This is a genomic window from Streptomyces sp. NPDC005151 (assembly GCF_053599875.1).
Window position 1 is genome coordinate 1 of the sequence record NZ_JBSFYR010000022.1, and the last position, 57,671, is coordinate 57,671.

The 57,671-nt window shown below is 69.4% G+C and carries 44 protein-coding genes, 2 tRNA genes and 3 pseudogenes (1 of these 49 running past the window's edge); 12 read left to right on the forward strand and 37 right to left on the reverse strand.

From position 1 onward, the window contains the following. Positions 1–139 precede the first annotated feature (139 nt). The 6 genes from ACWD6R_RS14635 to rplU all read right to left on the reverse strand — a co-directional run bounded on the left by ACWD6R_RS14635 (position 140) and on the right by rplU (position 7,978). Positions 140–1,357, reverse strand: a complete 1,218-nt coding sequence (locus tag ACWD6R_RS14635; protein WP_451819007.1) for a glycosyltransferase family 2 protein — start codon at positions 1,355–1,357, stop codon at positions 140–142. Between the two features lie 148 nt (positions 1,358–1,505). Continuing rightward, positions 1,506–3,551 (reverse strand): hypothetical protein, encoded by a 2,046-nt coding sequence (locus tag ACWD6R_RS14640; protein ID WP_451819008.1) that lies wholly within the window; start codon positions 3,549–3,551, stop codon positions 1,506–1,508. A gap of 136 nt (positions 3,552–3,687) precedes the next feature. Beyond that, complete coding sequence (locus ACWD6R_RS14645; RefSeq protein WP_451819009.1) at positions 3,688–5,187, reverse strand: D-ribitol-5-phosphate cytidylyltransferase; 1,500 nt, start codon at positions 5,185–5,187, stop codon at positions 3,688–3,690. Positions 5,188–5,784: 597 nt separating this feature from the next. After that, complete coding sequence (gene obgE / locus ACWD6R_RS14650; RefSeq protein WP_451819010.1) at positions 5,785–7,221, reverse strand: GTPase ObgE; 1,437 nt, start codon at positions 7,219–7,221, stop codon at positions 5,785–5,787. Between the two features lie 164 nt (positions 7,222–7,385). Beyond that, positions 7,386–7,643: a 50S ribosomal protein L27 gene (rpmA, locus tag ACWD6R_RS14655; protein ID WP_116211787.1), complete on the reverse strand. Its 258-nt coding sequence runs from the start codon at positions 7,641–7,643 to the stop codon at positions 7,386–7,388. 14 nt (positions 7,644–7,657) lie between these two features. Then, entirely contained in the window at positions 7,658–7,978 is a 321-nt protein-coding gene (gene rplU, locus ACWD6R_RS14660) for a 50S ribosomal protein L21 (protein ID WP_030921216.1), read from the reverse strand. Positions 7,979–8,196: 218 nt separating this feature from the next. Between rplU and ACWD6R_RS14665 the strand changes: the two genes are divergently transcribed. Both ACWD6R_RS14665 and ACWD6R_RS14670 read left to right on the forward strand, forming a co-directional pair. Continuing rightward, positions 8,197–8,346 (forward strand): hypothetical protein, encoded by a 150-nt coding sequence (locus ACWD6R_RS14665; RefSeq protein WP_451819011.1) that lies wholly within the window; start codon positions 8,197–8,199, stop codon positions 8,344–8,346. A 12-nt stretch (positions 8,347–8,358) separates the two neighbouring features. Continuing rightward, positions 8,359–8,829 (forward strand): hypothetical protein, encoded by a 471-nt coding sequence (locus ACWD6R_RS14670; RefSeq protein ID WP_451819012.1) that lies wholly within the window; start codon positions 8,359–8,361, stop codon positions 8,827–8,829. Here the strand turns inward: ACWD6R_RS14670 and ACWD6R_RS14675 are convergent. The 14 genes from ACWD6R_RS14675 to ACWD6R_RS14740 all read right to left on the reverse strand — a co-directional run bounded on the left by ACWD6R_RS14675 (position 8,765) and on the right by ACWD6R_RS14740 (position 31,689). Next, positions 8,765–12,853, reverse strand: coding sequence for an Rne/Rng family ribonuclease (locus ACWD6R_RS14675; RefSeq protein WP_451819013.1), 4,089 nt, complete (start codon positions 12,851–12,853; stop codon positions 8,765–8,767). The genes ACWD6R_RS14670 and ACWD6R_RS14675 overlap by 65 nt on opposite strands. A 232-nt stretch (positions 12,854–13,085) precedes the next feature. After that, complete coding sequence (locus ACWD6R_RS14680) at positions 13,086–13,868, reverse strand: TIGR03936 family radical SAM-associated protein (protein ID WP_451819014.1); 783 nt, start codon at positions 13,866–13,868, stop codon at positions 13,086–13,088. Positions 13,869–13,991: 123 nt separating this feature from the next. Beyond that, positions 13,992–15,221, reverse strand: a complete 1,230-nt coding sequence (locus ACWD6R_RS14685) for a hypothetical protein (protein WP_451819015.1) — start codon at positions 15,219–15,221, stop codon at positions 13,992–13,994. 265 nt (positions 15,222–15,486) lie between these two features. Then, positions 15,487–17,412 carry a TIGR03960 family B12-binding radical SAM protein gene (locus ACWD6R_RS14690; protein WP_451819016.1) on the reverse strand — a complete coding sequence of 642 codons (1,926 nt, stop codon included), beginning with the start codon at positions 17,410–17,412 and terminating at the stop codon, positions 15,487–15,489. Between the two features lie 50 nt (positions 17,413–17,462). Further along, entirely contained in the window at positions 17,463–18,989 is a 1,527-nt protein-coding gene (locus ACWD6R_RS14695; protein ID WP_451819017.1) for a CYTH and CHAD domain-containing protein, read from the reverse strand. Positions 18,990–19,445: 456 nt separating this feature from the next. Beyond that, a complete protein-coding gene (gene rodA, locus ACWD6R_RS14700; RefSeq protein WP_451819018.1) occupies positions 19,446–20,636 on the reverse strand; it encodes a rod shape-determining protein RodA in 1,191 nt (396 codons plus the stop codon). Further along, entirely contained in the window at positions 20,636–22,810 is a 2,175-nt protein-coding gene (gene mrdA / locus ACWD6R_RS14705; protein WP_451819019.1) for a penicillin-binding protein 2, read from the reverse strand. Before mrdA ends, rodA begins: the two co-directional genes overlap by 1 nt. A 58-nt stretch (positions 22,811–22,868) precedes the next feature. After that, positions 22,869–23,528, reverse strand: coding sequence for a rod shape-determining protein MreD (mreD, locus tag ACWD6R_RS14710; RefSeq protein ID WP_451819020.1), 660 nt, complete (start codon positions 23,526–23,528; stop codon positions 22,869–22,871). 11 nt (positions 23,529–23,539) lie between these two features. Then, a complete protein-coding gene (gene mreC / locus ACWD6R_RS14715) occupies positions 23,540–24,577 on the reverse strand; it encodes a rod shape-determining protein MreC (RefSeq protein WP_451819021.1) in 1,038 nt (345 codons plus the stop codon). Between the two features lie 110 nt (positions 24,578–24,687). Continuing rightward, positions 24,688–25,707: a rod shape-determining protein gene (locus ACWD6R_RS14720; protein WP_114244480.1), complete on the reverse strand. Its 1,020-nt coding sequence runs from the start codon at positions 25,705–25,707 to the stop codon at positions 24,688–24,690. A 290-nt stretch (positions 25,708–25,997) separates the two neighbouring features. Further along, on the reverse strand, positions 25,998–26,411 hold the full coding sequence (ndk, locus tag ACWD6R_RS14725) for a nucleoside-diphosphate kinase (RefSeq protein ID WP_037698740.1): 414 nt from the start codon (positions 26,409–26,411) through the stop codon (positions 25,998–26,000). 100 nt (positions 26,412–26,511) lie between these two features. Next, positions 26,512–26,868 (reverse strand): DUF4233 domain-containing protein, encoded by a 357-nt coding sequence (locus tag ACWD6R_RS14730; protein ID WP_406419402.1) that lies wholly within the window; start codon positions 26,866–26,868, stop codon positions 26,512–26,514. 5 nt (positions 26,869–26,873) lie between these two features. Beyond that, the gene (gene folC, locus ACWD6R_RS14735) at positions 26,874–28,397 is read right to left on the reverse strand and encodes a bifunctional tetrahydrofolate synthase/dihydrofolate synthase (RefSeq protein ID WP_451819022.1); all 1,524 of its coding nucleotides are present in this window, start codon (positions 28,395–28,397) and stop codon (positions 26,874–26,876) included. A 670-nt stretch (positions 28,398–29,067) separates the two neighbouring features. Beyond that, a complete protein-coding gene (locus ACWD6R_RS14740) occupies positions 29,068–31,689 on the reverse strand; it encodes a valine--tRNA ligase (RefSeq protein ID WP_451819023.1) in 2,622 nt (873 codons plus the stop codon). Between the two features lie 140 nt (positions 31,690–31,829). Between ACWD6R_RS14740 and ACWD6R_RS14745 the strand changes: the two genes are divergently transcribed. Next, a complete protein-coding gene (locus ACWD6R_RS14745) occupies positions 31,830–32,840 on the forward strand; it encodes a hypothetical protein (protein WP_451819024.1) in 1,011 nt (336 codons plus the stop codon). An 81-nt stretch (positions 32,841–32,921) separates the two neighbouring features. On the opposite strand, the gene clpX is transcribed toward ACWD6R_RS14745, so the two are convergent. The 5 genes from clpX to ACWD6R_RS14770 form a co-directional block, all read right to left on the reverse strand. Further along, positions 32,922–34,220: an ATP-dependent Clp protease ATP-binding subunit ClpX gene (gene clpX, locus ACWD6R_RS14750; RefSeq protein WP_451819025.1), complete on the reverse strand. Its 1,299-nt coding sequence runs from the start codon at positions 34,218–34,220 to the stop codon at positions 32,922–32,924. A gap of 157 nt (positions 34,221–34,377) precedes the next feature. After that, complete coding sequence (locus ACWD6R_RS14755; protein WP_451819026.1) at positions 34,378–35,070, reverse strand: ATP-dependent Clp protease proteolytic subunit; 693 nt, start codon at positions 35,068–35,070, stop codon at positions 34,378–34,380. 51 nt (positions 35,071–35,121) lie between these two features. Beyond that, the gene (locus ACWD6R_RS14760) at positions 35,122–35,727 is read right to left on the reverse strand and encodes an ATP-dependent Clp protease proteolytic subunit (protein ID WP_451819075.1); all 606 of its coding nucleotides are present in this window, start codon (positions 35,725–35,727) and stop codon (positions 35,122–35,124) included. A gap of 298 nt (positions 35,728–36,025) precedes the next feature. Beyond that, positions 36,026–37,420 (reverse strand): trigger factor, encoded by a 1,395-nt coding sequence (gene tig / locus ACWD6R_RS14765; protein WP_451819027.1) that lies wholly within the window; start codon positions 37,418–37,420, stop codon positions 36,026–36,028. A gap of 150 nt (positions 37,421–37,570) precedes the next feature. Further along, positions 37,571–37,647, reverse strand: a tRNA-Pro gene (locus tag ACWD6R_RS14770). Between the two features lie 164 nt (positions 37,648–37,811). Between ACWD6R_RS14770 and ACWD6R_RS14775 the strand changes: the two genes are divergently transcribed. Continuing rightward, positions 37,812–37,885, forward strand: a tRNA-Gly gene (locus ACWD6R_RS14775). A gap of 86 nt (positions 37,886–37,971) precedes the next feature. Here ACWD6R_RS14775 and ACWD6R_RS14780 read toward each other — a convergent pair. Continuing rightward, positions 37,972–38,166: a hypothetical protein gene (locus tag ACWD6R_RS14780; RefSeq protein WP_451819028.1), complete on the reverse strand. Its 195-nt coding sequence runs from the start codon at positions 38,164–38,166 to the stop codon at positions 37,972–37,974. Positions 38,167–38,646: 480 nt separating this feature from the next. Here ACWD6R_RS14780 and ACWD6R_RS14785 point away from each other — a divergent pair, with 480 nt between their 5' ends. Further along, the gene (locus ACWD6R_RS14785) at positions 38,647–39,801 is read left to right on the forward strand and encodes an acyltransferase family protein (RefSeq protein ID WP_451819029.1); all 1,155 of its coding nucleotides are present in this window, start codon (positions 38,647–38,649) and stop codon (positions 39,799–39,801) included. A 75-nt stretch (positions 39,802–39,876) separates the two neighbouring features. On the opposite strand, the gene ACWD6R_RS14790 is transcribed toward ACWD6R_RS14785, so the two are convergent. The 4 genes from ACWD6R_RS14790 to ACWD6R_RS14805 all read right to left on the reverse strand — a co-directional run bounded on the left by ACWD6R_RS14790 (position 39,877) and on the right by ACWD6R_RS14805 (position 45,375). Beyond that, positions 39,877–40,383: an HD domain-containing protein gene (locus ACWD6R_RS14790; protein ID WP_451819030.1), complete on the reverse strand. Its 507-nt coding sequence runs from the start codon at positions 40,381–40,383 to the stop codon at positions 39,877–39,879. A gap of 9 nt (positions 40,384–40,392) precedes the next feature. Next, entirely contained in the window at positions 40,393–42,873 is a 2,481-nt protein-coding gene (locus tag ACWD6R_RS14795; protein WP_451819031.1) for an FtsX-like permease family protein, read from the reverse strand. Continuing rightward, positions 42,873–43,715, reverse strand: a complete 843-nt coding sequence (locus ACWD6R_RS14800; RefSeq protein WP_451819032.1) for an ABC transporter ATP-binding protein — start codon at positions 43,713–43,715, stop codon at positions 42,873–42,875. Before ACWD6R_RS14800 ends, ACWD6R_RS14795 begins: the two co-directional genes overlap by 1 nt. 514 nt (positions 43,716–44,229) lie before the next feature. After that, a complete protein-coding gene (locus tag ACWD6R_RS14805) occupies positions 44,230–45,375 on the reverse strand; it encodes a PP2C family protein-serine/threonine phosphatase (protein WP_451819033.1) in 1,146 nt (381 codons plus the stop codon). 105 nt (positions 45,376–45,480) lie between these two features. Between ACWD6R_RS14805 and ACWD6R_RS14810 the strand changes: the two genes are divergently transcribed. Continuing rightward, positions 45,481–46,713, forward strand: a complete 1,233-nt coding sequence (locus ACWD6R_RS14810; RefSeq protein WP_451819034.1) for a GNAT family N-acetyltransferase — start codon at positions 45,481–45,483, stop codon at positions 46,711–46,713. A gap of 138 nt (positions 46,714–46,851) precedes the next feature. On the opposite strand, the gene ACWD6R_RS14815 is transcribed toward ACWD6R_RS14810, so the two are convergent. Continuing rightward, positions 46,852–47,661: an Fpg/Nei family DNA glycosylase gene (locus tag ACWD6R_RS14815; RefSeq protein WP_451819035.1), complete on the reverse strand. Its 810-nt coding sequence runs from the start codon at positions 47,659–47,661 to the stop codon at positions 46,852–46,854. 77 nt (positions 47,662–47,738) lie between these two features. Next, the gene (locus ACWD6R_RS14820) at positions 47,739–48,227 is read right to left on the reverse strand and encodes a ribose-5-phosphate isomerase (protein ID WP_451819036.1); all 489 of its coding nucleotides are present in this window, start codon (positions 48,225–48,227) and stop codon (positions 47,739–47,741) included. A 249-nt stretch (positions 48,228–48,476) separates the two neighbouring features. Between ACWD6R_RS14820 and ACWD6R_RS14825 the strand changes: the two genes are divergently transcribed. From ACWD6R_RS14825 to ACWD6R_RS14835, 3 genes and pseudogenes are all read left to right on the forward strand, one after another. Further along, positions 48,477–49,940 (forward strand): amino acid permease, encoded by a 1,464-nt coding sequence (locus ACWD6R_RS14825; protein WP_451819037.1) that lies wholly within the window; start codon positions 48,477–48,479, stop codon positions 49,938–49,940. Between the two features lie 26 nt (positions 49,941–49,966). Then, positions 49,967–50,236, forward strand: a pseudogene (locus ACWD6R_RS14830) (hypothetical protein); the annotation flags it as partial. Between the two features lie 106 nt (positions 50,237–50,342). After that, positions 50,343–50,606 (forward strand): annotated as a pseudogene (locus ACWD6R_RS14835) (FAD-binding protein); the annotation flags it as partial. A 23-nt stretch (positions 50,607–50,629) separates the two neighbouring features. On the opposite strand, the gene ACWD6R_RS14840 reads toward ACWD6R_RS14835, so the two are convergent. Further along, the gene (locus ACWD6R_RS14840; protein WP_451819038.1) at positions 50,630–51,226 is read right to left on the reverse strand and encodes a biotin transporter BioY; all 597 of its coding nucleotides are present in this window, start codon (positions 51,224–51,226) and stop codon (positions 50,630–50,632) included. A 291-nt stretch (positions 51,227–51,517) separates the two neighbouring features. Here ACWD6R_RS14840 and ACWD6R_RS14845 point away from each other — a divergent pair, with 291 nt between their 5' ends. Further along, on the forward strand, positions 51,518–52,927 hold the full coding sequence (locus ACWD6R_RS14845; protein ID WP_451819039.1) for an amino acid permease: 1,410 nt from the start codon (positions 51,518–51,520) through the stop codon (positions 52,925–52,927). 168 nt (positions 52,928–53,095) lie between these two features. Here ACWD6R_RS14845 and ACWD6R_RS14850 read toward each other — a convergent pair whose 3' ends face one another. Next, positions 53,096–53,728: a histidine phosphatase family protein gene (locus tag ACWD6R_RS14850; RefSeq protein ID WP_451819040.1), complete on the reverse strand. Its 633-nt coding sequence runs from the start codon at positions 53,726–53,728 to the stop codon at positions 53,096–53,098. A gap of 486 nt (positions 53,729–54,214) precedes the next feature. Here ACWD6R_RS14850 and ACWD6R_RS14855 point away from each other — a divergent pair, with 486 nt between their 5' ends. Beyond that, complete coding sequence (locus tag ACWD6R_RS14855; RefSeq protein WP_451819041.1) at positions 54,215–54,859, forward strand: superoxide dismutase; 645 nt, start codon at positions 54,215–54,217, stop codon at positions 54,857–54,859. A gap of 131 nt (positions 54,860–54,990) precedes the next feature. On the opposite strand, the gene ACWD6R_RS14860 is transcribed toward ACWD6R_RS14855, so the two are convergent. Beyond that, positions 54,991–55,866 (reverse strand): alpha/beta fold hydrolase, encoded by an 876-nt coding sequence (locus tag ACWD6R_RS14860; RefSeq protein WP_451819042.1) that lies wholly within the window; start codon positions 55,864–55,866, stop codon positions 54,991–54,993. Between the two features lie 75 nt (positions 55,867–55,941). After that, positions 55,942–56,151 (reverse strand): annotated as a pseudogene (locus ACWD6R_RS14865) (transposase); the annotation flags it as partial. 204 nt (positions 56,152–56,355) lie between these two features. Here ACWD6R_RS14865 and ACWD6R_RS14870 point away from each other — a divergent pair. Then, positions 56,356–56,709: a hypothetical protein gene (locus tag ACWD6R_RS14870; RefSeq protein ID WP_451819043.1), complete on the forward strand. Its 354-nt coding sequence runs from the start codon at positions 56,356–56,358 to the stop codon at positions 56,707–56,709. Positions 56,710–56,830: 121 nt separating this feature from the next. On the opposite strand, the gene ACWD6R_RS14875 is transcribed toward ACWD6R_RS14870, so the two are convergent. Then, positions 56,831–57,671 carry the 3' portion of an epoxide hydrolase family protein gene (locus ACWD6R_RS14875; protein WP_451819044.1) on the reverse strand. The gene runs 530 nt beyond the window's last position, so the window shows 841 of its 1,371 coding nt (coding positions 531–1,371); its start codon lies off the right edge, out of view — the gene reads right to left on this strand; it ends in the stop codon at positions 56,831–56,833.

Here is a 57,671-nt window from a genome sequence, read left to right on the forward strand (position 1 = left end):
GGGTGCGTGCATCGCAAGGCGGAGGACTGAGCCATGGCGGAGCCATGGTGATGGACGACAACGCCGCGAGGTGCGTGCCCCAGCCCCGTGACGCCCCCCCAATTGCCGGTCGGTCTTAATCCGTGGGTCGAGGGGCCGTTCAGCCCGTGCTCAGGCGCAACTTCAAGCGCCGCACGTCCCTGCGTATACGGCGCGCCACCCGCCGGGAGAGCGACGCCCGGCGAGCCTCGACCCTGGGCTGCTCGATGCGCTTGCCGCCGTGCCAGTCGGGCACAGTGACCTCGAAAGCGGAGTCGGGGAGCCCGGCCGACCGGTCGCGGAAGTGCGGGTACGCGAGATAGAGCTTGTCGCCCCCGCGCGAACGGATCACGTCCGGAAGGGTCTTCGCCCGGAGGAACTTCAGGTGGTCGGCGAGCAGATCGGTACGCCCCTTGGCGACGCAGGCGAGCCGCAGCCGCTCGGCTACCTTGATCCGCCTGGCCACGCCGTCGTTCCAGTACGCGTCCATCAGGGGCGCCGCGAGCTCCATCTTGTGGCGACGCACCTCCGGCGACTCCTTGAGCACGCGAGGTCCGAACTGCTGCAGCATGCCGACCGTGAAAGGCCGGACCATCAGGAAATCACGCTTCGGACCTGCGGGTTCGAGCCGGCGAATGAGGTCCATCATCGCCCGCAGGGAATCGAAGCGCCATTCATAGGTGCCGCTCTTGGTGACGTGCTTTCCGTCGTCGCGGCCGACCAGGTAATAGCAGATGTAGTCGGAGATCACGGAGATCCCGGCGCCTCGCAGATAGGCCTCCAGGGTGAACAGGGCATCCTCGCCGGTCCGGAGATTTTCGTCGAATCGCAGCGCGAGCCGTTCCAGCAATTCCCGCCGGAAGAGCTTCTGCGCGCTCAGCGTGTAAATGACCTTGGATTTGTATACGTCGACCCGGTCCTTGGTGGCGGTCCACATCGACTGGGGCGCTCCCCGGTTGACGCCGACCACCTTCCCGAGCACCACATCGGTGCCGGCCCGGTCGGCCGTGGCAACCATCCGCTCCAGGGCCTCGTCGCCGAGGTAGTCGTCGGCGTCGAGGAAGAAGACATAGCGGCCGCGTGCCCTGCCGAGACCCACGTTGCGCGGGCCGCTCGGGCCGCCGGAGTTCGCCTGACGCACGACTGTCGTCGGCACTGCGGAGCGGGCGGCGAATTCCTCAAGGTATTCGCCGGTGCCATCGGTCGAGCCGTCGTCGACCGCGACAATTTCGACCCGGTCGGCGCCGATGGTCTGGCACTCCACGGATTCAAGACAGCGGACGAGGTACGGCATTGCCTCGTACGCTCCGACGATCACCGTCACGTCAGGAATCTGCATCTCGTTCACACCCACAGAAGACAGTCGACGCCACCCGTTGGTTGCCCCACACTCGACGCGCGAATAGTGACACTCATCACAAAGGCCCGGCAAATCCCCTCAGGGTCTTCACCGGGCCTTGGTGAACTGGTATGGGTTGCGGCGATTTTCAGCCGTTCACGGGCTCGCTCAGGCTGATCGCCACACCGGTGTTCCGCGCCTCCGACTTGGCGGCGAGCGCCGTCACGGCCGCGTCGAACTGCACGATGGACGTGGGCTCGTCCGGGCCGAGCAGATACTGCTTCAGCTCACGCCGGGCGTCCGCCAGCGCGTCCGCGCTCTCGTCGACCACCGCGCCGAGCAGGGCATCCAGCTCGGTCGCCGCGTTGGAGAGGACCACTGCGGCACGCACCGCGGTGTTCTGCCGACGGAACTCGTCCTCGCCCAGCTCGGCCGAGTCCGTGACCGCGTACGGCTTTCCGCTCGCGATGAAGTCGGACACCACGCTGGAGATGTCCGAGACCATGGCGTCCGACTCGTTGAAGCAGTCGTACAGACGCATCTGGGAGCCGGAGATGACCTTGTGCTCCCACCAGCCCAGCGAGCGCCAGAACGCGGCGTTCCACTCGTCCTTCAGCTTCGCGGTCTCGGCCTCGCGCGCCGGGTCCGCGAGCGAGTCCCGGGAGAGCTCCGCCTCGTCCCGGGCCACCCGGCCGCCGCTCGGCTCTGCGGCCAGCTGCGCCTCGATGCGGGCCAGCTCGGACTGCGCCGCGGCGCGCTCACCCTGCAGGGCGGCCGATTCCGTCGCCCAGCCCGGGTCGGTGGCCCGCTTGGCGGCGGCCTCCTCGATCATCGCGGTGATGCGCAGATGCACGGCCTTGGCCGCGCGGCTGCGGGTACCGGTGAAGGGGTGCGGCTTGTACAGAAGCCGGACCGGCGGCTCGGCCTCCAGCAGCCGCCGGACGATGTTCTCGCCGGCCAGCAGCAGCGAGGTGTTCCCCGGGTTGTCGTCCCAGCCCTCCCAGGTGGGCGCGTACAGCACGGTCGGGATCGGGTTCTTCGGCGCGCCGGTCCACGGCTTGATGGTGGCCAGCTGGGGACGGCCCACCTCGACGATGTCCTCGTCCCGTACGCCGACATCGGCCAGCGCGTAACGGTCGCGGCCGGCCCGGCCCGCGGTCCACACCTCGTCGTAGACCTTGCTGTACGGGTTGACGCTGGCGAGCTTGTCGCTGTCGCCGTGGCCGATGAAGACGTGCTTCATGGTCGGCACCCGCAGCAGGTGGATGTTCTTGCCGACGTTGGCGGCGTAGAGCGCGACCCGCACCGACGACAGGTTCAGGTTCATCAGGTGCACGCCACCGGGTACGCAGAGCACCGGTACCGAGGTCGTGTTGAGCTGCAAGACCATGGGACGCTCCCGCAGCAGGATGAGCGGCCGGCCACCGAGCTGCCCCATCGTTTCCAGCCACATGTTGACCTGGTAGGCCGATTCCTTCGAGCCGGAGAAGTACAGCATCACCGTCGGCTGGTACTCACCGAGCCAGTCGCCCACGGCCTTGAGCACCTTGGCCTCGGACGGCGCGAGGCGGCTCGGCCGGACATGCGGAAGGAGCGCTGCCAGATATCCGACCGCGAGGACGAGCGTGAGCGCGAGTCCCACATAGGCGAGCCCGTGCCTGCCGGTCTCGATCGCGGCCAGGACGCCGACCATCGCGAAGACGTCCAGATGCAGCATCTTCTCCGCAGGCCGGTTCATCAGCAGCTGCGGCGGGGCGTCCGGAATCCGCGCGGCTTCGAGGTCGATGTTGTGGGTGACCACCGGAAGCTTGCGGCGCAGTCGGATGAGGGCGACCATCGCGCCCTGCGGCGCCTGGAGACCGTAGAAGGCCAGCAGGCAGGCGATCGTCACGTAGAAGAGCGTCATCTCGCCGTATCCCATGCGGGAGAGCAGCAGGATCAACAGCAGCTGGCGCACCAGGAAGCGGATCGAGAGCCCGGCTCGGACGGTGGTCAGGCGGTTGATCAGGTAACTGCCGCAATGGTGCAGATACCGGTCGGCCAGGTACGTCACCGCTGCTGCCGCGATGAAGAACCACAGATTGGGGATCATCGCCGCGAGCATTATGCACGGGAACCCCAGAGCCATGGAGAGCGCGGCGGTCAGCTCCGAACCGCTACCCACGCGAGCCAAGCGAATGGCTTTCGAAATCACGAAGTACCGCTTCCGAAAAGAGTGCCGACTTTTTTTACCTTACGAGGGAAAGGTGAAGAAGACCTTCACGAATTCGGACCCCTGCCGTTCGCGCGGAGCGACAGCAGGGGTCCGAATAGTCGATTGTCAAGCACTATTACACATCCGCCTGTCGATCCAGGACAGCGGCAAGCGCCTGTTCGAAGCCGGATGCCTCGGATGCACTACGGGTCGGGTCCTGCTGACGTACGTCGATCACGTGGCCGGTCATCTCGGAGAGCAGGACGTCGAGCGAGGTGCGGGCGACCGCCTCGGAGGAGAGCAGCGTGCCCGCGGGCTCGTCGCCGAACGCCTTGGTGCGCATCGGGGTCGCGGTGCGCTCGGGGTTCACGCAGTTCACCCGCACACCGTCGCCCGCCCACTCGTCCGAGAGTGCCTGGGTCAGGTTGACCATGGCGGCCTTGGTCGACGAATAGAGGCTGTACTCCGCGCGTCCGCGGGTATAGCTGCTGGAGGTGTAGAGCAACAGCTGGCCCTTGGTCTCCACGAGGTACCTGTACGAGGCGCGGGCGATCTGGACGGGCGCCAGGTAGTTGACGTTCAGCGCTTCCTGGATGGTCGCGCTGTCCGTCTCGGCCAGCTTGCCGATGCGCAGCACGCCCGCGGTGTTGATCACGTAGTCGACGCGGCCGGTGTCCGCGTAAGCCTTGGCGAGAGCATCGTCGACGTGCTCGGGGTTCTCCACGTGCGTACCGGTGGTGGAGCGGCCCAGGGCGTAGACGTTGGCGCCGTAGGACTCGGCGAGCGTCGCGATGTCCGCGCCGATCCCGTACGAGCCGCCGAAGACGACCAGGGTCTTGCCGGTGAGCAGTTCGCGGTAGGAGGCGTCGTCGGCCGGCTGCGGCACGGCCGTGGAGGCCAGCTGGAAGAGCTTGTCCGCGATGAAGACGTCGACCGGCTGGGTGACCTTCATGTTGTACTCGTCGCCCGCCACGACGTAGATCGGCACGTCGGGGAGGTACTTCAGCACGACCGAGCAGTCGTCGGTGGCCTGGAAGTTCAGGTCGCCCGCGGCGACCTCGTAGGCGCGGCGGATCGTGGAGAGCTTGAAGGCCTGCGGCGTCTGGCCGCGGCGCAGCCGGGACCGGTCGGGCACGTCGGTGATGAACTCACCGTCACCGCCGTGGGTGCGGGTCACGATGATCGTGTCCGCGGACGGGATGGCGACGTCGACGGCCTGGTAGCGGTCCAGGGCGTCCACGCAGTCCTGGATGACGCGCTGCGACAGCAGGGGGCGCACGGCGTCGTGAAAGAGGACGTTGCGGTCCTCGCCCTCGGCCAGGCCCTCGCCGAGGGCCGCGATGGCGCGCTCGGTGGTCTCGTTGCGCGTGGTGCCGCCCTCGATCACCTTGGTGACCTTGGTGAGGCCGGCCTTGGCGATGATCTTCTCGACGTCTGGCACATAGCCCGGCGCCATCAGAACGATGATGTCGTCGATGGAGTCGGCCTGCTGGAAGATCGATAACGTGTGCTCGATGACAGCCTTGCCTGCGATCTTCAGCAGCTGCTTCGGGATCGACAGCCCCACGCGCTGGCCGGTACCGCCGGCGAGCACGACTGCTGTGCTTCGGGCTGTGGCTATGTACTGAGCAGACACAGACGACCTACCTTGCGAGGGCCGGGAGATGCAACGATGGTTGCACTCTCCGTTACCGTCTCGCAAGGTGGACGTCGGCTTCCGCATGCCCCGCGGACACCTGCCGTTGCCTTGTGATCAGGGCGAATACCGGAATCGGCGCTTCCCTGCCGGGTGACCGACACCACCCGTTTGAGCGATATGAACCACCCGTGAGCGGGATTCCTGGCCACTGGCCGCGACGGGCGGCGACTCCGGGTTCAGGGTCACCGCAGGGGCGGGCCGTCGGTACAGATCTGCCACCGCGACCCGCCACACCCTGCGTGACCCGTCCGGAAACGGGCTGAACCCGCCGTCCGGGAACGGGCTGGCACCCGCCGTCCGGAACGGGCTGAACTCGTCGAACCCTTCTGGACCAGTGCCGTGACCGGCAGTGTTTGCCCCATGAGGAGCGTCGTCCGGTGCGTGCGATCGCAAGGCGGCCGGAAGTCCCCCAGTGGGGTCTCCTTTGCTCGAACGAAGTTGAGAGCTTGGGGAAGGAGCCACCAGGGCTTTTGGCCAACGCGGCGAGCAGGCGTGCTGGGCGGCGCGACGGGGCAAAGCTTGCCGGGAGCGGCACTAGAACGGGTTGAACTCGTCGAACTCGCGCTGCACCTCGTCATGCTCCGTCTCGCGGTCACGACGGCGCTGGGCCGCCGGGCGGGGGGCTTCGAGACGGTGGTCCTCGCCGCGCCGGCCGAGCATCTCCGCGCCCGCCGCCACGGTCGGCTCCCAGTCGAAGACGACCGCGTTGTCCTCAGCGCCGATGGCCACGCCGTCGCCCGCCCGGGCACCGGCCTTCATCAGCTCGTCCTCTACCCCGAGCCGGTTGAGCCGGTCGGCGAGATAGCCGACGGCCTCGTCGTTGTTGAAGTCGGTCTGGCGGACCCAGCGCTCCGGCTTCTCGCCGCGCACCCGGTAGATGCCGTCCTCCTCCAGCGTGACGGTGAAGCCCGCGTCGTCCACGGCCTTCGGGCGGATGACGATGCGGGTCGCCTCCTCCGCCGGCTTGGCGGCGCGCGCCTCGGCGATCACACCGGCGAGCGCGAAGGAGAGCTCCTTCAGGCCGATATGTGCGACGGCGGACACCTCGAAGACACGGTAGCCGCGCTCCTCGAGCTCCGGGCGGATCATGTCGGCGAGGTCCTGGCCGTCCGGGATGTCGATCTTGTTGAGGACGACGATGCGGGGCCGGTCCTCCAGTCCGCCGTACTGCTTCAGCTCCTCCTCGATGATGTCGAGGTCGGAGACCGGGTCACGGTCGGACTCCAGCGTCGCGGTGTCCAGTACGTGCACGAGAACCGAGCAGCGCTCGACGTGCCGCAGGAACTCCAGGCCGAGGCCCTTGCCCTGGCTGGCGCCCGGGATCAGCCCGGGGACGTCGGCGATGGTGTAGACGGTGCCACCCGCGGTGACCACGCCCAGGTTCGGGATGAGCGTGGTGAACGGGTAGTCGGCGATCTTCGGCTTGGCCGCGGACAGGACGGAGATGAGCGAGGACTTGCCCGCGCTCGGGTATCCCACCAGTGCGACGTCGGCGACGGTCTTGAGCTCCAGGACGATGTCCCGGGACTCGCCCGGCTCGCCGAGCAGCGCGAAGCCGGGGGCCTTGCGGCGGGCGGAGGCGAGTGCGGCGTTGCCGAGGCCGCCACGGCCGCCCTGTCCGGCCACGAACGTGGTGCCCTGGCCGACCAGGTCGGCGAGCACATTGCCGTCCTTGTCGAGGACGACCGTACCGTCGGGAACGGGCAGAATCAGATCCTGGCCGTCCTTGCCGGAACGGTTGTCGCCTGCACCGGGCTGGCCGTTGGTGGCCTTGCGGTGAGGGCTGTGGTGGTAGTCGAGAAGCGTGGTGATGTCCTGGTCGACGACCAGGGTCACATCGCCGCCACGGCCGCCGTTGCCGCCGTCAGGACCGCCGAGCGGCTTGAACTTCTCACGGTGAACGGAGGCACAGCCGTGGCCTCCGCTACCCGCGGCGGCATGCAGCTCGACGCGGTCCACGAAGGTGGTCATGGTGGAAACCTCCAGTTACTTACATGCAGAAATGACTCAAAGCTCATGTTGTCCCGCTGGGGACAGAAGCTGTCTCTCACAGGAGAAACACGCGAAAGGCGGACCCGCTTCCCGTACGGGAAGTGAGGTCCGCCTCCGCAGAAACCGCTCGACGAGCGCCGAAATTACTCGGCGATCGGAACGATGTTCACGACCTTGCGGCCACGGTGGGTGCCGAACTGCACCGCACCAGCGGCGAGCGCGAACAGCGTGTCGTCGCCGCCACGGCCGACGCCCGTGCCCGGGTGGAAGTGGGTGCCGCGCTGGCGGACCAGGATCTCACCGGCGTTGACGGCCTGGCCGCCGAAGCGCTTGACGCCGAGCCGCTGAGCGTTGGAATCGCGCCCGTTCCGGGTGGACGATGCGCCCTTCTTGTGTGCCATGTCTCCTCAGTCCCTTACTTCGCAGCCGCGGGGATGCCGGTGACCTTGATCGCCGTGTACTGCTGACGGTGACCCTGGCGACGGCGGTAGCCGGTCTTGTTCTTGTAGCGAAGGATGTCGATCTTCGCGCCCTTGTGGTGGTCCACAACCTCGGCCTGGACCTTGATCCCGGCAAGCACCCACGGGTCGCTGGTCACGGCGTCGCCGTCGACCACGAGCAGGGTCGAGAGCTCGACCGTGTCGCCAACCTGGGCAGTGGAAATCTTGTCAACCTCAACGATGTCACCGACAGCAACCTTGTGCTGGCGGCCACCGCTGCGCACGATGGCGTACACGCGGATCTCTCTCTCACTCGGAACGGGTCCCCTGATGCCAGCCGCTCGCGCAGGCCGAAACCTGCGACGATCCGGAAGGATGAGCGGCCTCTCCTGACGGACGGATCCGTCAGCGAGGGATGTGCTCAGGGGTGGGCGCGCATGGAAACACGCCGAGGTGCAAGGCTACGGGTCCGCACACTTGTGGGTCAAACCGGGACCCTCGGACCTGTCGCCTGATGGTGCGCGGACTGCTGCGGAGCGCCGGGCTCGGCCGCGTACCGGCCGTCGTCGGGCAGATCGCCTTCCTTGTCTCGCCCCTCGGCTGGTGGAGCCTGCAGGCGCTGAGCGAGGGTCTGGTCACGATCTGTGCGCTGGGGACGGTGTGAGGTGGTGTCCTGATGGCGCGCGGCGGGCGGCTGTCCGGTGCGGTGCTGTTCACCGGCGCCCTTGCCGTGTGCGCGGTGACGCGCTACTCGACCGCTCTGGTGCCGGCCGCCCTGATCGCGGTCGCGGCGCTCGCCTCCTGGCTCCTCCGCCGCCCCCGGCACGATCTCCTCCTCGCCGGTGCGGCCACCGCATGCGCCGTCGCCGTGGCGCTGGCCATGAAGCTGCTCGGCCTGCCGTCCTCCGAGGTCACGCTCCAGGACACATTCACGCGCCATTTCCGCTCGCCGGACGTGCCCGACCCGTGGGCCCTGCTGACCGACCTCAATCTGCAGTACTGGAGCCAAGGGCCGCCCAAACGACGAGGTGCGGCCCTCCCGTGGGAGGACCGCACCTTGTCGTTCACCTTCCGACCGTCGGTCAGCCTTCGGTGTCCGCCGAGACGACTGCCGGCGACGACTGCTCCGCGGCGACCGTCTTCTTGACCGCCTTCTTGGCCGTCGTCTTCTTCGCGGCGGTCTTCTTGGCAGCCGTCTTCTTGGCGACCGCCTTCTTGGCCGTCGCCTTCTTGGCGGTCTTGCGCGCCGTCTTCTTCGCCGGGGCCTCGGTCTCCGCGGCTTCCGCAGCCTCGACTGCGGCGGCGACCGGCTCCGTGTCGGGCTTCGGCTCGGTGGAGCCGGTCACCACGACGACCTCGGCGGCGTCCGCACCCGCGGGCGATCCTGCGGGAGCGGTGACCTTGCGGGTCACCCGGCGCCGGGCACGCGGCGGGGCGGCCGGAGCGGCCTCCTCCGGTGCGGCCGCCGGCTGCGGAGCCTCGGCCACCGGGGCCTCTGCCACCACATCCGCGACGGACAGCGGCGCTTCGGCCGGCGCGACCTGCTCGGCCGGGGCCGGCGATCCCGCCGGAGCAGTCGCCTTGCGGGTCGCCCGACGGCGCGTACGGCCCTGCGGCACCTCGGCCACGGGGGCCTCGACGGCCACCGGGACCTCGACGGCCGGCTCGGGCTCGACGACCGGCTGAGCCTCGGCAACCGGCTCCGGCTCCACGACCGGAGTGGGCGCGGGTGCGAACTTCGGGGCACCGGCCGGGGCCGACGCCTTACGGGTCGCCCGCCGGCGGCCACGGCCACGCGAGGCAGCCGCCTCGGCCTCGGCCGGGCTGCTGTACAGCTCCTCGTCCGGTACGAACTCCGGCTCGGGGAACGCCAGGGGGGCAGCGACCTCCGCAGCCACCTCGGCCTCGGTCTCCACCTCCGCCTCGACGTGCTCGTGGTCGGCGAGGTACTCGTGCTCGGGCTGCTCACCGGCACCGCCGCGGCCGCGCTTCTTGGCGCGCTTGCCGTTGCCACCGCCACCGATCGAGCTCGGCTGCTCCATGTGCACGACCACGCCGCGCCCGTTGCAGTGGACGCAGGTCTCGGAGAACGACTCCAGCAGCCCCTGGCCCACCCGCTTACGGGTCATCTGGACCAGGCCCAGCGAGGTGACCTCGGCGACCTGGTGCTTCGTACGGTCGCGTCCCAGGCACTCCAGCAGGCGCCGCAGCACCAGGTCGCGGTTGGACTCCAGGACCATGTCGATGAAGTCGATGACGACGATGCCACCGAGGTCGCGCAGCCGCAGCTGACGCACGATCTCCTCGGCCGCCTCCAGGTTGTTCCTGGTGACGGTCTCCTCGAGGTTGCCGCCCTGACCGGTGAACTTGCCGGTGTTGACGTCGACGACGACCATCGCCTCGGTCTTGTCGATCACCAGCGAACCGCCGCTGGGCAGCCAGACCTTCCGGTCCAGCGCCTTCATCAGCTGCTCGTCGATCCGGTACGTCGCGAAGATGTCGACCTCGGAGGTCCACTTCGACAACCGGTCCGTCAGGTCGGGGGCGACATGCCCGACGTAACCGTGGATGGTCTGCCACGCGTCGTCACCGCTGACGATGACCTTCGAGAAGTCCTCGTTGAAGATGTCGCGGACGACCCTGACGGTCATGTCCGGCTCACCGTAGAGCAGCGTCGGCGCGTTGGCGCTGCCGTTGCTCTTCGACTTCTTCTGGATGTCCTCCCACTGCTGCTGCAGCCGCTCGACATCACGGCGCAGCTCGTCCTCGCTCGCGCCCTCGGCCGCGGTACGGACGATGACGCCCGCGTCCTCGGGGACGATCTTCTTGAGGATGGTCTTCAGCCGGGCGCGCTCGGTGTCGGGCAGCTTGCGGCTGATGCCGGTCATGGAGCCCTCGGGCACGTAGACCAGGTAGCGGCCGGGCAGCGAGACCTGACTGGTCAGGCGGGCACCCTTGTGACCGATCGGGTCCTTCGTCACCTGGACGAGGACGGACTGGCCGGACTTCAGCGCGGTCTCGATCCGGCGCGGCCCGTGGGCCATGCCGAGCGCCTCGAAGTTGACCTCACCGGCGTACAGGACGGCGTTGCGCCCCTTGCCGATGTCGACGAAGGCGGCCTCCATGGACGGCAGTACGTTCTGCACCTTGCCCAGGTAGACGTTGCCGACGTAGCTGGTGGCCTGCTCCTTGTTGACGTAGTGCTCGACGAGCACGTTGTCCTCGAGGACGCCGATCTGGGTGCGCTCGCCGTTCTGGCGGACGACCATCACGCGATCGACGGCCTCACGGCGGGCCAGGAACTCCGCCTCGGTGATGATCGGGACGCGGCGGCGGCCCTGCTCACGGCCCTCGCGGCGACGCTGCTTCTTCGCCTCCATACGGGTCGAGCCCTTGATGGACTGGACCTCGTCGAAGCCGGTGCCGGGCTCGGCCGCTTCCTTCCCACGCCGTTCCCGCGGCTCGCGGACCTTGACGACCGTACGCTCCGGGTCGTCCGTGCCGGACTCGGCCTCGGGCGACGCGTCACCACTGCGACGGCGACGACGACGGCGACGACGGCTGCTGCTGGAACCGGAGGCGGACGCCTCGTGGTCCTCTTCCTCCTCCTCGTCGGCCTCGTGACCGCGCTCGTGCTCGTCCTCGGACGTGTCGGCAGCGTGCTCGTCGGCCTCCGCGGCTTCGTCCGACTCGCTGGGCTCACCGCGACGACGGCGACGGCCACCACGACGGCGACGGCGCGAAGGACGGTCCCCGTACTCGTCCGGCTCCTCGCCCTCGTGCTCGGCTTCGCCCTCGGCCTCCGCCTCGAGCTCGTCCTCGGCGTGCTCCTCCACCGGGGCGGCAGGGGCGGGCGCCCGGTCGGCGACCGGCTCGGTCTCGACGGCCTCGCCGCGGCGGCGGCGACGGGAACCGCCCTGCGGTGCGGCCTCGGCGGCCGGAGCCGCCTCTTCGGCCGACGGGGTCTCCTCGGCCGTCTCGATCTCTTCCTCGATCTCTTCCTCGGCCTCGTCGTAGTGCGAGGCGGGACCGGCGGCCGCGGCGGCGGCAGCGGCGGTCTCCGGGGTCTGGAACATCGGCTCGGCGAAGACCGGCGCCTGGAAGACGGCCACGGCGGGACGCGTCGCCCGACGGCTCTCGCGGGCGGGCTCCTCGACCTTGCCGGTGAACTCCGGCCGGCCTGCGGGGGCGGTGGCCCGGCGGCGCTGACGGCCACGCGGCGCGGCGGCCTCGGTCTCCTCCTCCGGCTCGGCGACCGGCTCCTCGGCGGCCTCGGTCTCGACCACGGCCTCCACCGGCGCGACGGGCTCGACGATCTCGGCGGCCTGCGGGGCACCCGCGGGCGAGGTGGCCTTGCGGGAGGCCCGACGACGGCCGCGCGGGGCAGCCGGCTCGGCAACTTCTGCGGTCTCTGCGGTCTCGGTGACCTGCACGGCCTCCACGGCCGCCACGGGCTCGACGATCTCGGCGCTCGTGGTGTCGCCCGACACGGGCTGCGGGGCACCCGCCGGAGCGGACGCCCGGCGGCGGGTACGGCCACGCGGGGCGGCGGCCTCGACGGGCTCGGCGACGGGCGCCTCGATCGGAGCGGCGGTCTCCACGACCGGCGCCGCCTCGACGACCTCAGCGGCCTGCGGGGCACCAGCCGGAGCCGTGGCCGTGCGCGTCGCCCGGCGACGCGCACGCGGCGCCGGAGCGGCCTCAGTGGGCTCTGCGGCCTCGGCGGGCGCAGCAGCCTCGGGGGCCTCCTCGGCCTTCGGCGCACCCGCGGGAGCGGTTGCCTTGCGCGTCGCCCGACGACGCGCACGCGGCGCCTCGGCGGTCTCGGCGGGAGCAGCGGCTTCGGCAGGCTCCTCCACCTCGACGGGCTCGACGACCTCGGCGGCCTGCGGGGCGCCCGCGGGGGCTGTCGCCTTGCGGACCGCGCGGCGGCGGGTACGCGCCGGCACCGCGGCCTCCGCCTCGGCGGCAGCGGCGTCGGACCCTTCGGCGTCAACGGCCGGTATGGCCGGCGCGACTGCCTCGGCGGCTTCCGCGCCCTTGGCACCCGCCGACGGCGGGCCTGCCGGGCGGGACGCTGCGCGGCGCCTGCGGCGCGGCGGCAGCTTGTCACCGGGGGTGTTGTTCTCTTCGGCGTTCCCGGTCGTACCGGGTTCGATCGGTTCGAGCATGCGGGCGGTTCTCCCGTCGCGCTCCCGGGCGCCGCGCCTGATTCCGGTCCGGCACGGTCCGCATGCAAAACGCGGTACCGCCGTCCGGGGCGCGGGCGCCGCACGGGAGCTGAATGTCTGGCTCGCCGGTTCCGTCCGCGATGTACGTACGGCCTGGCGAAAGTCTTATGGGTCAGCGCGCGGCCCGGCCCAGGTGGCTCCCGAGCCCGAGGGCTGCGCTACAACGACCGCCTTACGCGGAACCTGCACCTTCCGGCGCCGTCGCGACGGCGGTCCCGGTGGCCGTGGGTTGCACGGCCGGGGCTGCCTCGCGGTCGGGCGCGAGCGGGTCGGTCACCGTTCCGGACTCCTCGTCGAAGAGCCCCTGCGCCAGCCTGGTCACCGCTGCGGGGACCGGCGGCGCCAGGTCGGCCACAACGCGGAGACCGGACAGGACGTCGTCAGGTCGCACGGCAGGTGTCACGTGCCGAACAACCAGCCGCAGTATCGCACAGGGCTTGTCCCCCGGCCTATCAGCGCCGGGATCGATGGCCTCCAGGCCGGCGACGGCCGCGCGGGCGTCGAAGGTCCGCATGCCGTTCTTCGTACGGCGCTGGACCTCGACGGTCTCGGCGCCGAGGAATCCGGCGACGGCCTTCTCGGCGTCCTCGAAGGGGACCCCGTCGAGCCGCATCTCCCAAACGGAGGCGGTCAGCCGGTCGGCGAGACCCGAGGTGCGGGCCTCCACCGCGTCGGTGATGTCGAGGCCGTCCGGGAGCGACGCGTCGAGCAGTGCGCGCAACGTGTCGGGGTCCCGCGGCTCGGTGAGGGCGATCTCCAGGAACTCGGCCTCGCTGCCCGTGCCGGTGGGTGCGGCATTGGCGTACGAAACCTTGGGGTGCGGGGTGAAGCCCGCCGAGTAGGCCATGGGCACCTCGGCGCGCCGCAGCGCCCGCTCGAACGCGCGCTGGAAGTCGCGGTGGCTGGTGAACCGGAGGCGGCCGCGCTTGGTGTAGCGCAGTCGGATGCGCTGCACTGCCGGTGCGGGCGGCGGGCCTTCGGGCTGTCGCTTGCCCAGTGGTTCTTCTCCTCGGTGCGGAGCGGACGCGGTGGCACGCCGCCCTCGAAATACGGGTGGCCCGGGGGTGTCCGGTCCGGCTCACCCCTGCTTGCGCAGGGAGATCTCGGGTTCGGGCGCCGCGCTGGGCACAGTCGTTGTACTACCCAGAGTACGCGCAAGGGGGCGCACCGGTTCCCGGGGCTCGGGGACCGGGCCCCCGCCGGCCAGTGCGCGCCATGCGTCGCGGCGGGCCTGCCGCACGCTCTCGCGCGCGGTGCGCAGCGCACTGCGGGCCGCACGTCCTGCCTCGACCGCGGCGCGCTTGGCGGGGGCCCAGACCGCGTCGCGCACGAAATGGCCGACCGGGGCGCACACCGTGCGGTAGGCCCAGGCCATCGGGGCGCCGATGAGATGCCACGCCAGCCAGGCAAGGCCGCGGCCGACGGTCCGCGAGACGAATCCGGCGATACGCCAGGCGACGCGGAGCGCGGCGGCGAGCTCCCGGCCGACCGGGGCGAGGACCCGCCGGTACAGCCAGGCGACGGGGGCGACGAGCAGCGTCCTGACCAGCCAGCCGACGGCCGCCCCCAGCCCCCGCGCGGCTGCGATGACGCCGCTCGCCACCACGTCGGCCAGCCAGGCGATGCCGCGGCCGAGCGGGGTGAGCAGCGCCCGGTACGTCCAGGCCAGCGGCACCACGACCAGGTGCTCCACCAGCCAGGTGACGGCGAGCGCGAGCGGCACCAGGACATACCGCCACACCCCGACCACCGGCCACACGAAGACAGCGGTGAGCACCCAGCCGATGCCGGTGGCGAGGCCCCGTCCGGCGGGGGTGAGCAGCTTGCGGTACACCCACCGCAGCCCATGCCCGACCGGAGTGAGCACCCACTTGTACAGCCAGACCATCGGCGCCACGATCCCGTACCGGACGACGGGCACGACCACATACCGCCACAGCGCCACCCACGGCCACACGAAGACGGCCGCGCCCAGCCACAGCAGCCCCTGCCCGACCACGGCGGCCAGCCACCGCAGCCCGTGCCCCAGCGGGGTGAGGACCGACTCGTACAGCCGGACCAGCGGGACGACCACGAGCACCCTGCCCAGCCAGGACAGGGCCCGCCCCAGGGGGCGCAGCAGGACCCGGTCGGCGGCGCGTGCGGTGGCGACGAGTACGTCCCAGACCATCCGTACGGGCAGAACGATCACGAGCACCACGACCCGTACCGGAATCCTGATGAACGTGGTCAGGCAGCCGTCGCCGGTTTCGTAGTGCCCAGGTGCCTGATGCCTGCCGTACACGCGGGGCTGCTTCTCCTGGTCCATGGGAGACAGGACGCGAAAGACCCGGCCCAGGGTTTCCCGGGCCGGGCTTTCGTCATCGAGCTGTCACCCGAACGGTGACGTCCTGTGTGACGTGATGTCCGGGGTTAGACCGACCGGCAATTGGGGGGTGGGTGAAGGAGCGGGGCTGGGGTGCGTGCATCGCAAGGCGGAGGATTGAGCCATGGCGGAGCCATGGTGATGGACGACAACGCCGCGAGGTGCGTGCCCCAGCCCCGTGACGCCGCCCCCCGATTGCCGGTCGGTCTTACTTGACGACCGTCAGCGGAAGCAGCTTCTTGCCCGTCGGACCGATCTGAATGTCCAGGCCGAGCTGAGGGCACACGCCACAGTCGAAGCACGGGGTCCAGCGGCAGTCCTCGACCTCGGTCTCGTCGAGCGAGTCCTGCCAGTCCTCCCAGAGCCAGTCCTTGTCCAGACCGGAGTCCAGGTGGTCCCAGGGCAGGACCTCCTCGTACGTCCGCTCGCGGGTGGTGTACCAGTCGACGTCCACGCCGAACTCGGGGAGCGTCTTCTCGGCGCCCGCCATCCAGCGGTCGTACGAGAAGTGCTCGCGCCAGCCGTCGAAGCGGCCGCCGGACTCGTAGACGGCGCGGATGACCGAGCCGACACGGCGGTCGCCGCGCGAGAGCAGGCCCTCGACGATGCCGGGCTTGCCGTCGTGGTAGCGGAAGCCGATCGAGCGGCCGTACTTCTTGTCGCCGCGGATCTTGTTGCGCAGCTTCTCCAGCCGGGCGTCGGTCTCCTCGGCGCTCAGCTGTGGGGCCCACTGGAACGGGGTGTGCGGCTTGGGTACGAAGCCGCCGATGGAGACGGTGCAGCGGATGTCGTTCTGACCGGAGACCTCGCGGCCCTTGGCGATCACATTGACCGCCATGTCGCCGATCTGGAGGACGTCCTCGTCGGTCTCGGTGGGCAGGCCGCACATGAAGTACAGCTTCACCTGGCGCCAGCCGTTGCCATACGCGGTGGCAACCGTCCGGATGAGGTCCTCCTCCGAGACCATCTTGTTGATGACCTTGCGCATGCGCTCGGAGCCGCCCTCGGGGGCGAACGTGAGACCCGAACGGCGGCCGTTGCGGGTCAGCTCGTTGGCCAGGTCGACGTTGAACGCGTCGACGCGGGTGGAGGGCAGCGAGAGGCCGATCTTGTCCTCGGTGTACCGGTCCGCGAGCCCCTTGGCGATGTCGCCGATCTCACTGTGGTCCGCGGAGGAGAGCGAGAGCAGGCCGACCTCTTCGAAGCCGGTCGCCTTGAGACCCTTCTCGACCATGTCGCCGATGCCGGTGATGCTTCGCTCCCGCACGGGGCGCGTGATCATGCCGGCCTGGCAGAAACGGCAGCCACGGGTGCAGCCGCGGAAGATCTCGACGGACATCCGCTCATGGACGGTCTCGGCGAGGGGGACGAGGGGCTGCTTCGGGTACGGCCACTCGTCGAGGTCCATGACGGTGTGCTTGGACACGCGCCACGGCACGCCCGACTTGTTCGGCACGACGCGGCCGATCCGGCCGTCCGGGAGGTACTCGACGTCGTAGAACCGCGGTACGTAGACGCCACCGGTCCTCGCGAGGCGGAACAGCACTTCCTCGCGCCCGCCGGGCCGGCCTTCGGCCTTCCAGGCGCGGATGATCTCGGTGATCTCCAGGACTGCCTGCTCGCCGTCGCCGATGACCGCGCAGTCGATGAACTCCGCGATCGGCTCGGGGTTGAACGCGGCGTGGCCGCCGGCGAGGACGATCGGGTCGTCGAGACCGCGGTCCTTGGCATCCAGCGGGATGCCGGCGAGGTCGAGGGCGGTGAGCATGTTGGTGTAGCCGAGCTCGGTGGAGAAGCTCAGCCCGAAGACGTCGAACGCCTTCACCGGGCGGTGGCTGTCCACGGTGAACTGGGGCACCTTGTGCTCGCGCATCAGCTCTTCGAGGTCCGGCCACACGCTGTACGTGCGCTCGGCCATGACGCCCTGGCGCTCGTTGAGCACCTCGTACAGGATCATGACGCCCTGGTTGGGCAGCCCGACCTCGTACGCGTCCGGGTACATGAGCGCCCAGCGGACGTCGCATTCGTCCCACGGCTTGACGGTGGAGTTGAGCTCACCGCCGACGTACTGGATGGGCTTCTGCACATGCGGGAGCAGAGCTTCGAGCTGTGGGAAGACCGAATCGACAGACATCGCGAACTTTCGAGAGCCGGCAGAGGTGACCATCCAGCGTACCCCGGCGCTCAGCTTGTCAGCTCCGACCGCAATTTCGGCCGGGAGGCCCGCTCCCACACCCCGGGCAGTTCCCGTTCGCGGGCGGCCGCGGCCGCCTCCTCATGCCCGTACAGCAGACCCCAGGTGAAGGCGGACTCCCCCGCCGCGTGCGCCTGGGCGGCCACGGTGCACAGGGCTTCGCGGGCGACGACGCTGTCCTGGTGGTCGCCGAGCACGGTCTGCACGGCCTTCATCCGCTTGGCGAACTTCTCGGCGGGCTTGCCCAGCGCGGGGGTGGCCGCCTCCCCCGCGTACCTGGCCCGCTTGGCGGCCTTGCGGGCCTCGTGCATCGCCACGTCCCGGCTCTGGCCCGCGGGGAGGTCCAGGGCGTGGCCGATCCGGGTGGCCAGGCGCGCGTAGTCCTTCAGGACGGCGCGCGGCAGGGCGTCCCGCGGGCCGCGGTCCGCGGCGGGCAGCAGCGGCGGGTCGGCGAGGAACGCGTCGAGTGTGCCGAGGAGCACCAGATACCGCTTCCCGTCGAGTACGCCGACGGTCCGGCGCCGGGAACCTGAGCGGCGGGCGGTGGACCAGATGCGCAGGCGGCTGCGGACGGGCCCGAGGACGAGGGTGCGGGGCAGGTCAGCGATCCGGGTGCGGAGCCGTTCGTCGAGGACCTCCTGGTCCCGGTCGACACCGAGCTCCGCGGCCAGCCACTTCAGCTCGTCACCGATCGGATCGGTGACCGTCCGGTCCAGGATCTTGCGGTACGTCCTGAAGGCGCTGCGCAGCCTGCGTGTGGCGACCCGCATCCGGTGCACGGAGTCGGGCAGATCGCGGCGTACGGCGGGGTCGAGGGCGACGATCGCCGTGATCTGGTCGCGTGCGAACGCCAGGACGTGGTCGCCCGCAGTCCGGGGCCGCGGCTTGCCGTCCCCCTTCGGGCGCTGCTTCCGCTTCGGGGCTGTCTCGTCGAGGGCCCTGGCCAGTTTGGACGACGATGCGGAGGGGCGTACGCCGCCCTTGCGCAGCCGGCGTTCGACGTCGTCGAGGAAGGCGGGGTCCTGGTCGTCTGCGAGTTCGACCTCGATCTCGGTCCAGGCGGCGGTGCCGCTGCCGCCCGTGAGCCGCTCGGCCCGGACCTCGTCGACGCTGAGTTCGGCGAGCAGCGTGCCGTCGGCGTCGAGCAGGTGGTGGACGTCCCGGGCAGAGAGCAGCCGGACGACGGGGACGAGCTCCGTCTCGCGGACCCGGGAGCGCAGCAGCCCTGCGAGGCTGTTCGGAAGGGTGTCGGAGAGCGGGGCCCGGATCTCGTCGCGGATCCCGGAGGCGACCGGGAATTTGAGGTGCCAGCCGGCGTCGGCGCCGCCGGTGCGGCGGCGCAGGGTGAGCGCGTCGGCCGCGAGCCGGTGGTCCTCGGTGTCGTAGTAGACGGCGTCCAGCTCCATGACGCCGCGGTGATCCACGGCCGCGACCCCGGCCACCCGGGTCAGATCGGGAAGCCGGGTATCGACGGTGGCTTCGTACTTCCGCTCGATCTCACGCTTCGAGTCCGCCATCGGACCTACTTTCGAGTGAACCGTCGGCTTCACCCGCAGCGACGCTGAGGCGTGTTCTAAGTTGTACACCTGTCCTCGGGCAGCGGTCAGGGCTTGGCCGTCAGGAGGTTCATCTGAACCGAGTGAGAAGCCGCCCCGTTCGCGGGGCGGAGGAGTCACGAACCGAATCTAGACGCGACGACGCGACGCGAGCGAGCGAGCGCGATCGCGATCGATTCCGTTCCCTGAGCAGTCCCTTGCCGGGACCTGGTGCACACCCGGCTCTAAGGGCTGTCCCGTAATCCCTGGTGGATCAGCGCACGGCGTCAGATGCGGTGCAGCGCAAGGCGGAGGAGCGTCCTCATACTGGGCGTATTCGGACGTTCCGACAACGCAGCGAGGTGCCGTAGCTGTCGTCGTGCGCCCCACCAGGGATTACGGGACAGCCCTTAGGGACTGCCCGCGGCAAGGACACGCCTACGCCGACATCGGCCGCTGCACCCGGATCGACTGGAGCAGTCCGATGGCCACCCAGACGGCGAACATCGACGACCCTCCGTACGACACGAACGGCAGCGGGAGTCCGGCGACCGGCATGATGCCGAGCGTCATCCCGATGTTCTCGAACGCCTGGAAGGCGAACCAGGCGATGATTCCGGCGGCGACGATCGTGCCGTACAGCTCGGTGGTCTCGCGGGCGATCCGGCAGGCGCGCCACAGGACGACGCCGAGGAGGACGAGGATCAGTCCGGCGCCGAGAAAGCCGAGTTCCTCGCCCGCGACGGTGAAGACGAAGTCGGTCTGCTGCTCGGGAACGAACTGACCGGTGGTCTGGCTGCCCTGGAAGAGGCCGGTGCCGGTGAGTCCGCCGGAGCCGATGGCGATGCGGGCCTGGTTGGTGTTGTAGCCGACGCCCGCCGGGTCGAGCGCCGGGTTGGCGAAGGCGGCGAAGCGGGCGATCTGGTAGTCGTCGAGCAGGCCGAGCTGCCAGACTGCGACGGCTCCGGCCGCGCCGGCGCCGAGGAGTCCGAAGACCCAGCGGTTCGACGCGCCGGAGGCCAGGAGCACGCCGAGCACGATGACGGCCATGACCATCACGGAGCCGAGGTCCGGCATCCCCATGACGATCAACATCGGGAGGAGCGCGAGACCGAGTGCCTTGGCGACGGTCCGGTGGTCGGGGTACAGCTGGTCGCCCGCGTCGACGCGGGCGGCGAGGATCACCGCCATCACCAGGATGATGGTGATCTTGGTGAACTCGGACGGCTGCAGGGAGAAGCCGCCGCCGACGATGATCCAGGCGTGGGCACCGTTGACGGTGGCGCCGAGCGGGGTGAGGACCGCGAGGACCAGGAGCACCGAGAGGCCGTAGAGGACCGGGACGGCGCCGCGCAGGGTGCGGTGGCCGAGCCAGATCGTGCCGACCATCAGGGCGAAGCCGATGCCCGTGTTGAGGGCGTGCCGCAGCAGGAAGTAGTACGGGTCGCCGCGGTTGAGGGAGTCCCGGCCGCGGGTCGCCGAGTAGACCAGGGCCGCGCCGATGAAGGAGAGCGCGACCGCAGAGCCCAGCATCGGCCAGTCGAGCCGGCGCACGACGGAGTCGCGGGCGGTGAGTCTGCCCCAGACGCCGCGGTCGGGGGCGTACCGGGAGACGGAGAAGCCGGCCATCAGTCGCGCCTCCCGAGCACCGCGGCGAGCGTCTGCTCCTCCGGGGTCTTCTGCGAGTTCGGGTCGTAGGGCTTGATCGTCGGGGCGTCGATCGAGCCGTCGTGCTGGATCTTGGGCAGCGACTTCTGCGGGGTGGCCAGCAGCGCCTTCTTGAGGTCCTGCTTGCCGGAGTCGTCGAGTCCGTAGAGCGCGTCATAGATGTTGCGGACGGCGGGCCCGGAGGCGCCGGAGCCCGTACCACCCTGGGAGATCGTCATGACGATCGAGTAGTCCTTGGTGTACGTGGCGAACCAGGAGGTCGTCTGCTTGCCGTAGACCTCGGCCGTGCCCGTCTTGGCGTGCATCGGGATCTTGTCCTGCGGCCAGCCGCCGAATCGCCAGGCGGCGGTACCGCGGGTCGCGACGCCCGCCAGCGCCCCCTCCATCTGCTTCAGGGTCTTGGCGCTGGCCGGCAGCTTGCCGTGCGAATGGGGCTCGATCATGCGGACGTTCTTGCCGTCGGGGCTGACGATCGCCTTGCCGACGGTCGGGTCGTGGAGCGTGCCGCCGTTGCTGATCGCGGCGTAGATGGTCGCCATCTGGATCGGGGTGACGAGGGTGTCGCCCTGGCCGATGGAGTAGTTGATCGCGTCATAGGCGTGCAGCTTCATGCCCTCGAGGCAGTTCTCGTGGGCGAGCACGGTGCCGAAGTCCTTCTTCTTGGGCCATTTCTTGCCCTGTTCGCACCAGGCGTCCTTGTTGGCCTTCCAGAAGTCCTTCTTCCACTGGCGGTCGGGGACCCGGCCGGTGACCTCGTTGGGGAGGTCGATGCCGGTCTCCTTGCCGAGGCCGAACTGGTGGGCGGTCTTGAAGAACCAGTCCTTGGCGTTCTTCTTGGGCTTCAGCCCGCCGTCCTTCTGCCACTGCTGGTGACCGAGGGCGTAGAAGACGGTGTCGCAGGAGACCTCGAGCGCCTGGCCCAGGGTGATCGCGCCGTGGCTCTGCGATTCGAAGTTCTTGTAGACCTGGCCGTCGGCGCTGTACGAGCTGCCGCAGGTGTAGCGGCCGTCGAACGAGTAGCCCGCATTGACGGAGGCCGCGGTCGAGACGACCTTGAAGATCGAGCCCGGTGCGGCCTGGCCCTGGATGGCCCGGTTGAGCAGCGGATAGTTGGACTTCTTGCTGGTCATCCGGGCGTAGTCCTTGCCCGAGATGCCGCCGACCCAGGCGTTGGGGTCGTAGTCGGGGTTGGACACCATCGCGACGACTCGGCCGGTCTTGGCCTCCATGACGACGACGGCGCCCGAGTCGGCCTTGTAGTTCTGGTTGGTGTTCTTGTCGAAGGACTTACGGGCCGTCTTCATGGCCTCGTTGAGCTCGTACTCCGCGACGGCCTGGACCCGGGCGTCGATGGAGGTGACGACGCTCGATCCCGGCTCCGCCCTGTCGTTCTTCGCCTGGCCGATGACCCGGCCGAGGTTGTCGACTTCGTAGCGGGTGACGCCGGCCTTGCCGCGCAACTCCTTGTCGTACGTGCGCTCCAGGCCGGAGCGGCCGACCTGGTCGGAGCGGAGGTACGGCGAGTCGGTGTTCTGGGCCTTGGTGATCTCTTTGTCGGTGACGGGCGAGAGGTAGCCGAGGACCTGGGCGGTGTTGGCCTTGCCGGGCGAGGCGTAGCGGCGTACGGCGGTGGGTTCGGCGGTGATGCCGGGGAAGTCCTCGGCGCGTTCGCGGATCTGCAGGGCCTGCTGGGTGGTTGCCTCGTCGGTGACCGGGATCGGCTGGTACGGCGAGCCGTTCCAGCAGGGCTGCGGGGTCTTCGCGTCGCAGAGCCGGACCTTGTCGAGGATGTCCTTCGGCTTCATGTCGAGCACATCGGCGAGCCGGGTCAGAACGCCCTTGCCGTCGTCGTCCATCTTCAGCAGCTCGGTGCGGCTGGCGGAGACGACGAGGCGGGTTTCGTTATCGGCGAGGGGCACGCCGCGGGCGTCGAGGATGGAGCCGCGGACGGCGGGCTGGACGACCTGCTGGACGTGGTTGCTCTTCGCCTCGTCGGTGTATTCCCGGCCGTTGCGGATCTGGAGGTACCAGAGGCGGCCGCCGAGTGTCAGCAGCAGGGAGAAGACGAGGACTTGGATGACGATGAGCCTGATCTGGACCCGCTGGGTCCGTCCCGTCTCCGGAATGTTGCTCACAGGGCGCCCCCGGTGGTCGGGCCGGGTGTCCGGGGGGTGCCCCCCGGGAGATACAGCCTCACAGTCGCTTGACTCCCTTGATCCGTCCGGCCCGTGCCGACCGTTTGCGGGCGACCTTCACACGCAGTCCGCCGCGCTGGCTGCCGATCCTGAGTCCGGTGCCGGAGGAGAGCCAGCCCGAGGCCACGTCGCCGCCGGAGGGCTCGGAGAGCGGGTCGTTCTCGGTGCGTCTGGCGAGCGCCATGATCAGTGGAACGGTGAACGGCGCGAGAAGCAGATCGTAGACAGCGGCGGTGAACAGCAGGCCGCCGAGGCCGACATGGCGGGCGGCGGTGTCCCCGACGAGCGCGCCGACGAGGGCGTACAGCAGCGTGGATCCGATCGCGGCGGCCACGACCACGGCCATCGGGGCGAACGCGGACTTGAGCCGGCCGTTCTCCGGCCGGGCGAGTCCGGAGAGGTAGCCGATGATGCAGAGGACCATGGCGTAGCGCCCGGCGGCGTGGTCGGCGGGCGGCACCAGGTCGGTGAGGAGCCCCGCGCCGAAGCCGATCAGGGCGCCGGCCACATGTCCGTACACCAGGGAGAGGCCGACGACGACGAGAAGCAGCAGGTCGGGGACGGCGCCGGGGAGTTGGAGGCGCGCGAGTACGGAGACCTGGACGACCAGGGCGATCACGACCAGAGCGGTGGAGAGCAGAGTCCGGTTGAAGCGCATGGGGATCAGCTCTACCTCTGCTCGTTGACCGCGTTGCCGGTGGTTCCGGTGGGGCTGGGACTCCCACTGGGACTGCCGCTCGGGGTCTCGTTGACGTTACCCACGACCTTTCCGTTGGTGTCGACGATGTCACCGTTGGGCGAGATGGTGACGGTGACCGTCGGGGTGGGGGTGGGTTTCGGTTTGGCGGGCTGTTTCGGCAGGACCATGTCGCGCGGGTCCTCGCGCGGTGCCTGGACGACGACGCCGACGATGTCGAGTCGGCTGAAGCCGACGTACGGGCGGACATAGACGGTACGGGTGAGGTCGCCGCCGGACGGGTCGACGCGGACCACCTCGCCGACCGGGACTCCGGGCACGAACGGCTTGTCCCTGCTGGAGCCGAAGGTGACCAGCCGGTCGCCCTTCTTCACCTTGGCCTTGCCGTTGAGGAATTGAACGGAGAGCGGGCGGTCGCCCTGGCCGGTGGCGAAGCCGAGTTCGTCGGTCTTCTCCATCCGGGTGCCGACGGTGAAGTCGGGATCGCTGGCGAGGAGCACCGTCGCGGTGTCCGGGCCGACGGTGGTGACGCGGCCGACGAGTCCGTCGCCGTTGATGACGGTCATGTCGCGCTTGAGGCCGTCGTTGGAGCCCGCGTCGATGGTGACGGTCCAGGAGAAGCCCTGGGCCGCTCCTATGGCGATGACCTCGGCGGCCTTGATGCCGTATTGCCCGGCGGCGGACTTCTTCAGCATCTTGTCGAGTTCGCGCACCCGGTTGCGGTTGCGGTCGTCGCTGCCGAGCTTCGTCTTCAGCGCGGCGTTCTGCTGCTCCAGGGCAGCGATCCGGTTGTGCCGTTCACCGGAGTCGCGGATCGCTCCTATGGCGTTGCCCACCGGGTCGACGGCTGCCGCAACGCCGTTCTCGACCGGCCCGAAGGCCGTTGCGGCGGCCCGCCGGGCGCCGTCCACCGGTGACTCCTCGCCGCCGCGGATGTCCACCGTAATCAGTGCGAATGCGATGGCGATCAGCAGCACCAGGAGCAGCCGGCTCTCTCGTGTGTCCCTCACGTGCGGCGGCCGTGCCTTCCTCGTCGGAATGTTCGTGCCTGTATATCAACGATCCGCCGTACGGGGCGGCAGCGCCCGTACGGCGGACCGCTGTGTTGTCGTTCCCTGTGCTACCTGCGGGGCTGGGCGTCCAGCACCTGCTGGAGCGCCTCGAACTCCTCGACACACTTACCGGATCCGAGTGCCACCGAGTCGAGCGGGTCCTCGGCGATGTGGATCGGCATGCCGGTCTCACGGCGCAGCCGCTCGTCCAGTCCGCGCAGCAGCGCGCCGCCGCCGGTGAGGACGATGCCGCGGTCCATGACGTCGCCGGAGAGCTCCGGCGGGCACTTGTCGAGGGTGGTCTTCACCGCGTCGACGATCGCGTTGACCGGTTCCTCGATGGCCTTGCGGACCTCCGCGGCGGAGACGACGACCGTCTTGGGCAGTCCGGAGACCAGGTCGCGGCCGCGGATCTCGGTGTGCTCGTCCTTGTCCATGTCGTACGCCGAGCCGATCGTGATCTTGATCTGTTCGGCGCTGCGCTCGCCGAGGAGGAGCGAGTACTCCTTCTTGATGTGCTGGATGATCGCGTTGTCCAGCTCGTCACCGGCGACCCGGATCGACTGGGCAGTGACGATTCCGCCGAGCGAGATCACGGCGACCTCGGTGGTGCCGCCACCGATGTCGACCACCATGTTGCCGGTGGCCTCGTGGACCGGCAGCCCGGAGCCGATGGCCGCGGCCATGGGCTCCTCGATGATGTGCACCTGCCGCGCCCCGGCCTGCGTCGACGCCTCGATGACGGCGCGTCGCTCGACGCCGGTGATGCCCGAGGGCACGCAGACGACGACCCGCGGGCGGGCCAGGTAGCGGCGCTTGTGGATCTTCAGGATGAAGTAGCGGAGCATCCGCTCCGTGATCTCGAAGTCGGCGATCACGCCGTCCTTCAGGGGCCGCACGGCAACGATGTTGCCCGGTGTACGCCCGATCATCTTCTTGGCCTCGGAACCGACCGCCAAGATGCCGCCGGTGTTGGTGTTGATGGCCACGACGGACGGCTCGTTCAGAACGATGCCGCGCCCCCTGACGTACACCAGCGTGTTGGCAGTCCCTAGGTCGATAGCCATGTCACGGCCGATGAACGACATTGAGTTCCCCTTGTTCCCCATGAGGATGCGTCGGGCCTTCCCAAGAAGCAGTTATGGCTTGTTTTGGTAGGCGAGGTGAGCGCTGTGGGCGTGGAAGATTCCATCGTAGTGCCGTATTCACGGACACCGCGCGAGGGTCCTTCGCCATTGTGGGCGGAACGGGTGGCCGTTCCACTTATGGTGACGTTACGTCGGAGGGATGCGTTCCCGCGATCGGGGACCCTATGCCGAAGGGCGACCGAATTACTTCGGTCGCCCCGGCTCATGAGCGCTGTTTGGCTGATCCGAGGTCAGGAAAGTCCCGGAAAGAACAGCTTCAGTTCTCGCTCTGCGGACTCCTCGGAGTCCGAGGCGTGGATGAGGTTCTCGCGGGTGATCGTGCCGAAGTCGCCACGGATGGAGCCGGGCGCGGCGGCGATCGGGTCGGTCGGGCCGGCCAGGGCACGGACGCCCTCGATGACCCGCTCGCCCTCGGCGACCAGGACGACGACGGGGCCGGACTGCATGAACTCGACGAGCGGCTCGTAGAACGGGCGGCCGACGTGCTCGGCGTAGTGCTGCTCCAGGGTCGCACGGTCGAGCGTGCGCAGCTCCAGCGCGGTGACCTGCCAGCCGGCCTTGCGCTCGATCCGGCCGACGATCTCGCCGATCAGCCCACGCCTGACAGCGTCGGGCTTGAGAAGGACGAGGGTGCGCTGAGTCATGTGCGGCTCCTTGAGGGCATGCGGGTGCGGTGAGGCGAGGCTACAGGGGCACGGAGACGGGCCGGCGGCCGGGTTTGCCCGCCGTGCCCGGCTTCAGGTTTCAGCCGCCGGCCGGGGCTTCGGTCGCCGCCTGCGCCGCCCAGCGTGCCTTCGCCTCGTCGATCTTGCGACCGTAGTGCACCGAGGCCCACCACAGTCCGCCGAAGGCCAGCCCCAGGATGAACATCATCGGGACGACGAACCCGCTGGCGACCAGTGCCACCTGCAGCGCCCAGCCGAGCGCTGTGCCGCCGGGGCGGGTGATCATCCCGCAGAGCAGGACGGAGAGCAGCATGCCGATGCCGCAGACCGTCCAGACGGTGGTGTTCGACAGGTCGTCGGACTTCATCGCGACGAGTCCGGCGAAACCGATCACGAAGAATTCGCCGATCAGCGTCGACGCGCAGAGCGTACGCACAGGGGTCAGTGCCTTCCCAGAAGTAGTCGGGCCTCGCCGACTGTGATCACGGAGCCGGTCACCAGGACGCCGGCGCCCGCGTACTCGTCCTCCTCCTCGGCGAGGGTGATCGCCGCCTCCAGCGCGTCGTCGAGGCGCGGCTCGACCTGGACGCGGTCGCCGCCGAAGACCTCGACCGCGACGGCGGCCAGCTCGTCGGCGTCCATCGCGCGGCCGCTGGAGTTCTGGGTGACGACGACCTCGGCGAAGATCGGCTCGAAGGCTTCGAGGAGCCCCCGGACGTCCTTGTCGCCGCTCGCGCCGACCACGCCGATCAGCCGGGAGAAGCCGAACGCCTCGGACAGCCCGTCGGCGGTGGCGCGGGCGCCCGCCGGGTTGTGGGCCGCGTCCAGGACGACGGGCGGGCTGCTCCGGACGACTTCGAGGCGGCCCGGCGAGCGGACCGAGGCGAAGGCCCGGCGGATCGTGTCGATGTCGAGCGAGCCGGACTGCTCGGCGCCGATACCGAAGAACGCCTCGACCGCGGCGAGCGCCACCGCCGCGTTGTGCGCCTGGTGGGCGCCGTACAGCGGGAGGAAGACCTCCTCGTACTCGCCCCCGAGGCCACGCAGCGTCAGAAGCTGGCCGCCGACCGCGATCTCGCGGGAGACGACGCCGAACTCCATGCCCTCGCGAGCGACCGTGGCGTCGACCTCGACGGCCTTCTTCAGCATGACCTGCGCGGCGTCGACCGGCTGCTGGGCCAGGATGACGGTGGCGTCCTGCTTGATGATCCCGGACTTCTCACCGGCGATCTCGGCGGGTGTGGAGCCGAGCCGGTCGGTGTGGTCCAGCGAGATGGGGGTGACGACGGCGACCGAGGAGTCGATCACGTTCGTCGCGTCCCAGCTGCCGCCCATGCCGACCTCGACGACCGCGACATCGACCGGCGCGTCGGCGAAGGCCGCGTACGCCATGCCGGTCAGCACCTCGAAGAAGGAGAGCCGGTAGGGCTGCTGGGCGTCGACCATCTCGACGTACGGCTTGATGTCGTTGTACGTCTCGATGAACCGCTCCGGGTCCATCGGCGAACCGTCCAGGCTGATCCGCTCGGTGATCGACTGGACGTGCGGCGAGGTGTAGCGGCCGGTGCGCAGCTCGAAGGCGCCGAGCAGGGCCTCGATCATGCGGGCGGTGCTGGTCTTGCCGTTGGTGCCGGTGATGTGGATCGACGGGTACGCGTGCTGCGGCTCGCCGAGCACGTCCATCAGCGCGGCGATCCGCGACACGGACGGTTCGAGCTTCGTCTCGCCCCAGCGGCCGGCGAGCTCCTGCTCCACCGCGCGCAGCGCCTTGTCCACCTCCGGGTCGGCGGGTCGGGCGGGGACCTCGTCACCCGGGACCGGTCCCGAGGCCGTGCGCAGGGTGCGGCTGCCGGCCTCGATCACCGCCAGGTCGGGGTCGCGTTGGGTCGCTTCGTCGACGATCTCCGCGAAGGTGTCGTCGGACTCGGACGCGTCGTGCCGGTCTGAAGGGCGGGGCTCACTCACGGGTCCCAGTCTACGGATCGGGACGGACATCCGGCGCGGGGCCCGGCAACGGTCCCGAATCGCCCGCCGGGCCGCTGTCGGCAGGGGGCACATGGTGCTCCCTGCCCTCTGAGAGCCTGTCGGGTGACCTTCGATCGGAAAGCGGACGCGGTCTGGTGCGTGCGATTCCAAGGCGCCGGAAGGCCCTCGGATGAGGTCTCCCCTGCTCGAACGAAGCTGAGAGCTTGGGGAAGGAGCTACTAGTGCCGTGACCGGCAATGTTTGCCCCATGAGGAGCGTCGTCCAGTGCGTGCGATCGCAAGGCGGCCGGAAGTCCTTGTAGCGGAGCTACCAGGGCTTTTGGCCAACGCGGCGAGCGGGCGTGCTGGGCGGCGCGACGGGGCAAAGCTTGCCGGGAGGGGCACTAGGGCATTTTGGCAACGCGGGAAGCGTGCGTGCCAGGGCGTGGCCGCCCGATCAGAGGTCACCCGACAGGCTCTGAGCCCGACTGCGGCGCCCGAGCGGTGCGCGCCCCGGAGTCCGGGCGGACGACTGCCCTGCACCGGACACGCCGGACGAGCCGTACGAGCCGCTGCTACGGGTCCGGCTGCGGCGCGGGCGCCGGAACGGGTACGGCGAAGCCCCCGTGTCCCCGGTCGGTCAGGGACACGGGGGCTTCGCCCTCAGATCATCAGCTCTGCGGCAGGTTCGCCAGCTGAGCGGTGATCCGCGCGATGTCCGCGTCGGCCTTGGCGAGCCGGGTACGGATCTTGTCGACCACGTTGTCCGGCGCCTTGGCCAGGAACGCCTCGTTGCCGAGCTTGGCGTTGGCCTGGGCCTTCTCCTTCTCGGCGGCGCCCAGGTCCTTCGTCAGGCGCTTGCGCTCGGCCTCCACGTCGATGGTGCCGGACAGGTCGAGGGCGACGGTGGCGCCCGCGACCGGCAGCGACGCGGTGGCGTGGAAGCCGTCACCGGCGGGCTGCAGGCGCAGCAGCTGGCGGATGGCCGCCTCGTGCGGGGCGAGCGCCGTGCCGGTCAGGGTGAGCTCGGCCGGGACCTTCTGGCCGGGCTGGAGACCCTGGTCGGAGCGGAACCGGCGGACCTCGGTGACGACCTGCTGGACGAGCTCGATCTCCCGCTCGGCCGCGTCGTCGCGGAAGCCGGAGTCCTTCGGCCAGTCGGCGATGACGAGGGACTCGCGGCCGGTCAGCGTGGTCCAGAGCGTCTCGGTGACGAACGGGACGACCGGGTGCAGGAGCCGCAGCATCACGTCGAGGACCTCGCCGAGGACCCGGCCGGAGACCTTCGCCTGGTCGCCGCCCGCGAAGAATGTGGTCTTCGACAGCTCGACGTACCAGTCGAAGACCTCGTCCCACGCGAAGTGGAAGAGCGCCTCACTGAGCTTGGAGAACTGGAAGTCGTCGTAGAACGCGTCGACTTCGGCGACGGTCTTGTTGAGCTTCGACAGGATCCAGCGGTCCGTCGCGGACATCTGCGACGGGTCGGGCAGCTCGCCCTCGATCGTGGCACCGTTCATCAGCGCGAAGCGCGTCGCGTTCCAGATCTTGTTGGCGAAGTTGCGGGAGCCCTGGACCCAGTCCTCGCCGATCGGGACGTCGACGCCCGGGTTGGCACCGCGCGCCAGGGTGAACCGCAGGGCGTCCGAGCCGTACTTGTCCATCCAGTCGAGCGGGTTGACGACGTTGCCGAACGACTTCGACATCTTCTTGCCGAACTCGTCGCGGACCATGCCGTGCAGAACGATGGTCTCGAACGGCGGGGTGCCGTCGTTGACGTACAGGCCGAACATCATCATCCGGGCGACCCAGAAGAAGAGGATGTCGTAGCCGGTGACGAGGACGGAGTTCGGGTAGAACTTCGCGAGGCTGTCGGTCTGCTCCGGCCAGCCGAGCGTGGAGAACGGCCAGAGGCCGGAGGAGAACCAGGTGTCCAGGACGTCGCTGTCCTGCGTCCAGCCCTCGCCCGTGGGGGCCTCGTCGTCCGGTCCGACGCAGACGACCTCGCCGTTCGGGCCGTACCAGACGGGGATGCGGTGACCCCACCAGAGCTGGCGCGAGATCGTCCAGTCGTGGAGGTTGTCGACCCAGTCGAAGTACCGCTTCTCCATCTCCTGCGGGTGGATCTTGACCTTGCCGTCGCGGACGGCGTCACCGGCCGCCTTGGCGAGCGGGGCGACCTTGACCCACCACTGGAGGGAGAGCCGGGGCTCGATAGTGGTCTTGCAGCGTGAGCAGTGGCCGACGGAGTGGAGGTACGGACGCTTCTCGGCGACGATCCGGCCCTCGGCGCGCAGCGCGCCGACGATGGCGGAGCGGGCCTCCAGGCGGTCGAGCCCCTCGAAGGGGCCGGGGACCGTGATGACGGCGCGCTCGTCCATGACCGTGAGGAACGGCAGGTCGTGGCGCTTGCCGATCTCGAAGTCGTTCGGGTCGTGCGCGGGCGTCACCTTGACGGCGCCCGTGCCGAACTCCGGGTCGACGTGGTGGTCGGCGACGACGGGGATCGTACGGTCGGTGAGCGGCAGGTTGATGCGCGTGCCGACGAGGTGCTTGTAGCGCTCGTCGTCGGGGTGGACGGCGACGGCGGTGTCACCGAGCATCGTCTCGGCGCGGGTGGTGGCGACGACGATGGTCGCGTCACCGTCGCCGTACTTCATGGAGACGAGCTCGCCGTCGTCGTCCTGGTACTCGACCTCGATGTCGGAGATCGCGGTCAGACACCGGGGGCACCAGTTGATGATGCGTTCGGCGCGGTAGATCAGCCCGTCGTCGTACATCTTCTTGAAGACGGTCTGGACGGCGGTGGAGAGACCCTCGTCCATGGTGAAGCGCTCACGGGACCAGGCGACGCCCTCGCCGAGGCGGCGCATCTGCCCGGAGATCTGGCCGCCGGACTCGTTCTTCCACTGCCAGACGCGCTCGACGAAGGCCTCACGGCCCAGGTCGTGGCGGGACTTGCCCTCCTTGCCGAGCTCGCGCTCGACGACATTCTGGGTGGCGATGCCGGCGTGGTCCATGCCCGGCTGGTACAGCGCCTCGAAGCCCTGCATGCGCTTGCGCCGGACAAGGGCGTCGATCAGCGTGTGCTCGAAGGCGTGCCCCAGGTGCAGGCTGCCCGTGACGTTCGGCGGCGGGATGACGATGGAGTAGGGCGGCTTCTCGCTGTGCTCGTCGGCTTCGAAGTAACCACGTTCTACCCAGCGCTCATACAGCTTCCCCTCTACCTCGGCCGGTGCGTACTGGGTCGGCAGTTCGGGGTTGCTGGCTGGCGTCTGCTGAGTGTTCTCGGTCACGGGGGACAGTTTAGGGCCGTCACAGTCGTGCACTGAAACCGGTTTGTCGAGTAACGGTGTGACTCCCGTTGCTCCATGCGGGTGGACCTTCCGTCAGGATGTTCGGAACGCATAAGCATGACGAACAGGGGACACCGCAGATGAGCTACAACCAGCCGGGCCCGTACGGCGGCCAGCCTCCGCAGGGCCAGCCCGGACCGTACGGCGGCCAGCCTCCGCAGGGCCAGCCCGGACCGTACGGCGGCCAGCCTCCGCAGGGCCAGCCCGGACCGTACGACCAGCAGCCAGGCCCGTACGGCGGCCAGCCGCCGCAGGGCGGCCAGCCGGGTTACGGGTACCCGCAGCAGGCCCCCCAGGGTGTTCCGCAGCAGCCCCAGCCGGGCTACGGCTACCCGCAGGCCCAGCAGCCGGGCCCGTACGGCCAGCAGCCCCAGGCCCCGTACGGTCAGGCGCCGTACGGTGGCCAGATGCCGATGCCTCCGGCCCCTCCGAAGAAGAAGACCGGCCTGATCATCGGCGGCGTCGTGGTGGCGCTGGCGGTCATCGCGGGCGGGGCGTACTTCCTGACGTCGGGCGGGGGCGGCAGCTCGGTCGCCGACGACGGCAAGACGTACAAGCTGACGACGCCGGAGACTGTGCTCGGGGGCACGTACAAGAAGGCGCCCAGCGAGGACAAGATGTCCGCCTCCGACCTCAAGGAGTTCGATGGGTACGGGGTGACCAACCCCAAGGATGCCCAGGGCAGTTACACCTCAGGGGACGCAACCGCCCAGAAGATGCTGTCGTTCAGTGGTGTCTACGGTGACATCAACGACCCCGAGAAGGTCGTCGACGCCATGTTCGCCAAAATGAAGTCGGAGGCCGCCAAGGACAAGAAGTCCGAAGGCGAACTGGTCGGCAGCCCGAAGACCTACACCCCGGCCGGGTTCGAGAACGGCATCCTGAAGTGTCAGGAAAACAAGGTCTCGGGCGAGTCCGGATCGGCCAAGACCATGTCCGTGCCCATCTGCGTCTGGGGCGACCACAGCACCGTTGCCGTAGTCCTCGACATGGACATGGCCGCCATGATGACCGGCAAGAGCGTGCCGGTGGAGGACGCCGCCAACAACGCGGCCAAGCTCCGCAACGACGTCCGCGTCGAGGTCAAGTAGCACGCACGGAACGACAAAAGGGGCGCCCGACCAGTTCACCTGGCCGGGCGCCCCTTCGTGTACGTCGTGCTACCGCAACCGCTACGCGGACTTCTCGTGGCGGCCGCCGTCGTTCTTGCCGATCGTCCGCGGCTCGCGCGGGACCAGCGTCGGGTTGACGTTGTTGCGGACCACGTCCGCCGTGATGACGACGCGGGCCACGTCCTTGCGGGACGGCACCTCGTACATCACGGACTGGAGGACCTCTTCCATGATGGCGCGCAGACCGCGCGCGCCGGTGCCGCGCAGGATCGCCTGGTCGGCGATGGCCTCCAGCGCCGGGCGGTCGAAGTCCAGCTCCACACCGTCGAGTTCGAAGAGGCGCTGATACTGCTTCACCAGCGCGTTGCGCGGCTCGACGAGGATCTGCAGCAGCGCCTCGCGGTCCAGGTTGTGGACCGAAGTCAGCACGGGGAGGCGACCGATGAACTCGGGGATCATCCCGAACTTCACCAGGTCCTCCGGCATGACCTCCTGGAACTGGTCGCTCGCCTCGATCTCGCGCTTGGAACGGATCGTCGCGCCGAAGCCGATGCCCTTGGCGCCCGCCCGCGATTCGATGATCCGCTCCAGACCGGAGAAGGCACCGCCCACGATGAACAGCACGTTCGTCGTGTCGATCTGGATGAACTCCTGGTGCGGGTGCTTCCGGCCGCCCTGCGGCGGTACGGAGGCGGTGGTGCCCTCCAGGATCTTCAGCAGCGCCTGCTGGACGCCCTCGCCGGAGACATCGCGAGTGATCGACGGGTTCTCGCTCTTGCGGGCGACCTTGTCGATCTCGTCGATGTAGATGATCCCGGTCTCGGCCTTCTTGACGTCGTAGTCCGCGGCCTGGATCAGCTTCAGCAGGATGTTCTCGACGTCCTCGCCGACATAGCCGGCCTCCGTCAGCGCCGTCGCGTCGGCGATGGCGAACGGAACGTTGAGCATGCGGGCCAGCGTCTGCGCGAGGAGCGTCTTGCCGGAGCCCGTGGGGCCCAGCAGCAGGATGTTGGACTTGGCCAGCTCGATGGCGTCGTCCCGGCCCTGCGCGCCGCCGTTCTCGCCCGCCTGGACCCGCTTGTAGTGGTTGTACACAGCGACCGAGAGGGCCTTCTTCGCGGGTTCCTGACCCACGACGTACCCCTCGAGGAACTCGTAGATCTCGCGCGGCTTGGGGAGTTCCTCCCACCGCACCTCGGAGGTCTCCGCGAGCTCCTCCTCGATGATCTCGTTGCAGAGATCGATGCACTCGTCGCAGATGTACACACCGGGTCCCGCGATGAGCTTCTTCACCTGCTTCTGGCTCTTTCCGCAGAACGAGCACTTGAGCAGGTCGCCGCCATCACCGATGCGTGCCACGAGGTGCTTCCCCTTCGCCTGGGAGCAGCTTGGTTCAGCGGCTCCTGGTGCCTCTATCCGACGGTACCTTGCCTTGCCCCCTGTTCGGGCCCCCCTTGGCGCGGTTCACACGGCCGAGACCGTGTGAACCCGCCGTGCCAAGGGGTGAAGGCCGAGGTCAGGCGAGCGCTCCGGCCCCGGTCTTGCGGGTTGAGACGATCTGGTCGACGAGACCGTAGGCGAGGGCGTCCTCGGCGGTCAGGATCTTGTCGCGCTCGATGTCGTCGCGGATCTTGTCGATCGGCGTGGTGGAGTGCTTGGCCAGCATCTCCTCCAGCTGGGTGCGCATCCGCAGGATCTCGTTGGCTGCGATCTCCAGGTCGGAGAGCTGCTCGCGGCCGGTCTGCGAGGACGGCTGGTGGATCAGCACACGGGCGTTGGGGAGCGCCATGCGCTTGCCGGGCGTGCCGGCAGCGAGCAGGACCGCGGCGGCGGAGGCCGCCTGGCCCATGCAGACCGTCTGGATGTCCGGCTTCACGAACTGCATCGTGTCGTAGATCGCGGTGAGCGCGGTGAACGAGCCGCCGGGGCTGTTGATGTAGATCGAGATGTCACGGTCCGGGTCCATCGACTCCAGGCACAGCAGCTGCGCCATGACGTCGTTGGCGGACGCGTCGTCGATCTGCACGCCGAGGAAGATCACGCGCTCCTCGAAGAGCTTCGCGTACGGGTCGTACTCCCGCACACCCTGCGAGGTGCGCTCCACGAAGCGCGGAACGATGTAGCGGTTGTCCACCTGCGGGCCGGTGTAGAGGCCGCTGGCGGAGGCGCCGGGGAGGCCGGGGTAGTTGCTCATGTCGGTGTTCACCATCCTGGTGGCGTTCTGAGGGCTGTGGGCTGTGGGCTGGGCGGGCAGAGGGGCTCAGGCCCCGGTGCCGCCGCCGCCCGGAACGCCCGATGCGGCGGAGATGATCTCGTCGATCAGCCCGTACTCCACGGCCTCCTCCGCCGTGTACCAGCGGTCGCGGTCGCCGTCGCGGATGATCGTCTCCACGGTCTGGCCGGAGTGACGGGCGGTGATCTCCGCCATCCGCTGCTTCGTACGGAGCAGGTACTGCGCCTGGATCTTGATGTCCGAGGCGGTACCGCCGAGGCCAGCCGAACCCTGGTGCATGAGGATGTCGGTGTTCGGGAGCGCGAAGCGCTTGCCCGCAGTGCCACCGGTCAGCAGGAACTGGCCCATCGAGGCCGCCATGCCCATACCGATGGTGACCACGTCGTTCGGGATGTACTGCATGGTGTCGTAGACCGCCATGCCTGCCGTCACCGAGCCGCCGGGGCTGTTGATGTAGAGGTAGATGTCCTTGTCGGGTTCGGCGGCAAGGAGAAGCAGCTGCGCCGTGATCCTGTTGGCGATGTCATCGTCGACCTGCTGACCGAGGAAGATGATGCGCTCGCCGAGCAGTCGGCTGTAGACCTGGTCGCCGAGGCCACCACCGAGGGACGTCTCTCCGGCGGCGTAAGGCATCAGATTCGTCACGTATCCACCTGCTCGTCTCTGACGGCTCCGGCCGTCTCAGCGTCTTCGTACCGGGCGGGCGGGGACTCCCCTGCCCTTCCTATTCATGGACCCTAACGCGCAGGTAGGACAACGCCATCCCGCTTCCGCAACTGTTCGCTGGGAGCGCAAGCTCGGCAGTGCGCACAAGGGTTCTGCGGCACCGGGCGGGGAGCTCGGGGCCGGCTGCGAGGGACTCTGCCACGAGACGACGACGGGCCCCGGACGCTGAGCGTCCGGAGCCCGTCGCACGGGTTCAGCGCGAGGCTCAGGCCTCGTTCTTCTCCTCGGCAGCGGCCTCGGCGGTGCCCTCGGCGGCCTCGACCGTGTCGATGGCCTCCTCGAGCTCCTCCTCGTCCTCCAGCTCGACGACCTCACCGTTGGTGTCGATGACCTTGGCGGCCTCGACGACCACAGCCAGCGCCTTGCCGCGGGCGACCTCGCCGACGAGCATCGGCACCTGGCCGCCCTCGACGACGGCCTGGGCGAACTGGTCGGGGCTCATGCCGGAGGAAGCGGCGCGCCGCATGAGGTGCTCGGTGAGCTCCTCCTGGTTGACGTTCAGCTTCTCCTTGTTGACGAGCTCGTCAAGGATGAACTGGGTCTTGATGCCCTTGATGGCCTGCTCGGAGGTCTCGGCGTCGAACTCCTCGACCGTCTTGCCCTGGATCTCCAGGTACTTCTCCAGGGTCAGACCCATCTGGCCGAGCTGGTGGTGCTCCAGGTTGTGCTTGCGGGTCTGGACCTCGTCCGCGAGCAGCTTCTCGGGGATCGGGACCTCGGCGAGCTTCAGCAGCTCCTCGAGGACGCGCTCCTGGGCCTGGGTGGCCTGGTCGTACTGCTTGGTGTTCTCCAGGCGCGTACGGCTGTCCGCCTTGAGCTCGTCGAGCGTGTCGAACTCGCTCGCCATCTGGGCGAACTCGTCGTCCAGCTCCGGGAGCTCACGGGCGGCGACCGCGGTGACCTTGACGGTGACCTCGGCCTCCTTGCCCTCGGCCGAGCCGCCCTTCAGCTCGGAGGCGAAGGTGGCCTCGCCACCCGCCTCCAGGCCCGTGACAGCAGCGTCGATGCCGTCGAGGAGCTCGCCGGAACCGATGGTGTACGAGACACCCTCGGCCACGCCGTCCTCCAGGACCTCGCCGTCGACCTTGGCCTGCAGGTCGATCGTGACGACGTCGCCCTCGGCGGCGGCGCGCTCGACCGGGTTGGTGGAGGCGAAGCGCTCGCGGAGCTGCTCCACGGCCTTCTCGACCTCTTCGTCGGTGACCTCGAGGGCGTCCACGGTGACCTCGATGCCGGAGTAGTCCGGGATCTCGATCGCGGGGCGCACGTCGACCTCGGCGGTGAAGGCCAGCAGCTCGCCGTCCTTCAGCTCGGTGATGTCGACCTCGGGCTGGCCCAGGACGTTGAGCTCACCCTCGTTGACAGCCTCGGTGTAGAACTTCGGGAGGGCGTCGTTGACGGCCTCCTCCAGCACAGCACCGCGGCCGAACCGCTGGTCGATGACCCGGTTGGGGATCTTGCCCTTACGGAAGCCCTTCACCGTGACCTGCTGGTTGATCTTCTTGTACGCCGCGTCGAGGCTGTCCTTGAGCTCCTCGAAGGGCACCTCGATACTGAGCCGAACCCGAGTCGGGTTCAGGGTCTCCACGGCGCTCTTCACGGTTCGGTCTCCTTGGTGGCTGACTTCTTGGGGTTCTGCTCGGCCACCGGACAGCGGCTCCGCGGATCGAGCCCGGTACATCAGACACACGGGCACGCATTTTGCATAGTAACGGCAAGGGGGATGACTCCCACAATGCGATCTTGCTGGTGGTCGGGGTGGCCGGATTCGAACCGACGACCTTCCGCTCCCAAAGCGGACGCGCTACCAAGCTGCGCCACACCCCGTCGGTGCGACACGAAGGGTACATGCCGACAGGCGGTGCACAGACCGCTTTTCGGGGCGGCGCGGAACGCGGCACCCCGTGCCGCGACCATGTGTGCGCAGACCGTCCGCGACCCGCTACGATGCTCTTCGTGCCGCGGTCCTCGTGACCTGCGGTGCGGTGCTTGCGGGCGTAGCTCAATGGTAGAGCCCTAGTCTTCCAAACTAGCTACGCGGGTTCGATTCCCGTCGCCCGCTCCATGCCACTCAGGGCCAGGTCGGAGGACATCCTCCGACCTGGCCCTGATGCGTTCGGCGACCCGCCCCACGGGCCGGCCGACGGTGCGTCAGAAGGAGATGTTGCTGACCGTCTCCGCTATCGAGTTCATGAACCTTTGGATCGACGGCGCCATGCCGGTCGATGCCAGGAAGAAGCCGAAGAGCACCGCGACGACCGCGGGTCCGGCCTTGATGGAGCCGCTGCGGATCAGGACCACCAGGATGATCGCCAACATCAGCACCACAGACAGTGAAATGGCCACGACTGATCACACCCTTGGTCGGTCCGCCTTGCCGGCCCGGAGGCGCGCATCCCGGCACTCCTCCGTTACGTCCATCGTGCCATCAACTCCCCCATGGTTGCTGCCAGGTGACGCATCACACTGTCCGGATCTCGCCAACCTCACGCCCCGCGTGCGCGAGGGGCGCACCACCCTTCCGGCACGTCTGCCGACGCCCCGCCGGAACCGTCCCGGGGCAGCACAGGGGCCGTTCGGAGCTCGGATCAAATGGCGTGCGGCCATGATGATTTCCATATCCACACACATCATCCACATATATTCCGTCGACCTTGATGCGATGAAATTCACTCCCTCCAACTGCCTGACGATATGCACTATTTAAGGCGGATCAATCAGGCCATAGCGGGCATTTTTCGGTGGTTTCACTTTCGAATGGGCGAGAACACGCGATATCCGATGGCCGTTTTACGAATTGCATTCGAGACGCCTAAGGTGCTTTAGATGTTCCACGCTCCGCACGTATTTCAGAGGGACCCGATCTCCCCGGCGACGCGGGAGTCGGAGCCCAGACCGGACGGAGGCAGGACCACCACCGCGACAGCCCCCGCACCGGTGGCGAACAAGCCTCCTGCGGCCGAGCCCGCGAAGCGGCGCGACGCCTACTTCGACAACGTCAAATACCTGGCGATCGTGCTGGTCGCCGTGGCGCACTCATGGGAACCCGTGATGGACGGGAGCCGGACCACCCGTGCGCTGTACATGGTTGCGTACACCTTTCACATGCCGGCCTTCATCATCGTCTCCGGCTATTTCTCCCGCTCGTTCGATCTGAGCGCCAAGAAGGTAAAACGCCTGGTCACCGGTGTCGCCGTGCCCTATGTGGTGTTCGAGACGGCGTACTCGCTCTTCCAGCGGTACGCGGACGACTCGCCGGACCATCCGATCAGCCTGCTCGACCCCTGGTATCTCACCTGGTTCCTGTGTTCGCTGTTCATCTGGCGGATCACCACGCCCCTGTGGCAGGCGCTGCGCCATCCGCTGCCCGTCGCGCTCGTCATCGCCGTACTCGCCTCGTTCTCCCCCACGATCGGCGATGCTCTCGATCTCCAGCGGGTCCTGCAGTTCCTGCCGTTCTTCGTGCTGGGTCTCCAACTGAAGCCCGAACACTTCCAGTTGGTGCGCCGACGTGAGGTGCGACTGCTGGCGCTGCCGCTGTTCGCGGCGGCCATCGTGTTCGCGTACTGGGCGGCGCCGCGGATGCAGCTGGGCTGGTTCTACCGCAGCAACAGCGCGCCGGAGATGGGCGCTCCGTGGTGGTCGGGTGCGGTGATGACGCTGGCGATGTTCGGCTGTGCGCTGCTGCTCACCGTCGGATTCCTGGCCTGGGTGCCGCGCCGCCACATGTGGTTCACGGTGCTGGGCGCCGGAACGATCTGCGGCTATCTGCTGCACGGGTTCCTGATCAAGGGCGTCGGCTATGCCGGGGTGTTCGACCGGTACGCGTGGCTCTCCGAACCGGGCGGCCTGGTCCTCGTCTCCCTGCTCGCGGCTGCCGCGGTGACGCTGATGTGTACGCCACCCGTACGGCGGGTGCTGCGTTTCGCGACCGAACCGGACATGCGCTGGGCATTCCGGCGGGACGCCGCCAGGCTCTGAGTGGATCAGACCGACCAGCAATTGGGGGGCGGCGTCACGGGGCTGGGGCACGCACCCCCCCATTGCCGGTCGGTCTCAGTCGCCCGCGGTGTTGGCCGGATCCGGCCGGTCCGCGGGCGGTTCGCCGGGAATGAGCCCGAGCAGCGCGCGTACCTGCGCATATTTCGCGGTCAGCCGGGTACGCGTCGCCGGGTCCAGTACCGCGAGGCGGTCCGGATCGGCGTTGTGCGCGAGGTCGGACTCCTTGATCAGCAGGGCGCCCGGGGTGGCGAGGATGCGCCGGGTGTACGAGGCGAGGTCCTCGCCGTCCCGTTTGGTGACGGCGAGGACCATGTCCTTGACCTGTTGCGGCAGGGCCGCGCGGGCCAGCCACTCCTGGGACAGCACCTCGTCCTCGACGGCGTCGTGCAGCCAGGCCGCGGCGATCTGTTCGTCGCTGCCGCCCCTGATCCGTACACCCTCCGCGACGGCGTGGAGGTGTTCGCCGTAGGGACGTCCCGCCTTGTCCGTCTGTGAACGGTGGGCCATGCGGGCGATTGCCTCGACTTCGGCCAGGTTCAGGTTCCTGCGCGGCGTGGTCATGGTCCGACCCTACGGACGGGCGGCCGTTCCTCGCAGGGCCGCACGAGCCGGGACCGTTGTGGCGGCGAGGCCGAGCCCGACGGTCGCGGCGACGAACGATCCGTACAACACCGGCGGGATGTAAGGCGGTTCGCCCGTCAGCCCCTTCATCATCGGGACCAGCGTGGCCAGCGCGATGGCAGTGCCGAGCGCGGCTCCGGCAACCGTGACGAGCAGCGCCTCCCAGCGGATCATGCCCATGACCTGGCGGCGGGTGGAGCCGACGAGGCGGAGCATGGTCAGTTCGCGGCGGCGGTCGAGGACGGTCATCACCAGGGTGTTGACGGCGGCGACGGCGGCGAATCCGCCGAGGACCGCGGCCATGGTGGTGTTGGCCCAGGCGCTGATCTCCCGCTCCTTGTCCTGCGCGGTGGCATAGCTGGAGGGGTCGGTGACGGTGCCGAGTGCGGTGAGCTTCTGTGCGGCGGCAGGGGTGGCCCGTACCAGGATGTCGGAGGCGTACGGCGAGGTCATATGGGTCTTCAGGTCGGCTGCGGGCAGTGTGACGAGACTGGTGCCGAGGCCACGTCCGTAGATCGCGACGACCTTCGGGGACGCCTTGGTGCCGTCCGGCATCCGCAGGGCGAGCCGGTCGCCCGGGCTCAGATCCACCGAGTCGGCAAGCGTGGTGTCGATGGCGACGGTTCCGGGCCGCAGACCGGTGAGGGATCCGGTCCTGACGTCGAGGTCCTGGACCTTGGCGAGGTCTCCGCCGGAGCCGATCACGCCCTGTGCGGAGGCGCTCTGCAGCATGGGGTCGGCACCCGGTCCGCTGGGCACCAGGACCGCGCCGCGAAGCAGCCCGACGGCGGTGGAGACGCCGGTCGTGGCGGCGGCCCGTTCGGTCGCGTCGGAGGTGAGTCCCGCCGGCGCGGAGACGATGTGGTCGGCGATGACGGCGTCGCGCTGCTGGTGTGCGGTCACCCGCTCCTGGCTGGTGTGCATGAAGACGAGTGTCGACGAGAAGGCCATGGCGAGCACGATCGGGGTGATCGCGGAGGCCAGTCGACGGGAGTTGGTAAGGGAGTTGGCGGCGGCCAGCGAGCCCGGCGCGCCGGCGGCACGCAGCGGGAACCCGATGACGGCGGCGCAGATCCGGGCGATCACCGGGCCGAGCAGTCCGACCGCGAGCATGAAGAGCATGACGACGCCGGTGGCTGCGTTCGCCGCGTCGCCGCCGGACGTGGAGGCGGCGACTCCCGCGAAGACTCCGCCGCCGATGAGGGCCGCGATGCCGAGCGGGGTACGGATCCAGCCGAACGGGGCGCGCTCCACGGCCGTCTGGGCGAGGGCGAGTCCCGGCTTCATCTTGGCGGGACGTCGCGCGGCGAGGTAGCCGACGCTCAGCGCGGTCACCATGGTGGCGGCAGCGGTGACGGTCAGGGGCAGCCAGGAGATATGCAGTGCCACGGCCTCGGGGATGGCTCCCCTGTCCTGGAGCTGCCCGAACCACCAGCGGGCCAGGGCGATTCCGGGCAGGCAGCCGAGCGCTCCGGCGAGCGGGGCGACGAGCAGGGATTCGGTGGCGACGGTGCGGCGCAGCTGGCGCGGGGTGGCACCGACGGCACGGAGCAGGGCGAACTCGCGGCTGCGCTGGCCCACGGAGAGGGCGACCGTACCGGCGGCGGTGAAGACGGCGACCATGGCGGCGACGCCGCCGAAGGAAGCGCCGAGGCCGATGAGGAGTTCCTTGGCGCCCGCGAGAGCCGAGTTCTCGACGGCGCCCCGGTCGTCGCCGGTGTGGATCTTGGCTGCGGCAGTATGGCCGACGGCCTTGTGCACCTGGTCGGCGAGGGTGTCGTCGGGGGTGCCGCGGTCGGCGAGCACGGCGATGGCGTCGACCCGGCCGGGGTGGCCGGAGAGCTGTACGGCCTGCCGGTCGGCGAACCAGACGGTGGCGTCGGTGGCGGTGGTGCCCGATACCCGGAACTCCGCTACACCTGCGGGCGTGTCGAGGGCGATGTTCTCGCCGACCCGGCCCTTGGTGCCGGTGGGGACGACGACTTCACCGGCCTTGGGCGCGTCGCCGGTGAGCAGCCGCGTATCGGTGAGGGCGGTGGAGCCCCAGCCGTGTGCGGTGAGGAGGGTGTTGTCCTGCCGTACGGAGTAGGTGACGTCCCCGATCGCGGCTGCCGCGCCGGGGGCCGAAGCGGCCTTCGCCACCAGGGATTCGGGCAGTCGTGCGGTGTCCGGTACGAGCACGTCGGAGTTTTCCTCGGCGTCGCCACTGCCGACCGTCATATGGATCTTCTGGTCGGCGGCGACCACCACGGGTGCCTTCGCGTAGCGGTCCGCGGGGACGGAGGCGCGCAGGCCGGTCTCCAGGAGGATGCCGCAGGCGGAGACGATCGCCGCGGCCATCAGGAGCGCGACGAAGGTCCCCACGAACGAGGAGGGCTTGAAGCGGACAGCCGCGCGGGCGAGGCCGTTCGGGACGTGCGGGGTGAACATCAGGCTGCTGCTCCTGCATAGGCGGAGGCGTGGGCGGTCAGTGCGGTCATCCGCGCGGCGATCTGTGCGGCGCCGGCGCGCGGCAGGCTGTCCGCGATCGCGCCGTCGGCGAGGAAAAGCACCTGGTCGGCGTAGGCGGCGGCCGCCGGGTCGTGGGTGACCATGACGACGGTGGCGCCGAGACTGTCCACTGCGTGCCGGAGCAGGGCGAGGATCTCGGCGGCGGTGGTGGTGTCCAGCGCGCCGGTCGGTTCGTCGGCGAAGACCACATCGGGGCGGGTGACCAGGGCGCGGGCGACGGCGACGCGCTGCTGCTGGCCGCCGGAGAGCTGGCCGGGGCGGCGCGCTCCCTTGTCGCCGAGGCCGACCTGGGTGAGCATCTCGGTTGCTGCACGGCGGCTGCGGGCGGAGCCGGTGCGCTCCCCCGCGAGCCTCATCGGCAGGACGACGTTCTGCTCGACGGTCAGCGACGGGAGCAGGTTGAACGCCTGGAAGACGAAGCCGAGGCGGGTACGGCGCAGCTCGGTGAGCTTGTTCTCGCTCATGCCGGTGATCTCGGTGCCGCCGAGACGTACGGAGCCCTCGGTGGGGCGGTCGAGTCCGGCCGCGCACTGCAGGAAGGTCGACTTTCCGGAGCCGGAGGGGCCCATGACGGCAGTGAAACTGGCGCGCGGGAGGGCGAGGTCGATGCCCCTCAGGGCGTGGACGGCGGAGCCGCCGCGGCCGTACTGCCTGCGGACGCCTCGCAGTTCTACGGCGAGGTCCGAGGGGCCGGGCCCCTGGTGGATGTCCGCCGTGTACTGCCTGTCCTGCGCGCCCTGCTTGGTGCGTCGCAGCCCCATGGTGTCCGCCTTTCGTTGCTCGCCGACCGGTTGTCGGGCCGGTACATCAAACGTACGGATCACGAGCGGGTCCGGACCATGACGGCTGCTGGCGGATCGGGGGTGGGGCAAACCCCAGGGTGCTACCGGGGGTGGGCAGACCTCAGAGCCTGTCGGGTGACCTTCGATCGGAAAGCGGACGCGCTCTGGTGCGTGCGATTCCAAGGCGCCGGAAGGCCCTCGGATGGGGTCTCCCCTGCTCGAACGAAGCTGAGAGCTTGGGAAAGGAGCTACTAGGGCGTTTCGGCAACGCGGGAAGCGTGCGTGCCAGACCGCGTCCGCCCGATCAGAGGTCACCCGACAGGCTCTCAAGGTGCTACCTGGCCGGCCCGGGTCCTGCCGGGGTCCTGAGCGGGGCAGGCGCTCTCCGGGTACGGGCCGCCGCGTCCCGCGCCCGGAGAGCGACCGTGCCCACGTTCCGGTGACGGGCCGACTTCCCTTGACGGAAGCCCGGTTCAGGACGGTTACATACGGTTCAGGGGCGGCGGGACAGGAGCAGCAGTGCCCGGTCGTCGTTGACGTCCTTCGCGCACGCCTCGATCAGATGCCAGGCCGCGCCCTCGAAGCCGCTGACGACATAGCGGTCCGCCTCGCCGGTCAGCCGGTCGATACCGTCCGCGATGTCCCGGTCGGACGCCTCCACCAGTCCGTCCGTGAACAGCATCAGGACGTCACCAGGGGCCAGCGAGCCCTTCACCGCGTCGAACTGCGCCCCGTCGTACACCCCGAGCAGCGGGCCCTCCGCGGTCATCTCCTCCCAGTGGCCGCTTCCCGCGTGCAGCTGCAGGGCGGGCGGGTGGCCCGCGGAGAGGAGTTCGTAGTCACCCGATTCGAGGTCCAGCACCAGGTGGATCGAGGTGGCGAAGCCCTCGTCCCAGTTCTGGCGAAGCAGATAGCCGTTGGCCGCGGGCAGGAAGCCGTGCGGCGGCAGTGAGCCGAGGAGACCGCCGAAGGCACCGGACAGCAGCAGGGCGCGGGAGCCCGCGTCCATGCCCTTGCCCGACACATCGGTGAGGACGACCTCCAGGGTGCGGCCGCCGTTGGTGCGGGCCGCGACGACGAAGTCGCCGGAGAACGACTGGCCGCCCGCCGGGCGCAGCGCCATCTCCCGGTGCCAGCCCTGCGGCAGGCGTGGCAGGGCGCTCTGCACCCGGATGCGTTCGCGCAGGTCGAAGAGCATGGTGCCGCCGCGTCGCCAGGGGACTCCGACCCTGGCCCGGAACTGGGCGAGGATCAGGCCGAAGAAGCCGCAGGCCGCGACCACCAGGATGGTGCCCGGGGTGACCCGGGCCGGCCCCTGTCCGTACGGGCCGAGCGCGATGGACTCCACGATCAGCGCCGCGGCAGCGGTCGCGTACAGCCCCAGCAGACTGGCCGGCCGCAGCAGCAGACCGCCCGCGACGATCGGCAGCACGAGAGCGGCCGGGGCGCACCACACCGCGTTCAGCAGCGTGCCGCAGGTGATCGCCGGGATGGTGAGCAGCAGTCCGGCCAGAGCGATCCAGTCGGAGCCGTCGCCGCGGAAGTAGTCGACCCCGGATTTGCGCAGCGCGATGCGTGCCCGGTGCGCCGATTTCCGCAATCGGGCCGGGTACGAGTCTGCTCTTGCGCGACGGGCCATTGCGGGGACCTTATCCACCCGGGCGCCTCCGGTGCAGGGGGACCCCTGTGACAATGCGTTCGAAAACGGGTCGCCCGTCTGCCGTACCCCTGGTAGGCATGGCATATGACTACAGAGTTGCGGGTGCTGCGTTCGTCGGAATGGAACGAATGGTTCGGGAGTCTGGAACTCGCCTTCGGCGGAGTCGCTGAGTCCCCGGAGGAACGCGAACTCTGGGAAGCGCTGACCGAGCACGAGCGGTCGATCGGCATCTGGGACGGCTCGGACGTGGTCGGTACGGCGGGTGCGTTCAGCTTCCGGCTGGCCGTACCGGGCGGGGCTCTGGTGCCTGCGGCAGGGGTGACGATGGTGAGCGTCGCGGCCACGCACCGCAGGCGCGGACTGCTGACCTCGATGATGCGGCGCCAGCTCGACGACGTGCGGGCCCTGGGTGAACCGCTCGCCGTGCTGGCGGCTTCGGAGCCCGCGATCTACGGCCGGTTCGGGTACGGGGCGGCCACGAAGCAGATGTCGCTGGAGATCGACACGGACCGGGTACGGCTGACGGTGCCGGACGGCACGGACGGGATCCGCCTGCGGTACGCGAAGCCGGACGAGGCGGTCACCGCGATCGAGGGCGTGTATGAGCAGCTGGTGGCAGGGCGGCCGGGCGCACCGGCGGGCGGTCCCGGCTGGGAACGGAAGGCGGTGCTCGACCCGGAGAGTGCGCGGCAGGGGGCGTCGCCGCTGCAGTGCGTGCTGGCGGAACGGGACGGTGGGGTGGTCGGGTACGCGACCTTCCGCAACAAGCCGGGCTGGGACGCGGGGGTCTCCAAGGGCCGGATCGTGGCGGACGACGTGTCGGCTCTCGACCCGGCGGCGTACGGGGCGCTCTGGCGGTTCCTCTTCGGGATCGACCTGACGTCGACGGTCGAGGCACGGAACCGGCCGGTCGACGATGCCCTCCTGCACCTCGTCTCGGACGTTCGGCGGTGCAACATCAAGGTGCGCGATGGGCTGTACGTACGGCTGGTGGAACTGGGCGCGGCGCTGGAGGCGCGGGCGTACCGGGCACCGGTGGACGTGGTTTTCGAGGTGACGGACATGTTCTGCCCCTGGAACGAGGGGCGTTGGCGGCTGACGGCCGACACGAAGGGGGGAGCGTCGTGCAAGCGGACGGACGACCCCGCGGATCTGGCGCTTTCGGTGCGGGAGCTGGGGGCGGCGTACCTGGGCGGCACATCGGTGGTCTCTCTGGCGCGGGCGGGCCGGGTACGGGAGTTGCGGGCGGGAGCGGTCGACGAGGCCTCACTGGCGTTCTCCTCGGCGGTGGAGCCGTGGCTGCCGCGGGGGTTCTAGCAGGATGTGCCGCCGGGCGCACCCGGCGGCCGCCTCGTCCTCAAACGCCGGACGGGCTTGAGGGAGACGCGCGGCCTCGAAGGGCGCGCGCGGTCGGGGCATTGAGCCCGTCCGGCGATTGAGGACACAAGGGGTGCGCTAGCGGGGCTGGCAGGCGGGGCACCAGAAGAGGTTGCGGGCTGCCAGGTCCGCCGTGCGGACCTCCGTGCCGCAGATGTGGCACGGCTGGTGCGTCCGGCGGTACACGTACACCTCGCCCCCGTGGTCGTCCACCCGCGGCGCGCGGCCCATCGCCTCGGGAAGGTGCTCGGGGCGGACCGTGTCGATGCGGTTGTTCCGCACACCCTCGCGCATCAGCATCACCAGGTCGTCCCACATCGCCTCCCACTCCGCACGGGTGAGGTCCTTGCCCGGCCGGTACGGGTCGATGCCGTGCCGGAAGAGGACCTCGGCGCGGTAGACGTTGCCGACGCCCGCGATGACCTTCTGATCCATCAGCAGGGCGGCGACGGTGATGCGGCTGCGCGAGATCCGCTGCCAGGCGCGTTCGCCGTCCTCGTCGGTCCGTAGCGGGTCCGGGCCCAGCCGGCCGTGTATCGCGCGCTTCTCGGGTTCCGTGATCAGGGCGCAGGTGGTCGGACCGCGCAGATCCGCGTGGTGTTCGTCGTTGGCCAGGCGCAGGCGGACCGTGTCGGTGGGCGGCGGTACCGGTGCCGTACCGAAGTGGAGCTTGCCGAACAGTCCCAGGTGGATGTGGACCCAACCGAAGTCCTCGAAACCGAGGAACAGGTGCTTGCCGTGCGCGTCGACGCCGGTGAACGCACGGCCGTCGAGGAGCGCCGCGCTGTCCGAGAACCTGCCCTGCGGGCTGCTCACCCGCACCGGCCCGCCCACGAACCGGTCGCGATGGTCCGCGGCCAGGCGGTGGATCGTGTGTCCCTCGGGCACGGCGGTGGCTCTCCTCGGTCGGGTGGGGAAATGACTGTGCCGCCGGGCGGGCCGGCGGCACGGGGGATGTGGGGCGGTCAGCCCTGCTGCGGGTGGTGGGCGGGGATCGGGGGAAGCTCGCCCGTCGTCTCGTACGCCGTCAGCATCTCAATGCGACGGGTGTGACGCTCCTCACCGGAGTACGGCGTGGCGAGGAAGATCTCGACGAACTTCGTCGACTCCTCCACCGTGTGCATCCGGCCACCGATGGCCACCACGTTGGCGTTGTTGTGCTCGCGGCCGAGCGCGGCGGTCTGCTCGCTCCAGGCGAGTGCGGCGCGTACGCCCTTCACCTTGTTCGCGGCGATCTGCTCACCGTTGCCGGAGCCGCCGATCACGATGCCGAGGCTGCCCGCGTCCGCGGCCGTCTTCTCGGCGGCGCGGAGGCAGAACGGCGGGTAGTCGTCCTGGGCGTCGTAGATGTGGGGGCCACAGTCGACGGCTTCGTGGCCCTGGGCCGTGAGCCACTCGACGAGGTGGTTCTTGAGTTCGAAGCCGGCATGGTCTGAGCCGAGGTACACGCGCATGTTCCGAAGTGTGGCATGCGCGGCGCCGGGTAGCCGTCATCGGGGTCGGGACCCTCCGGTCCGGCCGGAGCTGCGGAGCCCTTGTGCGGGGTGTGTGGGCAATCCCACTCAATAATCCGGCAACCAATCCGGAAGAGGGGGTTCCGCTTCCGAGGTTTCGCAGGCTTCAATGCTGAGACTCCACCGCCACACCACCGTGCAGCGGCACAGCCACGGAACTGAGTGATCCAAGACGTAAGGATTCGATCCATGACCCAGACGACTCTGACAGGGCCGGGCCACCAGCCCGGCGAGCCGGACCGGGCGGACAAGCCCGGCTCCTCCGACGGGCTCCAGGCCGGTCTCAAGAATCGTCACCTCTCGATGATCGCCATCGGCGGGGTGATCGGCGCCGGCCTCTTCGTGGGCTCCAGCGCAGGTATCGCCGCCGCGGGACCCGCCATTCTGCTGTCGTACGCGCTGGTCGGCCTCATGGTCGTCTTCGTGATGCGGATGCTCGGCGAGATGGCGGCGGCCCGCCCGAGCTCGGGCTCCTTCTCCGCCTACGCCGACCGGGCCCTCGGCCGCTGGGCCGGCTTCTCGATCGGCTGGCTGTATTGGTTCTTCTGGGTCGTGGTGCTCGCCGTCGAAGCCACGGCGGGTGCCAAGATCCTGGAGGGCTGGGTGCCGGGCGTCCCGCAGTGGGCGTGGGCGCTGATCGTGATGGTCGTGCTCACCGCGACGAACCTGGTCTCGGTCGGTTCGTACGGGGAGTTCGAGTTCTGGTTCGCCGGGATCAAGGTCGTGGCGATCAGCGCGTTCGTCGTCGTCGGGCTGCTCGCCGTCTTCGGGCTGCTGCCCGGCTCGGACAACCCCGGCTCGGGGCTCGCGCATCTCACGGACAGCGGCGGGTTCTTCCCCCACGGTCCGGGCGCCATCCTCACCGGTGTGCTGATGGTCGTCTTCTCGTTCATGGGCAGCGAGATCGTGACGCTGGCGGCCGGCGAGTCGGAGAACCCGCAGCGCGCCGTCCAGAAGGCCACCAACAGCGTGATCTGGCGGATCGCCGTCTTCTACCTGGGCTCGATCTTCATCGTGCTGACGCTGCTGCCGTGGAACGACGCGTCGATCCTCAAGGACGGCAGCTATGTCGCCGCACTGAACTCGATCGGTATCCCGCACGCCGGCCAGGTGATGGACGTCATCGTGCTGACGGCCGTGCTGTCCTGCCTCAACTCCGGCCTCTACACGGCCTCGCGGATGGCGTTCTCGCTCGGCGGCCGCGGTGACGCGCCGAAGGCGTTCGCCCGGACGAACAAGCGGGGCGTGCCGCAGGCGGCCATCCTGTCCTCCGTCGTCTTCGGCTTCGTCGCCGTGTTCTTCAACTACCAGTGGCCGGACACCGTCTTCCAGTTCCTGCTGAACTCGTCCGGTGCGGTCGCCCTGTTCGTCTGGCTGGTCATCTGCTTCACCCAGCTGCGCATGCGGGGCATCATCCTGCGCGAGTCGCCGGAGAAGCTGGTCGTACGGATGTGGCTCTTCCCGTATCTGACCTGGGCGACCATCGCGATGATCTCGTTCGTGCTGGTCTACATGCTGACCGACGACAGCGGCCGTGAGCAGGTGCTGCTCTCGCTGCTCGTCGCCGCGATCGTGGTGGCGATCTCGCTGGTACGTGAAGTCCGGCAGCGCAGGAACGGAGCGGTCACGGCGGACGCGTCCGCCGACGCCTGACCGAGCCTGTCCATACCTGACGGCCGATGTCAGGTTTACCGGGGAGGCTCTCTCCTGCCAGATGTCACCGGGCGAACGGAGAGCCTCCCCATGAACGACCAGTTGCCCGCCCGGTTCACCTTCCGCCCCGGCGACCCCGGATACACGGGGAACTGGCCGGCTTCCAGACCGGTTTCACGCTCCGGCCCGGGCTGATCGTCGGCGCCACCGATGCCGACGAGGTCCGGGCCGCCGTCGTGTACGCCGCCGCCCGCAGACTGCCTGTCGCCGTCCAGGCCACCGGGCACGGTCTGGCCGGCGCCGCCGAGGGCGGGGTACTGATCAGTACACGCCGGATGGACGACGTACGCGTCCACGCCGCCCGGAGCGCTCCCGTACCCGGACATCCCCCAGCTGCCGGAGGAGCCCGCGGTGCCCACTGCCGTGCCGTACCGCGACGCCGCCTTCCTGCTGCGGCTGCTCTCGCCGCTCGACGGGACCGGTGTGGCGGCGGTACGGGCCCTGTACGCGCGGGTGTCCTCCGTGCTGGAGCCGCTGGCCGTGGGGCGCTCGCTGAACTTCTCGTTCGGCGGCGGGGACCGTACCGGGGGATTCCACGACGAGTGGACGCGGAAGAGGCTCGCCGGTGTGGTGTCGCAGTACGACCCGGCGAGCCTCTTCGGAGGGATTTGCGAGGGCGAGCAGCCCGGTCAGCCGCGGCGGCCGACGAGCTTCCAGGCGGCGGGCAGCGCGCCCATCGCCAGGGCCGCCTTCAGCGCGTCACCGAGCAGGAACGGCACCAGGCCCGCCGCGATCGCGGCGCTCGCCGACATCCCCATGGAGAGCGCCAGGTACGGGACACCGACCGCGTAGATGATCGCGGAGCCGAGCACCATCGTGCCCGCCGTGCGCAGCACCGAGCGGTCGCCGCCGCGGCGGGCGAGGCCGCCGACCACCGTGGCGGCGAGCAGCATGCCGAGGACGTAACCGAACGAGGCACCGCCCGCGCCGGAGCTGCCGCCCGCGAACCACGGCATGCCCGCCATGCCGACGAGCGCGTACACGGCCAGGGAGAGGAAGCCGCGGCGGGCGCCGAGGGCGGTGCCGACGAGGAGCGCGGCGAAGGTCTGACCGGTGACGGGGACCGGGGAGCCGGGGACCGGGACGGCGATCTGGGCGGCGATGCCGGTGAGCGCGGCGCCGCCGACGACCAGGGCCGTGTCGACGGCGTAGCGGTGCCGGGCTGCGGGCAGCAGGTCGGCGAGGACCGCTCCGGTACGGACGGGGACGGCGGCAGCAGTGCTCATCGGGACTCCGCGGTGGTGAGGGCAGGTGGGGACAGACTGAGGCTGACGTTAGCCCACGGGTTAACGCTCGATCACCATCAGCCGCCCACAAAGCGGCGCTTGACGGCTTGGTGGGGTTCGGACAAAGGCCAGTGAGCAATCACGCGACGGCGTGATGCTCGTCACTGAGGTGAGGGCGTGGAGGGGGCTGTCCGCCGGGCGGGGTCTTGCTACGTGAGACTGTAGGTTCCCGATAAGAGGGTCCCCCCAGCTACCGGACCCACTGAATGATCCGAGAGTGATCCGCACCCCATGCACGACGCCCCTCCCCCCACGGAGCCCAGGCAGCCGGAACCGCTGGCGCACGGGCTGAAACAGCGCCATCTGACGATGCTCGGACTGGGCGGGGTGATCGGCGCCGGGCTCTTCGTGGGTTCGGGCGCCGGGATCGCCGTCGCGGGCCCGGCCATCGTCGTGTCGTATCTGATCGCGGGCACCCTCGCGATGCTGGTGATGCGGATGCTCGGCGAGATGTCGGCCGCGATGCCCGCCTCCGGTTCGTTCTCCGTCCATGCGGAGCGGGCGCTCGGCCGGTGGGCCGGGTTCAGTGTGGGCTGGCTCTACTGGTTCCTGCTGGTGGTGGTTCTCGCCGTGGAAGCAACCGCTGCCGCGACGATCGCCCACGGCTGGGTGCCGGCCGTGGACCAGTGGGCCTGGGTGCTGGTGTTCATGGTGGTGTTCACCGTCGCCAATCTGACCGCGGTGAAGAACTTCGGCGAGTTCGAGTTCTGGTTCGCCGCGCTCAAAGTCGCCGCGATCGTGGCCTTCCTCGTGCTCGGGCTGCTGGCCATTTTCGGTCTGCTCCCGGACACGGATCCGGTAGGACTGACCAACCTGACCGGCCAGGGCGGATTCCTGCCGAACGGCTGGGCCGGGGTCGTGTCCGGTGTCCTGACCGTCGTCTTCGCGTTCGGCGGACTGGAGGTCGTGACGATCGCGGCGGCCGAGACCGACGATCCGGCGCGCGCGGTGGGACGCGCCGTGCGCAGCGCGGTCGTGCGCATCCTCTTCTTCTACGTCGGGTCGATGCTGGTGATCGTGACGGTGCTGCCGTGGACCGCGCAGCAGGCCGGGCTGAGCCCGTACGTCAAGGTCCTGGGCTCGATCGGGGTGCCGTCGGCCGGGCAGATCATGAACATCGTGGTGTTCGTGGCGCTGCTCTCCGCACTGAACGCCAATCTCTACGGTTCGTCCCGGATGATCTTCTCGCTGGCCGAGCGCGGCGAGGGGCCGCGCGGGCTGCTCAAGGTGTCGGGCGGCCAGGACGGCAATGGCGAGGGCGGAGTGCCACGGCGGGCGGTGCTCGCCTCGGTCGCCTTCGGCTTCGTCTCCGTACTCCTCAATCTGAAGTGGCCCGACTCCGTCTTCCTCTACCTGCTCAACTCGGTCGGCGCGGTGCTGCTGTTCGTATGGGGGCTGATCGCCGCGTCCCAACTGCGGCTGCGCCGCCGTATCGAACGTGAGGCGCCCGAGGCCCTGACGCTGCGGATGTGGTTCTTCCCCTGGCTGACCTGGCTGACCCTGGTCGCGCTGGTGGCCGTGCTCGTGCTGATGCTGACCGATGACGTGGCGCGGCCGCAGGTGCTGTGGTCGGCGGGGGCGACCGGCCTGATGCTGCTCGTGGCGCTGGCGCGGGAGGTGCGGGACCGGCGCCGGGGCTGACGGGGCGGAGCCGTCGCGGGTGCGTACGCGCGCGTGCACCATGGGTGAGCCCGGTGCACCGTGGCCAGGGACCGCAGCGGCTCGGCAGGGTCACGTCCGGGGTGCCCCGCAACGCGGTTCTCGTCTCGTCCGTCTTCGGTTTCCTCTGCCGGCGGCGGGCCGCGGCCGTCAAGGGCTTACGTCCGGTGCGCACGGCACATTGAGGGAGAGCAGCGCGCCGCCCTCCTCCCCCAGCCGCACCTCGCTCACCGCCGCGTTCCGCAGCTGCGGAAAGACGCGGCGGTAGGCGCCGAGCGGGATCGACAGCAGTTCGCACAGCACCAGCCGCAGCAGCGTGTTGTGCGCGACGACGAGGACCCGCTGCCCCGGAAGGCCGTCCGCGATCCGGCGCAGCGCCATCGTTCCCCGGGCCGCCGCCACGCGCGGGTCCTCGGCCCCGGGGAAGGCGTTGATCACCGGGTCGGCCCGGAACGCCTCCGCCCGTTCCGGGTCCTCGGCGGCGAACTCGGCGAGGGTGCGCCCCTCCACCGTCCCGAAGTCGCACTCCCGCAGATCGGGTTCGCGTCCGGGTACGAGGTCGAGCGCCCAGCAGGCGGGTTCGGCGGTCTCGATGGCGCGGGTGGCGGTCGACGTCCAGATCGCGTCGACCCGGTGGCGGGACGCCCACTGCGCCAACTGTTCGGCCTGGCGGCGCCCCTCGTCGGTGAGGGCGACGTCACTGACCCCGGCGTATCGGTTCTCGGCGTGCCACGCGGTCTGTCCGTGCCGGGCGAGGAACAAGGTGGTCGGGCTGGTGGTCATCGGCTCTCCGTTCGGGACCGGGCGTGGGTGGCGAGCGCTCCGGACAGCCGGCCCCGCCGTTCCAGTTCGTCCACCAGCTTGAGGTACGGCTCCGTGTGGCGGGCGGTGCGCGCCGGGTCAGGGCGCAGGACCTGCCGGATTCCGACCAAGTGGCCCGCGGGTCGCCGACGAGGGCGCACGACGACCGCCTGCCCCGGCTGCCCCCACGGTCGTACGCGCGGCCGCGCGGCCGCGCCTGAACGGAACGCGTGCTTACGCACGGAGCGGACGTACCTGGTTCTCGTCCGTCACCTCGTACAGATCGACCCGCAGCAGGCGCCGAACGGGCCCCGGAACCCGCTCGGCAGCCTGCACCGACGAGGTGGGCACCACCCGCGTCCGACACCGGCGCCGGCATCCCCGCACCACACGCCCCCTTCCTCCTGCTAGCCTGCATTTGCATATAGGTTGCAATAACAACAGGAAAGCAGCTGGAGGGTTCGCCCCATGGCCACGTACACGCTCCCGGAACTCCCGTACGACTACGCGGCGCTCGAACCGGTCATCAACCCGCAGATCATCGAGCTCCACCACGACAAGCACCACGCCGCCTACGTCAAGGGCGCCAACGACACCCTGGAGCAGTTGGAGGAGGCGCGCGCCAAGGAGGCCTGGGGAGCGATCAACGGGCTTCAGAAGAACCTCGCGTTCCACCTCTCCGGCCACATCCTGCACTCGATCTACTGGCACAACATGAGCGGTGACGGCGGCGGCGAGCCCCTCGCGGCGGACGGCGTCGGCGACCTCGCGGACGCGATCACGGAGTCGTTCGGGTCGTTCGCCGGCTTCAAGTCCCAGCTGACGAAGGCTTCGGCCACCACGCAGGGCTCCGGCTGGGGCGTCCTCGCGTACGAGCCGGTCAGCGGAAAGCTGATCGTCGAGCAGGTCTACGATCACCAGGGCAACGTCGGCCAGGGCTCGGTCCCGATCCTGGTCTTCGACGCCTGGGAGCACGCCTTCTACCTGCAGTACAAGAATCAGAAGGTCGACTTCATCGAGGCGATGTGGCGCGTCGTCAACTGGCAGGACGTGGCGAAGCGGTACGCGGCCGCCAAGGAGCGCGCGGACGTACTGCTGCTGCTCGCCCCCTGACCCGGGCACACAGACGTCCTGCCTCGTGATCGTCTTCTCAACCTTCACCGGGCAGGCGGATGAAGGGGGGACCCTCACCTGGACGTGACAGGTGAGGGTCCTTCTGTCATGTTGCGCGGCAGGGGGTGGGGTCAGGAGACGGGGGCATGCTTCAGCAGAGTGCTCAGCACCTGCTCGGCATGTGTCCAGAGCACCGCCCCGCCCGCATCCGGCACCAGGTGCCGAACGGCGCCCGGGATGCGCGAAGCCAGTTCGACCCCCTGGTCGGGCGAGTGACCGGTGTCCTTCTCCCCGTACCAGAGGTCCACCGGTACGTCGATGTCCGACAGTGCGATATCCCAGCGACCCATGGCCAGGACGGTGTCCCGGGCATAGCCGTCGGCCCCCTGCGCGAAGGCTTCGTCGAGTGCTCGCCGGTAGGCGGCCGCGAACGCGGGCTGCTGATAGACGGCGAGGTCGCAGTCGGGGCTGTGGGACATGACCATGTCCCACATCGCCTGCGGGGTGAACCCGGCGAAGACCTTCTCGGCGGCGGCCGGGTCGGACACCGCCAGGTCGACGAGGCGCCGCAGTTCACCCGGCAGCGCGTCGGCGAAACACGGCGCGGCGATCTCGTCCGCACCGGAGACCACCGCGAGCGCGCCGACCACACCAGCAGCGGCGCATCCGAGGGCGAAGGGCGCCCCCTGCGAGTTGCCGACCATCAGGGGCCGCAGCCCCAGGCCGCGCAGGGCGGCGAACGCGCGAATATCGTCGGCGAAGTCCCCGAAGGTGCGGCCGGGCCGGGGCGAGGAGGCGCCCAGACCCGGACGGTCGAGCGAGATCAGCCGCACCCCGAGACCGTCCGCCACATCACCGCCGAACCCGAGATGCCTGCTGGTGGCCGCCCCCGGCGACAGCAACACCGGCACCCCGCCCACCGGCCCCCACTCGGCCCAGCCCAGCCGCCTCCCTCCCGGCAGCTGTTCCGTACCGATACGAACCGGATCAATCACGCGCAAAGTCATGTTCCTGATCATGACCGGATCCGCCGTCCGCGTCGAAGGACTTTCCACCGAACCCAGGACCGCACCGCTCCAGGCGCGTAAGGAGTACGCCTTGTCGGCCCGGACCACATCCGGCCTGGTCCGGGGCCGTCCTCGCCGCCGGGGAACGCGCAGGCGGGCCATCGCGTCCGCGAAAGCGGGCGCGTCGCCCGCCTGCCCGGCGGTGAGATGGAAGGCCAGGGGTCGGCAGCGGCCGTCGGCGGCAAGGTGGATCTTCGTGGTCAGTCCGCCGCGGGACCGCCCGATGGCATGGTCGTCCGGCTCGCCGACCGGGGCACCTTTTCGCGGGCCCCGGCCGCGTGTTGGTGAGCCCGCACGATCGTGGAGTCCACCGAGACGGCCCGGTTCAGGTTCTCAACGGCGTCGGCTCGGGCCATCAACGCGGTGAACACGCGTTGCCAGGTGCCGTCGATGGCTCACATCCGCAGCCGGTTGTAGACAACTCGCCAGTTGCCCATCTCGCGCGCGGCCGTGGCCGGCCCAAGACCCGGATACCGGCCCAAGACCCGGATAAAGGAGACCGGCGAGGACGTTCACCTGCTGCTGCGCTACGTCCACCGCTACCTGCCCGCCCTCCGCGACGGGGAGCAGGTCCAGGCCCTGCGCCGGATCTTCCTGCAGAACTACTGCATCGACGCGCAGGACCGCCTCCGGTGGCGGGACTCCGAGGAAGCCGGCCTGCCGCCCTCCGCCGTCGCCATCGTCTCGCCCTATGATCTGACCGCCCGCTACGCACGCCGGGGCGAGACCCGCTGGAAGGGCTTCCTGGCGCACGTCACCGAGACGTGCGACCACACGCGGTGAGCCTGATCACCGACGTGACCGCCACGAAGGCGGCAGTCCACGACACCAAGACACTCCCGGGAGTCCTGGCCCACCTGGAACACCGGGGTCTGCTGTTGGCCGAGTGCTTATCCGCGACCTCTTAGCGAAGGGAGCGGAAGCTGGCGCGGAGCTCTTCTGTGAAGAGGCGGGGCTGCTCCCAGGCCGCGAAGTGGCCGCCCTTGGGAAGCCTGTTGTAGTGGATGAGGTTGGGGTACGCCTTCTCTGTCCAGCTCTTCGGGGCCTGGTAGATCTCGTCAGGGAAGACGCTCACGGCGACCGGGAGGGAGACGCCCTTGACGCCGAAGAAGGATGCCTTGTTCTCCCAGTAGAGACGGGCCGCGGAAATCGGCGTGTTCGTCAGCCAGTAGAGGGTGGTGTTGTCGAGGACGTCGTCCCGCGACAGGCCTTCGGTGTGTCCGGCGAAGACCCGGGAGATCAGCTTCAAGCTGGCTGTGTCGTGGTCGATCAGGAAGGCTGCCAAACCGACGGGCGAATCCGTCAGCCCGGTCAGCGTCTGCGGGCGCGTCCCCATCATCTGGGCGTAGGCGACATGATGCCTGTAAAAGGATTCCAGCTGCTCGACCGCGCGCTTTTCCTCCGCCGAGAGATCGGACGGCACCGGGTTGCCGGATTGGATCGCCTTGTCGATGGCGGGCGGAACCACGCCAGGCATGTTGGAGTGAATGCCGATCAGTCCTGCAGGCCTCTGCACAGCCATGAAGTCTGAGATGACTGCGCCCCAGTCACCGCCCTGTGCCACATACCGCTTGTATCCGAGGCGCTTCATCAGTTCTGCCCAGGCGCGTGCGATGCGCTCGGGATTCCAGCCGGTCGTGGTCGGCTTGCCGGAGAATCCGTAGCCCGGCATCGACGGAATCACCAGGTGGAAAGCGTCCGATGCCTTCCCGCCATGTGCCGTGGGATTGGTGAGCGGCTCGATG

Coding starts and splice junctions, on each gene's coding strand:
- ACWD6R_RS14850 (WP_451819040.1), bottom strand. CDS start 53,728: ATGACCACCAGCCCGACCACCTTGTTCCTCGCCCGGCACGGACAGACC.
- ACWD6R_RS14805 (WP_451819033.1), bottom strand. CDS start 45,375: ATGGCCCGTCGCGCAAGAGCAGACTCGTACCCGGCCCGATTGCGGAAA.
- ACWD6R_RS14825 (WP_451819037.1), top strand. CDS start 48,477: ATGACCCAGACGACTCTGACAGGGCCGGGCCACCAGCCCGGCGAGCCG.
- mreD (WP_451819020.1), bottom strand. CDS start 23,528: ATGCGCTTCAACCGGACTCTGCTCTCCACCGCTCTGGTCGTGATCGCC.
- ACWD6R_RS14820 (WP_451819036.1), bottom strand. CDS start 48,227: ATGCGCGTGTACCTCGGCTCAGACCATGCCGGCTTCGAACTCAAGAAC.
- ACWD6R_RS14675 (WP_451819013.1), bottom strand. CDS start 12,853: ATGCTCGAACCGATCGAACCCGGTACGACCGGGAACGCCGAAGAGAAC.
- ACWD6R_RS14855 (WP_451819041.1), top strand. CDS start 54,215: ATGGCCACGTACACGCTCCCGGAACTCCCGTACGACTACGCGGCGCTC.
- ACWD6R_RS14665 (WP_451819011.1), top strand. CDS start 8,197: ATGGTGCGCGGACTGCTGCGGAGCGCCGGGCTCGGCCGCGTACCGGCC.
- ACWD6R_RS14800 (WP_451819032.1), bottom strand. CDS start 43,715: ATGGGGCTGCGACGCACCAAGCAGGGCGCGCAGGACAGGCAGTACACG.
- ndk (WP_037698740.1), bottom strand. CDS start 26,411: ATGACTCAGCGCACCCTCGTCCTTCTCAAGCCCGACGCTGTCAGGCGT.
- ACWD6R_RS14760 (WP_451819075.1), bottom strand. CDS start 35,727: ATGCCTTACGCCGCCGGAGAGACGTCCCTCGGTGGTGGCCTCGGCGAC.
- ACWD6R_RS14670 (WP_451819012.1), top strand. CDS start 8,359: ATGGCGCGCGGCGGGCGGCTGTCCGGTGCGGTGCTGTTCACCGGCGCC.
- rpmA (WP_116211787.1), bottom strand. CDS start 7,643: ATGGCACACAAGAAGGGCGCATCGTCCACCCGGAACGGGCGCGATTCC.
- ACWD6R_RS14635 (WP_451819007.1), bottom strand. CDS start 1,357: ATGCAGATTCCTGACGTGACGGTGATCGTCGGAGCGTACGAGGCAATG.
- ACWD6R_RS14755 (WP_451819026.1), bottom strand. CDS start 35,070: ATGGTGAACACCGACATGAGCAACTACCCCGGCCTCCCCGGCGCCTCC.
- ACWD6R_RS14690 (WP_451819016.1), bottom strand. CDS start 17,412: ATGTCTGTCGATTCGGTCTTCCCACAGCTCGAAGCTCTGCTCCCGCAT.
- rodA (WP_451819018.1), bottom strand. CDS start 20,636: ATGGCCGGCTTCTCCGTCTCCCGGTACGCCCCCGACCGCGGCGTCTGG.
- obgE (WP_451819010.1), bottom strand. CDS start 7,221: ATGACCACCTTCGTGGACCGCGTCGAGCTGCATGCCGCCGCGGGTAGC.
- ACWD6R_RS14790 (WP_451819030.1), bottom strand. CDS start 40,383: ATGACCACGCCGCGCAGGAACCTGAACCTGGCCGAAGTCGAGGCAATC.
- ACWD6R_RS14840 (WP_451819038.1), bottom strand. CDS start 51,226: ATGAGCACTGCTGCCGCCGTCCCCGTCCGTACCGGAGCGGTCCTCGCC.
- ACWD6R_RS14720 (WP_114244480.1), bottom strand. CDS start 25,707: ATGTCGTTCATCGGCCGTGACATGGCTATCGACCTAGGGACTGCCAAC.
- ACWD6R_RS14860 (WP_451819042.1), bottom strand. CDS start 55,866: ATGACTTTGCGCGTGATTGATCCGGTTCGTATCGGTACGGAACAGCTG.
- ACWD6R_RS14685 (WP_451819015.1), bottom strand. CDS start 15,221: ATGGACCAGGAGAAGCAGCCCCGCGTGTACGGCAGGCATCAGGCACCT.
- ACWD6R_RS14795 (WP_451819031.1), bottom strand. CDS start 42,873: ATGTTCACCCCGCACGTCCCGAACGGCCTCGCCCGCGCGGCTGTCCGC.
- ACWD6R_RS14695 (WP_451819017.1), bottom strand. CDS start 18,989: ATGGCGGACTCGAAGCGTGAGATCGAGCGGAAGTACGAAGCCACCGTC.
- ACWD6R_RS14845 (WP_451819039.1), top strand. CDS start 51,518: ATGCACGACGCCCCTCCCCCCACGGAGCCCAGGCAGCCGGAACCGCTG.
- ACWD6R_RS14745 (WP_451819024.1), top strand. CDS start 31,830: ATGAGCTACAACCAGCCGGGCCCGTACGGCGGCCAGCCTCCGCAGGGC.
- ACWD6R_RS14785 (WP_451819029.1), top strand. CDS start 38,647: ATGTTCCACGCTCCGCACGTATTTCAGAGGGACCCGATCTCCCCGGCG.
- ACWD6R_RS14810 (WP_451819034.1), top strand. CDS start 45,481: ATGACTACAGAGTTGCGGGTGCTGCGTTCGTCGGAATGGAACGAATGG.